The 57,671-nt window shown below is 29.1% G+C and carries 52 protein-coding genes and 3 riboswitches (2 of these 55 running past the window's edge); of the genes, 47 read left to right on the top strand and 5 right to left on the bottom strand.

All coding sequences use genetic code 11. From position 1 onward, the window contains the following. From nikB to thiC, 5 genes are all read left to right on the top strand, one after another. Positions 1-470: the 3' portion of a nickel ABC transporter permease gene (gene nikB / locus TEGL_RS15095; protein ID WP_018589908.1), read on the top strand. It extends 463 nt beyond the left edge of the window; only the last 470 of its 933 coding nucleotides appear in the window; the start codon falls outside the window, past its left edge; its stop codon occupies positions 468-470. Positions 471-474: 4 nt separating this feature from the next. Continuing rightward, the gene (locus TEGL_RS15090) at positions 475-1,308 is read left to right on the top strand and encodes an ABC transporter permease (protein ID WP_018589907.1); all 834 of its coding nucleotides are present in this window, start codon (positions 475-477) and stop codon (positions 1,306-1,308) included. 21 nt (positions 1,309-1,329) lie between these two features. Then, positions 1,330-2,319 (top strand): ABC transporter ATP-binding protein, encoded by a 990-nt coding sequence (locus TEGL_RS15085; protein ID WP_018589906.1) that lies wholly within the window; start codon positions 1,330-1,332, stop codon positions 2,317-2,319. Next, positions 2,306-3,235, top strand: coding sequence for an ABC transporter ATP-binding protein (locus tag TEGL_RS15080; protein WP_018589905.1), 930 nt, complete (start codon positions 2,306-2,308; stop codon positions 3,233-3,235). The genes TEGL_RS15085 and TEGL_RS15080 overlap by 14 nt, the downstream gene beginning before the upstream one ends. 86 nt (positions 3,236-3,321) lie before the next feature. Continuing rightward, positions 3,322-3,423, top strand: a riboswitch (TPP riboswitch). Between the two features lie 181 nt (positions 3,424-3,604). Next, positions 3,605-4,909, top strand: coding sequence for a phosphomethylpyrimidine synthase ThiC (thiC, locus tag TEGL_RS15075; RefSeq protein WP_018589904.1), 1,305 nt, complete (start codon positions 3,605-3,607; stop codon positions 4,907-4,909). A 71-nt stretch (positions 4,910-4,980) separates the two neighbouring features. Here the strand turns inward: thiC and TEGL_RS15070 are convergent, their stop codons facing one another. Beyond that, positions 4,981-6,111 carry an AI-2E family transporter gene (locus tag TEGL_RS15070; protein WP_018589903.1) on the bottom strand — a complete coding sequence of 377 codons (1,131 nt, stop codon included), beginning with the start codon at positions 6,109-6,111 and terminating at the stop codon, positions 4,981-4,983. 627 nt (positions 6,112-6,738) lie between these two features. On the opposite strand from TEGL_RS15070, the gene TEGL_RS15065 reads away from it, so the two are divergent. The 15 genes from TEGL_RS15065 (at position 6,739) to metA (ending at position 21,107) form a co-directional block, all read left to right on the top strand. Continuing rightward, entirely contained in the window at positions 6,739-6,885 is a 147-nt protein-coding gene (locus TEGL_RS15065; protein ID WP_018589901.1) for a hypothetical protein, read from the top strand. 89 nt (positions 6,886-6,974) lie between these two features. Further along, positions 6,975-8,414 carry a sensor histidine kinase gene (locus TEGL_RS15060; RefSeq protein ID WP_018589900.1) on the top strand — a complete coding sequence of 480 codons (1,440 nt, stop codon included), beginning with the start codon at positions 6,975-6,977 and terminating at the stop codon, positions 8,412-8,414. Continuing rightward, complete coding sequence (locus tag TEGL_RS15055) at positions 8,404-9,051, top strand: hypothetical protein (RefSeq protein ID WP_018589899.1); 648 nt, start codon at positions 8,404-8,406, stop codon at positions 9,049-9,051. Before TEGL_RS15060 ends, TEGL_RS15055 begins: the two co-directional genes overlap by 11 nt. Continuing rightward, entirely contained in the window at positions 9,051-9,704 is a 654-nt protein-coding gene (locus tag TEGL_RS15050) for a response regulator transcription factor (protein WP_018589898.1), read from the top strand. The genes TEGL_RS15055 and TEGL_RS15050 overlap by 1 nt, the downstream gene beginning before the upstream one ends. A 211-nt stretch (positions 9,705-9,915) precedes the next feature. After that, positions 9,916-10,758, top strand: a complete 843-nt coding sequence (licT, locus tag TEGL_RS15045; RefSeq protein ID WP_018589897.1) for a BglG family transcription antiterminator LicT — start codon at positions 9,916-9,918, stop codon at positions 10,756-10,758. 31 nt (positions 10,759-10,789) lie between these two features. After that, positions 10,790-11,296 (top strand): PTS sugar transporter subunit IIA, encoded by a 507-nt coding sequence (locus TEGL_RS15040; protein ID WP_018589896.1) that lies wholly within the window; start codon positions 10,790-10,792, stop codon positions 11,294-11,296. A gap of 55 nt (positions 11,297-11,351) precedes the next feature. Further along, positions 11,352-12,794: an N-acetylglucosamine-specific PTS transporter subunit IIBC gene (nagE, locus tag TEGL_RS15035; RefSeq protein ID WP_018589895.1), complete on the top strand. Its 1,443-nt coding sequence runs from the start codon at positions 11,352-11,354 to the stop codon at positions 12,792-12,794. Between the two features lie 793 nt (positions 12,795-13,587). Then, a complete protein-coding gene (gene pxpB / locus TEGL_RS15030) occupies positions 13,588-14,307 on the top strand; it encodes a 5-oxoprolinase subunit PxpB (RefSeq protein ID WP_018589894.1) in 720 nt (239 codons plus the stop codon). Positions 14,308-14,309: 2 nt separating this feature from the next. Beyond that, positions 14,310-15,317 carry a biotin-dependent carboxyltransferase family protein gene (locus TEGL_RS15025; RefSeq protein ID WP_018589893.1) on the top strand — a complete coding sequence of 336 codons (1,008 nt, stop codon included), beginning with the start codon at positions 14,310-14,312 and terminating at the stop codon, positions 15,315-15,317. A gap of 25 nt (positions 15,318-15,342) precedes the next feature. Further along, the gene (locus TEGL_RS15020) at positions 15,343-15,774 is read left to right on the top strand and encodes an acetyl-CoA carboxylase biotin carboxyl carrier protein (RefSeq protein ID WP_018589892.1); all 432 of its coding nucleotides are present in this window, start codon (positions 15,343-15,345) and stop codon (positions 15,772-15,774) included. 16 nt (positions 15,775-15,790) lie between these two features. Then, positions 15,791-17,128: an acetyl-CoA carboxylase biotin carboxylase subunit gene (locus TEGL_RS15015; RefSeq protein ID WP_018589891.1), complete on the top strand. Its 1,338-nt coding sequence runs from the start codon at positions 15,791-15,793 to the stop codon at positions 17,126-17,128. A gap of 19 nt (positions 17,129-17,147) precedes the next feature. Further along, complete coding sequence (locus TEGL_RS15010) at positions 17,148-17,933, top strand: putative hydro-lyase (RefSeq protein WP_018589890.1); 786 nt, start codon at positions 17,148-17,150, stop codon at positions 17,931-17,933. A gap of 22 nt (positions 17,934-17,955) precedes the next feature. After that, positions 17,956-18,714: a LamB/YcsF family protein gene (locus tag TEGL_RS15005; RefSeq protein WP_018589889.1), complete on the top strand. Its 759-nt coding sequence runs from the start codon at positions 17,956-17,958 to the stop codon at positions 18,712-18,714. A gap of 41 nt (positions 18,715-18,755) precedes the next feature. Then, a complete protein-coding gene (locus TEGL_RS15000; protein ID WP_018589888.1) occupies positions 18,756-20,039 on the top strand; it encodes an Nramp family divalent metal transporter in 1,284 nt (427 codons plus the stop codon). A gap of 150 nt (positions 20,040-20,189) precedes the next feature. Further along, positions 20,190-21,107 carry a homoserine O-acetyltransferase MetA gene (gene metA, locus TEGL_RS14995; protein WP_018589887.1) on the top strand — a complete coding sequence of 306 codons (918 nt, stop codon included), beginning with the start codon at positions 20,190-20,192 and terminating at the stop codon, positions 21,105-21,107. Between the two features lie 104 nt (positions 21,108-21,211). Here the strand turns inward: metA and TEGL_RS14990 are convergent, their stop codons facing one another. Next, positions 21,212-21,652, bottom strand: a complete 441-nt coding sequence (locus TEGL_RS14990) for a hypothetical protein (protein WP_018589886.1) — start codon at positions 21,650-21,652, stop codon at positions 21,212-21,214. A gap of 81 nt (positions 21,653-21,733) precedes the next feature. On the opposite strand from TEGL_RS14990, the gene TEGL_RS14985 reads away from it, so the two are divergent. From TEGL_RS14985 to sstT, 13 genes are all read left to right on the top strand, one after another. Next, positions 21,734-22,828 carry a serine/threonine-protein kinase gene (locus TEGL_RS14985; RefSeq protein ID WP_033316389.1) on the top strand — a complete coding sequence of 365 codons (1,095 nt, stop codon included), beginning with the start codon at positions 21,734-21,736 and terminating at the stop codon, positions 22,826-22,828. A 94-nt stretch (positions 22,829-22,922) separates the two neighbouring features. After that, positions 22,923-23,333 (top strand): FxLYD domain-containing protein, encoded by a 411-nt coding sequence (locus TEGL_RS14980; RefSeq protein ID WP_018589884.1) that lies wholly within the window; start codon positions 22,923-22,925, stop codon positions 23,331-23,333. A gap of 337 nt (positions 23,334-23,670) precedes the next feature. Beyond that, a complete protein-coding gene (grdG, locus tag TEGL_RS14975) occupies positions 23,671-24,957 on the top strand; it encodes a sarcosine reductase complex component B subunit alpha (RefSeq protein ID WP_018589883.1) in 1,287 nt (428 codons plus the stop codon). 15 nt (positions 24,958-24,972) lie between these two features. Then, positions 24,973-26,280 (top strand): sarcosine reductase complex component B subunit beta, encoded by a 1,308-nt coding sequence (gene grdF, locus TEGL_RS14970; protein WP_081617851.1) that lies wholly within the window; start codon positions 24,973-24,975, stop codon positions 26,278-26,280. A 43-nt stretch (positions 26,281-26,323) separates the two neighbouring features. Next, complete coding sequence (gene grdA / locus TEGL_RS14965) at positions 26,324-26,794, top strand: glycine/sarcosine/betaine reductase complex selenoprotein A (RefSeq protein ID WP_081617850.1); 471 nt, start codon at positions 26,324-26,326, stop codon at positions 26,792-26,794. 236 nt (positions 26,795-27,030) lie between these two features. Further along, positions 27,031-28,413 (top strand): sigma-54 interaction domain-containing protein, encoded by a 1,383-nt coding sequence (locus tag TEGL_RS14960; protein WP_018589878.1) that lies wholly within the window; start codon positions 27,031-27,033, stop codon positions 28,411-28,413. 282 nt (positions 28,414-28,695) lie between these two features. Continuing rightward, on the top strand, positions 28,696-29,457 hold the full coding sequence (locus TEGL_RS14955) for an isochorismatase family protein (protein ID WP_033316361.1): 762 nt from the start codon (positions 28,696-28,698) through the stop codon (positions 29,455-29,457). A gap of 107 nt (positions 29,458-29,564) precedes the next feature. Continuing rightward, positions 29,565-30,956, top strand: a complete 1,392-nt coding sequence (hydA, locus tag TEGL_RS14950) for a dihydropyrimidinase (RefSeq protein WP_018589876.1) — start codon at positions 29,565-29,567, stop codon at positions 30,954-30,956. A gap of 219 nt (positions 30,957-31,175) precedes the next feature. Further along, a riboswitch (purine riboswitch) is annotated at positions 31,176-31,276 on the top strand. An 83-nt stretch (positions 31,277-31,359) separates the two neighbouring features. Continuing rightward, complete coding sequence (locus TEGL_RS14945) at positions 31,360-32,691, top strand: NCS2 family permease (protein WP_018589875.1); 1,332 nt, start codon at positions 31,360-31,362, stop codon at positions 32,689-32,691. Between the two features lie 21 nt (positions 32,692-32,712). Beyond that, the gene (locus TEGL_RS14940) at positions 32,713-34,077 is read left to right on the top strand and encodes an amidohydrolase (RefSeq protein ID WP_018589874.1); all 1,365 of its coding nucleotides are present in this window, start codon (positions 32,713-32,715) and stop codon (positions 34,075-34,077) included. A 319-nt stretch (positions 34,078-34,396) separates the two neighbouring features. Continuing rightward, positions 34,397-35,659: a cytosine permease gene (codB, locus tag TEGL_RS14935; RefSeq protein WP_018589873.1), complete on the top strand. Its 1,263-nt coding sequence runs from the start codon at positions 34,397-34,399 to the stop codon at positions 35,657-35,659. Between the two features lie 30 nt (positions 35,660-35,689). Continuing rightward, positions 35,690-36,952, top strand: a complete 1,263-nt coding sequence (gene codA, locus TEGL_RS14930; RefSeq protein WP_018589872.1) for a cytosine deaminase — start codon at positions 35,690-35,692, stop codon at positions 36,950-36,952. Positions 36,953-37,141: 189 nt separating this feature from the next. Beyond that, positions 37,142-38,374 (top strand): serine/threonine transporter SstT, encoded by a 1,233-nt coding sequence (gene sstT / locus TEGL_RS14925; protein WP_018589871.1) that lies wholly within the window; start codon positions 37,142-37,144, stop codon positions 38,372-38,374. Between the two features lie 75 nt (positions 38,375-38,449). Here sstT and TEGL_RS14920 read toward each other — a convergent pair whose 3' ends face one another. Both TEGL_RS14920 and ychF read right to left on the bottom strand, forming a co-directional pair. Continuing rightward, the gene (locus TEGL_RS14920) at positions 38,450-38,929 is read right to left on the bottom strand and encodes a pyridoxamine 5'-phosphate oxidase family protein (RefSeq protein WP_018589870.1); all 480 of its coding nucleotides are present in this window, start codon (positions 38,927-38,929) and stop codon (positions 38,450-38,452) included. Between the two features lie 173 nt (positions 38,930-39,102). Beyond that, entirely contained in the window at positions 39,103-40,200 is a 1,098-nt protein-coding gene (gene ychF / locus TEGL_RS14915; RefSeq protein WP_018589869.1) for a redox-regulated ATPase YchF, read from the bottom strand. A 359-nt stretch (positions 40,201-40,559) separates the two neighbouring features. Between ychF and yfmF the strand changes: the two genes are divergently transcribed. From yfmF to TEGL_RS14880, 7 genes are all read left to right on the top strand, one after another. Further along, positions 40,560-41,834, top strand: a complete 1,275-nt coding sequence (yfmF, locus tag TEGL_RS14910; protein WP_018589868.1) for an EF-P 5-aminopentanol modification-associated protein YfmF — start codon at positions 40,560-40,562, stop codon at positions 41,832-41,834. Positions 41,835-41,836: 2 nt separating this feature from the next. Continuing rightward, a complete protein-coding gene (gene yfmH, locus TEGL_RS14905) occupies positions 41,837-43,123 on the top strand; it encodes an EF-P 5-aminopentanol modification-associated protein YfmH (protein ID WP_018589867.1) in 1,287 nt (428 codons plus the stop codon). 220 nt (positions 43,124-43,343) lie between these two features. Beyond that, positions 43,344-44,126 carry a tyrosine-protein phosphatase gene (locus tag TEGL_RS14900; RefSeq protein ID WP_018589866.1) on the top strand — a complete coding sequence of 261 codons (783 nt, stop codon included), beginning with the start codon at positions 43,344-43,346 and terminating at the stop codon, positions 44,124-44,126. A gap of 11 nt (positions 44,127-44,137) precedes the next feature. After that, on the top strand, positions 44,138-44,866 hold the full coding sequence (lgt, locus tag TEGL_RS14895) for a prolipoprotein diacylglyceryl transferase (RefSeq protein WP_018589865.1): 729 nt from the start codon (positions 44,138-44,140) through the stop codon (positions 44,864-44,866). 33 nt (positions 44,867-44,899) lie between these two features. Beyond that, positions 44,900-45,838, top strand: coding sequence for a 16S rRNA (cytosine(1402)-N(4))-methyltransferase RsmH (gene rsmH, locus TEGL_RS14890; protein WP_018589864.1), 939 nt, complete (start codon positions 44,900-44,902; stop codon positions 45,836-45,838). A 62-nt stretch (positions 45,839-45,900) separates the two neighbouring features. Then, positions 45,901-46,001, top strand: a riboswitch (SAM riboswitch). 134 nt (positions 46,002-46,135) lie between these two features. Beyond that, positions 46,136-47,425: an O-acetylhomoserine aminocarboxypropyltransferase/cysteine synthase family protein gene (locus TEGL_RS14885; RefSeq protein ID WP_018589863.1), complete on the top strand. Its 1,290-nt coding sequence runs from the start codon at positions 46,136-46,138 to the stop codon at positions 47,423-47,425. A gap of 125 nt (positions 47,426-47,550) precedes the next feature. Beyond that, on the top strand, positions 47,551-48,903 hold the full coding sequence (locus tag TEGL_RS14880) for an MATE family efflux transporter (RefSeq protein ID WP_018589862.1): 1,353 nt from the start codon (positions 47,551-47,553) through the stop codon (positions 48,901-48,903). Positions 48,904-48,962: 59 nt separating this feature from the next. Here TEGL_RS14880 and TEGL_RS14875 read toward each other — a convergent pair whose 3' ends face one another. Further along, on the bottom strand, positions 48,963-49,397 hold the full coding sequence (locus TEGL_RS14875; protein ID WP_018589861.1) for a hypothetical protein: 435 nt from the start codon (positions 49,395-49,397) through the stop codon (positions 48,963-48,965). A gap of 299 nt (positions 49,398-49,696) precedes the next feature. Between TEGL_RS14875 and TEGL_RS14870 the strand changes: the two genes are divergently transcribed. The 7 genes from TEGL_RS14870 to murG form a co-directional block, all read left to right on the top strand. Continuing rightward, complete coding sequence (locus TEGL_RS14870; RefSeq protein WP_018589860.1) at positions 49,697-50,044, top strand: hypothetical protein; 348 nt, start codon at positions 49,697-49,699, stop codon at positions 50,042-50,044. Between the two features lie 15 nt (positions 50,045-50,059). Continuing rightward, entirely contained in the window at positions 50,060-52,039 is a 1,980-nt protein-coding gene (locus TEGL_RS14865) for a stage V sporulation protein D (protein WP_018589859.1), read from the top strand. A 142-nt stretch (positions 52,040-52,181) separates the two neighbouring features. After that, positions 52,182-53,558, top strand: a complete 1,377-nt coding sequence (locus tag TEGL_RS14860) for a UDP-N-acetylmuramoyl-tripeptide--D-alanyl-D-alanine ligase (RefSeq protein WP_018589858.1) — start codon at positions 52,182-52,184, stop codon at positions 53,556-53,558. A 36-nt stretch (positions 53,559-53,594) separates the two neighbouring features. After that, entirely contained in the window at positions 53,595-54,560 is a 966-nt protein-coding gene (gene mraY, locus TEGL_RS14855) for a phospho-N-acetylmuramoyl-pentapeptide-transferase (protein ID WP_026255033.1), read from the top strand. A gap of 18 nt (positions 54,561-54,578) precedes the next feature. Continuing rightward, the gene (gene murD / locus TEGL_RS14850) at positions 54,579-55,937 is read left to right on the top strand and encodes a UDP-N-acetylmuramoyl-L-alanine--D-glutamate ligase (RefSeq protein WP_018589856.1); all 1,359 of its coding nucleotides are present in this window, start codon (positions 54,579-54,581) and stop codon (positions 55,935-55,937) included. A gap of 44 nt (positions 55,938-55,981) precedes the next feature. Further along, positions 55,982-57,112: a stage V sporulation protein E gene (spoVE, locus tag TEGL_RS14845; protein ID WP_018589855.1), complete on the top strand. Its 1,131-nt coding sequence runs from the start codon at positions 55,982-55,984 to the stop codon at positions 57,110-57,112. 14 nt (positions 57,113-57,126) lie between these two features. Then, positions 57,127-57,671 carry the beginning of an undecaprenyldiphospho-muramoylpentapeptide beta-N-acetylglucosaminyltransferase gene (gene murG, locus TEGL_RS14840; protein WP_018589854.1) on the top strand. Its footprint extends 673 nt past the window's final position, so the window shows 545 of its 1,218 coding nt (coding positions 1-545); it begins with the start codon at positions 57,127-57,129; its stop codon lies off the right edge, out of view.

Genomic DNA, 57,671 nt, shown 5'->3' with positions numbered 1-57,671 from the left:
TTCAATTCTTTTCAATTAAGATGGGAATTTTACCTGTATCAGGAGCAGAAAAATTTTCTAATATAATATTACCGTCATTAACTTTAGCTTTTGGTTATGTACCAACTTATTCAAGAATTTTGAGAAATAGTTTATTAGAAAATATGAAATCTCCTGCTGTAACTTACGCTAGGGCGAGGGGAATAAATGAGAGAAAAATATTATTCAATCATGTAATACAAAACTCTTTAATTCCCATAATTACATCCTTAGGAATGAACTTTGGTGGAATGCTTTCAGGAAGTCTAATCGTAGAAAATGTATTCTCTTGGCCAGGAATTGGTCGTATGATAACAGGGGCTATATCTCAAAGAGATTATCCAATGATACAAGGATATATTATACTTATGGCTATTATATTTATTATTAGTAATCTTATGGCAGATTTAAGTTGTGCTAAAATCGACTCTAGAATAAGATTGGAAGGGTAAATAAATGAAGAAAAAAGAAATTATAAATATATTATTAAAAAATAAATTATCTCTAATATGTTTTATTTTTATTCTTTTATTAATTATAACTGGTATTTTTGCACCTACTTTTTCTAAACACGATCCTCTAGAAATGGAGCTTACTAAAAAGTTTTTATCAATTTCTATGGAATATCCTATGGGAACGGATAATATGGGTAGATGTATATTTTGTAGAATAATTCATGGAATTAGACCAACTGTAGGACTTTCCTTAATTGCTTGTATAATATCTGCAAGTTTTGGTATTTTTATAGGTATGTTATCAGGATTTTTAGGTGGAAAAGTTGATAATTTTATTATGAGATTATGCGATGTTTTATATTCTTTCCCAAGTCTAGTATTAACTCTAGTAATAGTAAGTTTTCTAGGTGCAGGAATTACTAATATTATAATTGCTATGATTTTAGTTCAATGGATTTGGTATGCTAGGGTAACGAGAAATTTAACAATAAGAGAAAAAGAGTTAAGTTATGTTGATTGTAGTAAATTACTAGGTAGTTCAAATATTAAAATACTGATTAAATCTATTTTGCCAAATATATTTCCACAAGTGCTGGCCATACTTACAATAGATTTTGGACATACGATTTTAGCAGTTTCAGGTTTTTCTTTTTTAGGTTTAGGTGTAAAAGCTCCTTTTCCAGAGTGGGGGATGATGATAAATGATGGTAGGATGTTTATGCATAGCAACCCTATGTTAATGTTTTGGCCTGGAATAATGATTTTATTAGTAGTTCTTAGTGCAAATATAATAGGAGATCAACTTAGAGATACTTTGGAAGAGGTAGTTAGTTAAAATATATGGAGGGAAAATAATATGGAAGATACTTCGATTTTGAAAATTAAAAATTTAAGTATTGAATTAATTCAAAAAAATGAAAGATTAAAGGCACTAGATAATGTAAGTTTGTCTTTGGAAAAAGGAAAAACTATTGGAATAATTGGAGAAAGTGGTAGCGGAAAATCACTAACCTGTTCTTCTATAATGGGACTTTTAGATGATAAAAAGTGGATTGTAAATGGAGATATATATTTTAAAAATAAATTCTTACCTTATAGAAATAATACTGAGATGAATAAGTTTAGAGGAAATCATATAGCTATGATTACGCAAAACCCAATGAGTGCATTTAATCCATTAAGAACTATAGGTTATCATTTTATTGAAACACTATTATCCCATGAAAAAACTACTAAGTGTGAAATAGAAGAAAAGGCAATGAATATATTAGAAAAAATGCATATTTCAAACCCTAAAAATGTATTAGATAGCTATCCTTTTCAGTTAAGTGGAGGAATGCTTCAAAGGGTAATGATAGCTTTAGCTGTAATATTAGAACCGGAAATAATAATAGCTGATGAGCCTACTACAGCTTTGGATTTAACAGTACAACGTGAGATTATAAATATATTAGCACATATTCAAGATACTTTAGGAACATCTATAATATTAGTATCTCATGACCTTAGTATAATATCGGAATTGGCAGATGAAGTATTAGTTATATATGGAGGAACTATAGTTGAAAAAGCGTCTGTTGATGAAATATTGAATAATCCTAAACATCCATATACAAATGCATTAATACAATCAAGGCCTAAATTTTCGAAAAATAGATTGCCAATGTTGGAAGGAACACCACCAAGTTTGTTTGAAAGAGGAAATGGGTGTGAGTTTTATAGTAGATGTAATGCTAGAGAGAAAATTTGTAAAAATAATAATGTGGATATTATAAATATAAATGAAAATCATCAAGTAAAATGTGTATTATTTAAGGAGGCTATAAAAAATTGTGGAACTGCTTAGTATTAAAGATGTAGAAAAAGTATATAGATTAAAAAATAAAGAAGAAGTAAGAGCTTTAGATGGAGTAAGTTTTACTGTTAAAAAAGGTGAATGTGTTGGATTAGTAGGAGAAAGTGGGTGTGGAAAAAGTACTTTAGGAAAACTTATTGTAGGATTAGAAGAGTGTTCACAAGGAAAAATAGTATTTAAGAATAAAAATGTAAAAAATATTACAAGAAAAGATAAGTATAGAAGAGATTTACAGATGGTATTTCAAGATAGTTTAGCAGCAGTAAATAGAAAAAATACAATTGAAGAGATAATATGTGAACCTTTGAAAAATTTTAATAAATTATCTAAAAGTGAAATTAATCTAAAAGTTGAAGAACTGTTAACTAAAGTTGGAATTGATTATAAGGATAAATATAAATTTCCAAGCCAGTTTAGTGGAGGTCAATTACAACGTATATGTATTGCTAGAGCATTAGCTTTGGAGCCAGACTTATTAGTATTGGATGAGCCTCTTAGTAGTTTAGATGTATCAATTCAAGCTCAAATACTTAACTTGCTTTCTGATCTAAAAGATGAATCAGAATTAACTTATATATTAATATCTCATGATTTAGAGGCAGTATATTATTTGGCAGATTCTTTAGTGATAATGTACAAGGGGAAAGTAATGGAAGAGCTGCAAAATGTAGAAGATATTCACAAGATGAAACACCCTTATACAATAAAATTATTATCATCATCATATGAATATGGAAAAAATATGTCTAAAGATTTTATTGAAAAGATTAATAATGATGATGGGGTTACGTTTGGATGCCCATATTATAGAAGGTGTAATAGCTCTAAGCCTATATGTAAGATAGATTGTCCAGAGCTTACGGAAATATCTGATGGGCATAAGATAGCATGTCATTTAAATGCATAGTTTAATAATTGTAAATAATAAATAGCTATATAAAAAAATCTATAATGTTGAAGTTAATACAATATAGTGCTAGAATAAAGTTAAAATAAAATATTTAGGGGAGCTGTTGCTGAGATTGAATTTTTAAATTCTAAACCCTTTGAACCTGTTTGGATAATGCCGACGTAGGGAGATTAAGTATTGTATATATTTTGTTTTAACATTTTATTGTTAATGACATTATTTATTAATTTTGATTAAAAGTCGTACATTTATTGTACGACTTTTTATATTAAGAGAATCTTTCTTATTTTGCGTAATTATTGCCAAAGTAAGAAAGATTTTTTTATTTAAAAAATTTTATAAAGGTAAGATGAAAGGGGAAATAAAATGAGTTACACAACACAGATGGATGCAGCAAGAAAGGGAATAATAACAGAAGAATTGAAAAAAGTAGCGACATATGAAAATATGGATGTTCAAGAATTACTTGATTTAGTAGGAACAGGTAAAGTCGTAATACCAGCTAATAAAAATCATAAATCATTAAAACCTTATGGAATAGGTAAAAAATTAAAAACAAAAATTAATGTAAACTTAGGTACTTCTAAAGATTGCCTTGATACAAGTATAGAAATGGAAAAAGTTATGAATGCAGTAAACTTAGGTGCAGAAGCTATAATGGATCTAAGTTCTTTTGGAGATACTCAAACATTTAGAAGAAAATTAATAGATGAATGCCCTGCAATGATAGGTACAGTGCCTATATATGATGCAGTAGTATATTATAATAAGCCGTTAAAGAAGATAACTGCAAAAGAATGGTTAGATATTGTTAGAATGCATGCAGAAGATGGTGTAGATTTTTTAACTCTTCATTGTGGAGTTAACAAGCATACAGCAGAAAGATTTAAAAAATCTAATAGACTTACTAATATAGTTTCTAGGGGAGGGTCTATTATATTTGCATGGATGGAGTTGACAGGAAATGAAAACCCTTTCTATGAATATTATGATGAAATATTAAATATTTGTGAAAAACATGATGTTACGATAAGTTTAGGAGATGCTTGTAGACCTGGAAGTATTGCAGATGCAGGGGACGTATCTCAAATTGAGGAGTTAGTTACACTTGGAGAATTGACTAGTAGAGCTTGGGAGAAAAATGTTCAGGTTATGATAGAAGGTCCTGGGCACATGCCATTAAATCAAATAAAAGCTAATATGGAAATAGAAGAAACTGTTTGCAAAGGAGCACCTTTCTACGTTTTAGGTCCTCTAGTTACTGATGTGGCACCAGGTTATGATCATATAACAGCTGCTATAGGAGGAGCTATTGCAGCTACTTATGGAGCATCATTCTTATGTTATGTAACTCCAGCAGAACATTTAAGACTACCAACAGTAGAAGATGTAAAAGAAGGAATAATTGCATCTAAGATAGCAGCTCATGCAGCGGATATAGCAAAAGGAGTTAAAGGTGCGACTGATTGGGATAATGAAATGAGTAAAGCTAGAAGAGATTTAGATTGGGAAAAAATGTTTGATTTAGCTATAGATAGTGAAAAAGCAAGAAGATACAGAACAGAATCTAAACCAGAAAATGAAGATACTTGCACAATGTGTGGGAAAATGTGTGCAGTTAGAAATATAAATAAGATATTAAAAGGTGAAGATGTAGATATTATGGATTAATTAAAAAATACCTTAAAATAGCTTATAAAAGTCTATTTTAAGGTATTTTTATTTTGTTTATACTTGTTGTTTTATATAGTATTGCTTAGAGATTCATCTTTTTTGCTGTAAATATATCTCTTAAAGTAAACTAAAAGAACACCGGTAACTGGTACGGCTAACAATATACCTAAAAACCCTGTATATTTTCCAGCAAATGTTACAGCTAATATTGTTAATATTGGTGGTACGCCAACTTGTTTTCCAACAAAATGAGGCTCTAATATGGCACTTTCTAATTGTTGAACCACTATCATAATTACTAAAACTAAAATAGCTTTATTAATAGAGAAGAATAAGTTAGTAACAACAGCTATAATAGTACCTAAAATAGGTCCGAAGAAAGGGATCATATTAGTTACACCAGCAATTATTCCTATAAATAATGCATATCTAGAACCTGTTAATGCAAGTACTATAGTACAGATAATACCGTAAATTGTAGAATCCATAGCTTTTGCTACTATATATACACCAATATTATTATCCAATATATTAACAAACTCTTTTACTTTAAAATAATGTTGTTTTAATATTTTTTGAAAAAATAAGCTTATAACTTTAATATATTTTTCCTTCGATAAAAGTAGATAAACTGAGATAACTAAACCAAGGACAATATTTATAGTATAAGATACGATTATACTCATTAAATTGATAATAAAGTTACTAACAGTAGATGCTGTAAAGCTTGATACTGGAATTAAAACCTTGGTAATAAAATCATTAATTTGTGCTTTAATGTCTGGATTATTAATATCAAATTCAAATTGTGATGAAATATTGTTAATTAAATCTTGTACTTGATCTATACCACTTGGAATAGAAAGAGCAAGTTCGTTAATGTTAGATTTTATAACTGGAACAATAAATAACCATGAAAATATTAATATAATCAAAGTTATTCCGTAAATAATTAAAACGGAAAGTCCTCTTTTTAACTTGAACTTTTCTTCTAATTTTTTCATAGGCTGGTTAAGCATATATGCAATTATAAAACCTATAAAAAATGGTGCAAGTAAACCATTAAGTACTTCAAAGTTGTCCGTAAAAAAATTAGTTATATTACTATAGTTTTTTAGCACAAGTATTCCTACAAATATAAGAAATATAGGTATTATATATCTTATGGATTTAATAAATTCTTCTTTAAAATTTTTCATTTTGAACTCCTTTATTACAAATAATTGAAAAGACCTTCAGAAAAATATTCATAAATATAAAATGAATATTTTTCTGAAGGTCTTGCTAACAAGTTTTACCTTGCTAATCAACCGGGATATTATCCGTAATGACGGTTGATTATCACAAATGTGAAAGCTACTCCCCTTCGAGAATTTACATTGTTAAATAATATGATATAATAATTTGTGTGTATAATCAAGTTTATTATTAACTTTTCAAACTAAAATACAAGAAAAAATATTATAATACAAAAAACTACAAATTTTACAACTTTGAAACAAAATAAATACAAGATTAAAACCTCTAACCATTAATATTAGGGCATGAAAAGTTATTAACAGCGGAGGTTGAGTATGAAAAGAAAAAATTATAAAAAATCAGCAATGATACTAGGTATTAGCTGTTTATTATTATTTACTGTAGGAGTATCTTATTCTAAAGTAATGGGAAATATAATATAGGAAAAGAAAGTGTAGCACAAAGTAAAGATGAAAAAAAGAAGAGCCAAAAGTTGTAAGTTAAGTGGTATAAATGAAGAAGGTAAAAAATACACTTATGATGCTAAAAAATAGAAGAAAAATTAAAGAAATATGATCATTCAAATAATGGGAAAAATTGTATTTTTATTAACTAGATCAAATATAGAAAATAGTTGTGAAACTGCAAAAGAATTAGTGAAGCAAGAAGCATCTATTGATTGGAAGGATTTAAGTGGTGATGCTGGAGGTTGCAGAAAAACTTTGATCAATTAATAAAATACTTTAAAGAGAACGGATATGAATTTAAAACTTTATCATAATAAATTATAAAAATTATTTATTAAAGAAAAATCGGTGAGTATATGAAATTTTGGAAAAAGATATTTTTATATTCAGTTGTATTATTTTTACTCCTATTTAATGGAGGCGGAATAATATTAATAGAAAAAATCCATAGTGATAATCTAAATACAACACTTAAATCAGTTATGTATAAGTGTTTAAATATGGAATCAATTATGTATTTAAATACAGATTATCTTATGGATATAGACGTAAATAGTAATGCTAGTATAAAAAACTGGCTAGAAACTATAATAACTGGCTATTCTTTAAGCGCTGTTGAACAATATAATACAGAATTTTATTCTGACGACAATAAATTGATAATGTCTAATTTAAAAGAAAAAGTAGGTGGAGATAGAAAAGAAATTACAAATGCGAAAAAGGATAAAAAATCATTTATAATAAGAACTTTGAATAACAAGAAATATGTATTTGTAAGTTCTATTGTTAACTTACAAAATATAGATTTTAAATTGGTAATATCGAAAGATATACAAGATGTATATAATGAAAGAATAGATAATTATAAATTTTTCTTAATAATTGATATTATTATATCTATAATCTTAGCAATTGTAATGTATATAATTTCTAAAAGTTTAACTAATCCAATAGAGAGCTTAAGTAATATTTCAAAAGATATAGCCAGTGGAGATTATAGTAAAAGGGCTAATGAAAGTAAAAATAATGATGAAATAGGGGTGTTAGAAAATAATTTCAATATTATGATAGGTGTAATAGAAGACAATATAAGAGAATTGAAATATTTAAATGAGTCAAAACAAAGATTTATTGATAGTTTAAATCATGAAATAAAAACACCGATTACATCCATAATAGGATATTCAGAGCTTTTATTAAAGGGAAATGTAAATGAAGAAACTAAATTAAAAGCTTTAAACTATATTAATTCAGAAGCAAAAAGGCTAGAAACATTAAACACAACTTTACTTAAATTAACTTTAATGAGAGAAGAAAAAACAACTTTGGAAAAAGTCCAATTAGTGGAGATTGTAAATAGTGTATGTAATACGTTGAGATATAAATTAGAAAGAAAAAACATAAATTTAAGTATTGATATTAGAGATGTAAATATATCTGTTGATAAGCAACTAATTATAGTATTACTTACAAACATTTTAGATAATGGTATAAAAGCTTGTGAAATAAATTCTGATATTTATATACAAGGTAATTATAGTGATGAGACTTATGTTTTAAAAATAAGGGACAGTGGTATTGGAATACCACCTGAAGATTTAGATAAAGTAAAGGAACCATTTTATATGGTGGATAAAGCTAGAACTAGAAAAAATAATGGTATAGGGTTAGGTCTTTCCATATGTAGTGAAATATGCAAAATTCATAATATTAATATAAATATAAAAAGTCAGGTCAAAAAAGGAACAGAGATTATATTAACTTTTAATAAGGAGAACTTATGTAATGAAAAGTAAGTTATTTTTATTGGCTTTACTTATATCATTTGCTATTATTTTTATAGTAAATAATATAGAATATTCTTATAAAGAAAATGAACTTTACAATCAAAATGATATTTCGAATTATAGTGAAAAAAAAGATGAAAGTAACAATTTAATTAATAGAAATAAGGCTATAAAAATTGCTACTTATATCTTAAAAGATATATTAAATATTAATATTGAAAATCATCAAATTAATATAAATTTATATAGAGGCGGAGCTTATAACAATGGTTATAATTGGAATGTAAGTTTCTATAAAAATGATATAAGTGGTAGCTATGGTGTTATAATAAATTCAAATACTGGAGAAATCAATGAGATTACTGTAAGTCAAGTAATTAATTATGAGGATGGAATTAGTAATTTAAGTAATAAAGAGACAATATCTTTAATAAATAAACTTACAAGCGCCTTAGGTTTTGATTTGAATAATTACAACTTGAGTTCGAAAAATATAATAGATTATAATATTAAAGGAACTCAAACAGTTTACAAAGTTTGTACTTTTATAAATAAAACTGATTCAAATGATAAATTTGAGATTACTATTGATTGTAAAGGAAAAATAATAACTAAATATGCACGTAATAGTAACAAGGAGGTTTAATGATGAAAATACTGGTTGTTGAAGATGAAGCAGCAATTAGAGACTTAATATCTATAAATTTATCTTTAGTCGGATATGAAGTATTTAAAGCAGAAGATGGATTAGAAGCAAAAGAATTTTTGGAATCAAATAGAGTAGATTTAATTTTACTAGATGTTATGATTCCTGGTATAGATGGATTTTCTTTAATAGAAAAAATAAAAAAATATAATATACCGGTAATATTTGTAACAGCTAAAGAGTCTGTACTAGATAGGGTCAAAGGGCTTAGATTAGGAGCTGAAGATTACATTGTTAAGCCTTTTGAAACTATAGAATTATTAGCTAGAATAGAAGTTATCTTAAGGAGGTATAATAAAGATAATCATAAAATAAAATTTGAAAATGTTGAAGTGGATACAAATAAAAGAATAGTCAAATTAAATGATAAAGAGGTATATTTAACTGCTAAGGAATATGATTTATTAATTTTATTTCTGCAAAATAGAAATATGGCTTTATCAAGAGAACAGATTTTAGATAGAGTTTGGGGATTTGAATATGTGGGAGAAACTAGAACAGTAGATATTCATGTTCAGAGGATTAGAGAAAAATTGGATTTGAAAAACTCAATAAAAACTGTATTTAAAGTAGGGTATAGATTAGAAGGATAAAAAATAGAAAATTATATTTTTATATTGACATTATTATAAGCAAACGGTATCATATAATTATAACTGGATAATTAAATGATTTGGCATGTTACTGATAATGCAGGCAAGACCAAATTTTATAGCACATTAGATTTCTTCTAAGATCTATTTAGTGTGTTATAAAGTTTGGTCATTTTTGCGTTGAAAAATATAGAAAAAGGAAGATGTATTTATGAAGATAACAAAAGTGATTAACAATAGTTTTGTATGTGCTTATGATTCAAACAATAAAGAAGTTGTTGTAATGGGGAAGGGTATTGGATTTAAAGCAAAAGAAGGAGATATAGTAAGTAAAAAGAGAATTGAAAAAATATTTATTATGGATGGCAAATCCTCAGTAGATAAATTTAAACAATTAGTAGAAAAACTTCCTTTGGAACATTTTAGATTATCTTATGAAATTATTAGTTATGCAAGAAGGACTTTAGGCCAAAAACTTAATGAAAATATCTATATTACATTAACAGATCATATTAACTTTGCAGTAAAAAGATTCCAAAAAGGAATGATGTTTCCTAATCCTTTGTTGTGGGAAGTGAAGCAATTTTATAAAAGCGAGTATTTAATTGGTGAATATGCTCTCAGGCTTATTAAAGAAAAATTAGGGATAGAAATGAATGAAGATGAAGCAGCAAGTATTGCGCTACATATTGTAAACGCAGAATATAACACAAATATGAATGATGCGTTGAAAATCACTACTTTAATAAGTGATATTGTAAAAATAATAAATGATTTTTATGGAATTAAATTAGATGAAGAAAGCTTACATTATTCAAGATTAATAACACATTTAAAATTCTTATCTCAAAGATTGTTTTTGAATGAAACAATAAAAGATACAGATGATATTTTAGTAGAGATGATTACAAGTAGATATGAAAAAGAATTTGAATGTAGCTTGAGGATTAAAAAATATATTGAAGAAAAATACGAACATGAAGTGTCAAGGGAAGAATTAGCATATTTGGCAGTACACATAAAAAGAGTGTCTATGTATGCTGAGGATTTATAAAATTAGAAAAGAAATGTTATGGAGGATTAAGATGTTTAAAGGACTAAAAGAAAGATTTGGCAAAAAAGAAGATAAAATACTTGTTTTAGCTCCTATAAAGGGAGAAGCAGTGACTATAGATAAAGTAAATGATCCTACTTTTGCACAGGAAATGCTAGGAAAAGGTGTTGCCATAAAACCTGCTGAAGGGAAAGTAGTATCGCCGGTAAATGGAGAAATAACGGTATTATTTGAAACAAAACATGCAGTATCTATAAAAAGCGATGATGGAGTAGAAATACTTATACACATAGGCTTAGATACAGTGAATTTAAAAGGAGAACACTTTGAATCTTATGTAAAAGTAGGTGATAAAGTAAAAGTTGGAGATTTATTAATAAAATTCAATAAAGAAAAAATTAAAGAAGCTGGTTATGACACAATTACACCTATGATAATATGCAATACTTTTGAATATTCAGATGTTAATGCTGTTAAAATAGGTGAAGTTGAAAAACAAGATAATATTATAGAAATTATAAAAAATAAATTTTATTAGTATTAAAAGGTGAAAACCTTAAAAAATAAATAAAATAAGGGAGGAATTATTAATTATGATGAAATACTTTCAAAGACTAGGTAAGTCATTAATGTTACCAGTTGCTTGTTTGCCAGTAGCTAGTATATTAATGGGAATAGGTTATTGGGTTGACCCTACTGGATGGGGTGCAAATAGTGTAATAGCTGCATTTTTAATAAAAGCAGGTAGTGCATTAATAGATAACATGGCAATATTATTTGCTATAGGTGTTGGGATTGGGATGTCTGATGACAATGATGGTTCAGCAGGTTTAGCTGCTTTAGTATCTTGGCTTGTAATAACTACACTATTAGCGCCAGGTTCAGTTGCATTTTTCCAACAAATAGATGTAGCTGTAGTTGACCCGGCATTTGGTAAAATAGCAACTCAATTTACTGGTATAATATCAGGGATTATAGGTGCAACTTGTTATAATAAATTTAAAAATACAAAATTACCCAATTGGTTATCATTCTTTAGTGGTAAAAGAAGTGTTGCTATAGTAACTGCATTATTCTCAGTTGTAGTAGCTGTTATATTATTCTTAGTATGGCCAATAGTATACAACGCATTAGTAACGTTTGGTAAAGGTATAATATCAGCAGGACCAATAGGTGCTGGTATATATGGATTCTTTAACAGATTGTTAATACCAACTGGATTGCATCATGCATTGAACTCAGTATTCTGGTTTGATGTTGCAGGAATAAATGATATAGCAAATTTCTGGGGTGGAACAGGAACTCCAGGTGTAACAGGTATGTACATGACTGGATTCTTCCCAGTTATGATGTTTGGTTTACCTGCAGCAGCTTTAGCAATGTACCATGCTGCTAAAAAAGAAAAGAAAGCAGCTGTATATGGATTATTATTAGCAGCATCTTTCTCTGCATTCTTCTCAGGAGTTACAGAACCATTAGAATTTGCGTTCATGTTTTTAGCACCAGGTTTATATGTATTACATGCAGGGTTAACAGGTATATCAATGGCAATTTGTGCAATGTTACCAACAAGAGCTGGATTTAACTTCTCGGCAGGGTTTGTTGACTGGTTCTTAAGTTTTAAAGCTCCTATGGCAGAAAATCCATTAATGTTATTACCAATAGGTTTAGTATTTGCAGTTTTATATTATGTAACATTTAGATTTGCAATAACTAAGTTTAACTTAAAAACTCCAGGTAGAGAAGAAGATGATGAGGTTGTTTTAAAAGAAAATGTATCTACATCAAATAATGACTATGCCGTTACTGCAGAGCTAATATTAAAAGGTCTCGGTGGGCGTGAAAATATAACATCTATAGATAATTGTATAACAAGACTTCGCTTAGAAGTGAAAGATCAATCATTAGTAGATGAAAAACTTATAAAATTGGCTGGTGTGGCAGGAGTAATAAGACCTGGCAAAACTAGTGTACAAGTTATAATTGGTACTCATGTACAATTTGTGGCAGATGAATTTAAAAAGCTTTGCGTGTAAAAAGACGCTTAATAATAGTTTATAATGAAAAAGTTCCTAAGATCATAATCTTAGGAACTTTTTTATTATGTATTAAGGTAATAAATAAAATCGTGAAAAATATTCTAATGAAGAAATATACCTTGGAGGTATTATACGAAGATGAATGGTATGATATTAAAGTTGTCAGAAAGAGAACAACGAATATATAGCTATAGCAATAAGACTTTCTTATAATTCTACAGAAAACTTGGATAGAAACATAGAAAATGAAATATTAAAGATATTTAAAAAAATAACTAAAGAAGAAAAAATATATTATTATTATGACAAATTAGCGAAATGCATGTGAAAATGCAGATATGATTTACAAACTTGATTTGAGCAAAAAAGAAACTATATAAATGTATATTAAATCATAGAATAATTTTTTTATTTGATATTCTATTGTTATCTTATTGTTTTGAATAAAAAATAAAGTAATCATTCAAAATAAGAAGATAACTAAAAATTCAAAAAAATGAAATTGAAGGTTCGTAAATTAATACAAATGAATAAAATTAATGTAAAAATTCAAAAATAATGAGGGTTATATATTGCACATAATAAAAAAGTGTTAAAACGCTTTAAAAACTAAGGTTTTTATATATTTAAAAAGGAAGCAAACATTATTAATTAAAAATAATTGCAAGTTTTAAAAAAAATATTGCAAAAATAAAACTTATAATATACAATTCATATTAAAGTAGATATGGTAAATATAAGCGTATTTTGAATGTATATTCAAAATTTCGATCACAATGGGGGTGTAGTAATGAAATGTTTACCAGTTGGAGACTCAGCTCTAACTTTAGAATTTGGTGATGAAATTAACTATGAAATTAATAATAAAATTAGAGTTTTTAATAAAAAAATCAAATCATTAAATATAGATGGAATAATAGAAGCAGTACCATCTTTTAAAGCACTATTGATTTATTATGATCCGAAAAAATTATTTTTTAATGAAGCAAAAGAGATTATAACTGATTTATTTAAAACAATAGATATTGAGAATAACAAAATAAAAAAGGTTATAGAAATTCCAGTTTGTTATGATGAAGAATTTGGAGAAGATTTAGACTTTGTTAGTCAATATACAAAATTGTCTAAAGAAGAAATTATAAAACTACACAGTTCAAAAGAATATTTAATATATATGCTAGGTTTTTTGCCAGGTTTTGCATACTTGGGAGGAATGGATGAAAGGTTAGTCACGCCAAGATTGAAAAATCCAAGATTAAAATTAGAAGCAGGAGCAGTAGGAATTGGGGGGGAGCAGACAGGAATTTATCCTTTAGCATCTCCTGGTGGGTGGAGGATTATAGGAAGGACACCTCTTAAACCATATGACTTAAATAGAGAGAGGGCAATTTTATATGAAGCGGGAGATTATATAAAGTTTAAACCAATAAGCAAAAAAGAATATTACAAAATAAAAGATTTAGTAGAAAGAGGAATTTATAAATGTAATGTGGTTGAAGGGAGTGCATAGCGTTGGGAATTGAAATACTACAATCTGGACTATATACTTCTGTACAGGATTTTGGAAGAATTGGTTATCAAGATGCAGGTTTTTCTGTATGTGGAGCCATGGACAAAAAATCTTTAGCAATTGGAAATCTTCTAGTTGATAATAAAGAAGATGAAGCAGGACTGGAAATAACTTTAATTGGACCTAAAATAAAATTTACAGAAGAAAATTTTATAGCTATAACTGGTGGTGATTTAAATCCAAAAATAAATGGAGAAAATGTCTCTATGTATAAAGCTATATTTGTTAAAAAAGATGATATTTTATCTTTTGAAAATGCACAAACGGGAGCTAGGGCATATATAGCTTTTTGCGGAGGATTAAAAATTGATAAAGTAATGGGGAGTAAATCAACAAATGTGAAATGTTCTTTAGGCGGATATAAAGGAAGAACGTTGAAAGAGGGAGATTTTATTAAATTTTCTTCGCCAAAGGTATATTTAGAAAATTACTTATCTAGAAAATTAGATTTTAAGTTAGAAGAAGAAGAAGTTGTATTGAGGGTAATATTAGGGCCTCAAGATGACGCTTTTACACAAAAAGGAATTTGTACATTTTTAAATGAAAAATATGAGGTAACGAAAGAATTTGATAGGATGGGATGTAGATTAGATGGACCTATTATAGAACATGAAACACCGGCAGATATTATATCTGATGGAATTGTTCTAGGATCAATACAAGTACCCTCCCATGGTAAGCCAATTATAATGTTAAGCGATAGACAGACAACAGGCGGTTATACAAAAATTGCAACCGTTATTTCTGTAGATATTGGAAAGCTGGCTCAAAGAAAAACTGGAGACAAAATAAGATTTGAAGAAATATCTTTAGAAAAAGCACAACAGCTTTATAGAGATGAAATAAAAAAGATAAAAGAACTTAGGAAACAAATTAATAAGCCGTGTATAGAAGTATTAAATCCAAGAAATACATCTAAGAAAATTGAAATATTGTTAAATAGCAAATAGCAAGTTTGTAAAAGGGGGCATTAACATGGACTTTAAAGAAATATTAAAATTGATTGAAGTAATAGATAAGTCTACACTTACTAAATTTTCTTTTAAAGAGGGAGATACAAAAATAAAAATAGAAAAGAATATGGAAGAGACTATGTGTACAAAATCAGTCATAAAAAATGAAATTTTAGAAATAAAAGATGAAGTTGAAAGAATAGAGTCGGATAATTTTGAGTATATTAAATCTCCACTTATAGGAACTTTTTATAACTCACCATCGCCTGAGGAAGAACCGTATATTGCTGTAGGAGATGAAGTATCTAAAAATCAAGTAATAGGTATAATTGAGGTTATGAAAGTTATGAATGAAGTGAAATGTAATTATGATGGAATAGTTGAGGACATTTTAATTAATAACAATGATACTGTTGAATATGGTCAGAGTCTAATAAAAATAAAAGTACTTTAATTATGGGAGAATAGTTATGTTTAATAAAATATTAATTGCAAATAGGGGAGAGATAGCAGTTCGTATAATTAGAGCTTGTAAAACTTTAGGTATAAAGACAGTAGCTGTTTATTCTAAAGTAGATGAAAATTCACTTCATACAGTTTTGGCTGATGAAAAGGTTTGCATTGGAGAGGCAAATCCAAGGGAAAGTTATTTAGATATGAGTAAAATTGTAAGTGCGGCTATAGTAACAAAATCAGATGCAATTCACCCAGGATTTGGGTTTTTGTCAGAAAAAAGTGAGTTTGTGGAGTTATGTAAATCACAAAACATCAAATTTATAGGTCCAGATAGTAAGATTATTGATGCTATGGGAAATAAATCAAAAGCAAGAAATACAATGATTGAAGCCAGCGTTCCTGTTGTTCCAGGAAGTAGAGAACCCATATATACAAGTGAAGATGGTAAAAAAATTGCAGATGAAATAGGATACCCTGTAATAGTTAAAGCATCCTCTGGTGGTGGAGGAAAGGGTATGAGAATAGTAGAAAAAGAAGAAGATTTTGAAACGCTATTCAATTTGGCTCAGATAGAATCAGTAAATGCATTTAATGACAATACGATGTATGTGGAAAAATATATTAGAAATCCTAAACATATAGAAGTTCAAATTTTAGGTGATAGTTATGGAAATGTGGTTCATTTAGGTGAAAGAGATTGTTCAATCCAAAGAAATCACCAAAAAATGATAGAAGAATCACCTTCACCTGTTATAGATGAAATGACTAGAGAAAAATTAGGGAATATGGCAGTAAAAGCTGCAAAGGCAGTAAATTATGAAAATGCAGGAACAATTGAATTTATAATGGATGAAGATTTGAATTTTTACTTCATTGAAATGAATACAAGAATTCAAGTAGAGCATCCAGTAACAGAAATGGTTACAGGTGTAGATTTAATCAAAGAACAAATAAAAATTGCTTATGGTGAAAAATTATCTTTGAAACAAGACGATGTTAATATAAAAGGACATGCTATTGAATGTAGAATAAATGCAGAAAATCCAGCTAATAAGTTTTTACCATGTCCAGGAGAAATTACTTCACTGAATCTTCCTGGAGGTAATGGAGTTAGAGTTGATACCTTTGTATATTGTGGATATAAAATTCCAATGAATTATGATTCTATGATAGGGAAGATTATAGTTCATGGATGTGATAGAAGTGAAGCTATAGAAAAAATGAAGATTGCATTAGATGAATTAGTTATAGGCGGAATTGAAACTAATGCTAATTTTCAATATTCTCTTATGAATAATCCAGTTTATGTGAAGGGGAAAGCAGATACAGGATTTATAGAAGAATTACTATGATAAAAATGGGGGTATAAAAATGGATTACTCAAAAGAGTCACCAGTTAAAGTTAGACAAATTATTAGAGAAGGTAAGTACACAAAACCAACTTCTGGTATGTGTAGTGGCTATGCTCAGGCAAACTTAGTGATTTTGCCTAAAGATTTAGCTTATGACTTTCTTTTGTTTACACAAAGAAATCCAAAGTCATGCCCTGTTTTAGAAGTGTCAGATGTGGGGAGTAGAAACTTAAAATATATTGCAAAAGACGTGGATATTGCAAAAGATATTCCAAAGTATCGAGTATATGAAAATGGAATATTAAGGGGAGAATATGAGGACGTAGAAGAATTTTGGCAAGAAGATTTTGTTAGTTTTTTTATAGGATGTAGTTTTTCTTTTGAATCGGAACTAATAAAAAATCGTATTGAAGTAAGACATATTGATGAAGAATGTAATGTACCTATGTATAAAACTAATATTGAATGTAAAGAAGCTGGAATATTTAAAGGAAATATGGTGGTAAGTATGAGGCCAATTCCTTATGATCAGATGATAAAAGCAGTTACAGTAACGCAGCAATTTCCGAAGGTTCATGGTACACCAATTCATATTGGAGATCCTAAAATAATTGGAATTAAAGATATCAATAATCCTGAATTTGGAGATAGTGTAACTATTAAAGACGGTGAAGTGCCAGTATTTTGGCCTTGTGGGGTAACACCTCAATCTGTAGTTATGAATGTGAAACCTAGTATAGTGATAACTCATTCGCCAGGTCATATGCTAATTACTGATATTAAGAATGAAGATTTAAAAGACTAAATATGTTTTGGGGGACGAAGTTATGTATAGAGTAGACTTAAATTGTGACTTAGGGGAAAGTTTCGGAAGATATAAATTAGGGTTAGATGAAGAAGTTATTAAATATGTTTCTTCTGTTAATATAGCTTGTGGTTTTCATGCATCAGATCCAGTAGTAATGGAGAAAACTGTTAAATTAGCAAAAGAAAATAATATATCCATAGGAGCTCATCCAGGGTTTTTAGATTTGATGGGATTTGGAAGAAGAAATATGGATATTTCTTTGGAAGAAGCTAAATCATATACAAAATATCAAATAGGAGCATTATATGGATTTTGTAAAAGTGAAAATATAAAACTTAATCATGTAAAGCCACATGGAGCATTATACAATATGGCAGCTAAAGACTATAACTTAGCAAAAACTATATGCGAAGCAATATATGAATTTGATAAAGAAATTATACTTTTAGGATTAAGTGGAAGTCAGTTAATTTGTGCTGGAGAAGATGTTGGTCTTAAATGTGCCAATGAAGTTTTTGCAGATAGGGCTTATGAAGAAGATGGGACTTTAGTAAGTAGAAAAAAAGATGGTGCTGTAATAACTGATGATGAAGAAGCTATAGACAGAGTGATAGATATGATAATAAAAAAACAAGTAAAAACAATAAGTGGAAAATATATAGATATAAAAGCTGATTCTATCTGTGTTCATGGTGATGGAATAAAAGCATTGGAGTTTGTAAAAAAAATAAATAAAAAATTAGAAGAAGAAAATATAGAGATAAAACCATTATCTTAGAACTTATAATCTTATTTTTAAAATTTAAAGGGGGAAGGAATATGGAAGTTTTAAAAGATAATTCAATTGAAGAAATCGCCAAAAAAGAGAGTAAATTTAAAGAAAGATTAAAAAATATAGGACCAGGAGCACTAATAGCAGCTGGATTTATAGGGCCAGGTACAATAACAACTTGTACAAAATCAGGAGCAAGTAGTGGATATACTCTACTTTGGGCAATGCTATTTTCAACAGTTGCAACGATAATATTCCAAGAAATGGCGGCAAGGTTAGGTATAATTACTCAAAAAGGTTTAGGTGAAAATATAAGAGAAAAAATTTCTAGTAAAACATTAAAAACCATAGCAGTAGGAATAGTAATCGTTGCCATATTTATAGGAAATATAGCTTATGAGACAGGTAATTTAGTTGGTGGTTCTATGGGGCTTTCAACATTAATACCACAAGTTCCAAATACGATATGGGCACCATTATTAGGTGTAGTAGCATTTGCATTACTTTGGTCAGGGAATTATAAAAAAATAGAAAAAATATTAATAGGATTAGTTTTAGTTATGAGCGTTACTTTTTTTACTACTGCCATAGTTTCAAAACCAGATTTTGGAGCAATCATAAAAGGAATGTTTATACCACGAGCAGGAGCAAATGATTGGTTAACTATAGTAGGATTAATAGGAACAACAGTAGTTCCTTATAACTTATTTTTACATGCGTCTTCAGTATCTGAGAGATGGACTAGTAAAGAAGATTTAAAAAATGCACGAATAGACACAGTAATATCTATAGGACTTGGCGGTCTTATTTCTATGGCTGTAATAATTTCAGCGTCAGCATCTTTCCATGGAAGCGAAACGGTTATAGATAGTGGAGCAGTAATGGCACAACAACTAGAACCACTACTTGGATCATGGGCTAAATGGTTTTTTGGTATAGGATTATTTGCTGCAGGCTTTACTTCTGCAATAACAGCACCACTTTCAGCAGCATTTGCTACAACAGGTGCTCTTGGATATAAAAAAGATATGAAAAGTATGAAGTTCAAAATAGTTTGGATGATAGTTTTAGGAGTAGGCATAGTGCTTAGCGCTCTTGGAATGTCGTCAAGTCCAACAGAACTTATATTAGTGGCTCAAGCAGCGAATGCTATAATATTGCCAATTATCGCAATATTCTTAATATATGTACTTAATCATAAGGATTTAGGTGAGTATAAAAATAAGCTTTGGAATAACGTATTAGGTATATGCATATTATGTGTAACTTTAGTTATAAGTTATCGTTCATTATTATCATTTGCTGAAGCTGTGAAAGGACTATTTATGTAATTATAATATTATTAATATAAAGGATAAGGTTTTATTATAAAATCTTATCCTTTATATTTTACTATGACTTTTTTAACTAAATAAATATGTAGTTGTGCTATAATTTATTTTAAATATAGAAAAAGGGAAAATTAAAAAGGGGGAAAATAAATGCCTATAAAAATACCGTCACAGTTACCTGCATACAATGTTCTATCAAGTGAAAATATTTTTGTAATGAATATAGAAAGAGCAAATCATCAAGATATTAGACCGCTTAAGATAGGAATATTAAATTTAATGCCTATAAAAATACAAGCTGAAAATCAACTGCTTAGATATCTTTCAAATACACCACTTCAGGTGGAAATTACACTACTTCAAACTAAATCATATAGGGGAAACCATACGCCACTTGAACATTTAGATAAATTTTATAGATATGTGGATGACGTTAAGGATGAAAAGTTTGACGGACTTATTATTACTGGAGCACCAGTAGAACAAATGGAATTTGAGGATGTGGATTATTGGGGTGAATTAAAAAATATAATGGATTGGACCAAAACTCATGTTTATTCCACAGTGCATATATGTTGGGGAGCGCAAGCAGCTCTTTATCATCATTATAATGTGCCCAAATATCAATTAGATAAGAAGTTATTTGGTGTATTTAAACATAGGAATAATTTTGAACATGACAATTTAACTAGAGGGCTAAATGACGTGTTTTATGCTCCTCATTCTAGACATACAGAAGTAAAAAGAGAAGATATAGAGAAAGTTGACGACTTAGAAATATTATCAGAATCAGATGAAGCAGGAATATTTATTGTAGCTAATAAAAGTAGAAGACAAATATTTATAACTGGTCACTTAGAATATGATAGAGATACTTTAAAAGGAGAATACTTAAGAGACTTAAGTAAAGGGTTATCTATAGAAATGCCTAAACATTATTTTGAAAATGATGATGACAAAACTACTCCTTTTGTTACTTGGAGAGAAAGTGCAAATATAGTTTTTGGAAATTGGTTGAACTACTGTGTATACCAAAACACACCTTATAATATAGAAGAAATAAATTAATGGAAATAGTCATGAATATGTTTATTTAGTGAATAAACTATTAATAAACTTTCCTGGGAAATAATTGATGTAAATTTAATATGAAAATATAGAGAGGAATAGCGTTATTCCTCTCCTAATAATGTCAAATTATAAGAAAATAGGAGCTCATTAATACGAAGGATATTTAAATTTTTATTTAGGCCAAAAATTATAACACTATCTCTTGTAATTTTGGGATAAAGTTCACCGCAATTACCTATTTTTAAAGCTCTGTTAGTTTCATCTAAAGTGAAATTGCTGCCTATACATAGTTGTAGTATTTTGTCTCTGCTAGGTTTCTTATCTCCTCTTAAAATTTCATATGCATAAGTTCTATCTAAGTCTGCATTTTTAATAACGGTGCTTTTACTCATGCCTTTTTTTAAAAATATTTTTTCGAAATATTCATAAAGTTTTATATTTCTTGAGTTATCTAAAGTGTTTGATATAAAATCATCTAAATTAGATTCATCATCTATATTATTTAATAAACTCATAAGTTTTATTGTTTCTAGATTTTTCATATATTTCACCTCTTCTTGTAATATGATATAATTTTAGCGTTAGAAAATCAATAAGATGAGGTGCTAGATTTGAATATAAATATGGAATTTAAATTATCACTGTATGAGGAACTGAAATCTATTCATAAAAGTAGAAAAGTTGAAATTTTTATAGTTCAAAATATACAAGATGAAAAAATATATATTAAGAAGGAAATAAAAGAGTATACAAAGGAAATATATAAAATTATAAAAGATATAAATTGTAAAAATATACCTAGAATATATGAAGTATTAGAAAAAGGAGATAAACTTATAATAATTGAAGAGTTTATAAATGGAAATACTTTGCAGGAAATCCTAGAAAAAGAAAATAAGCTAAGAGAAAAAGAAGTAATTGAATATATGATTTCTTTGTGTGATGCTTTATATGAAATTCATAGTTTAAACCCTCCTATTATTCACAGAGATATTAAACCGGCTAATATAATTATAAGTAATGATAATGTATTAAAATTAATTGATTTTGATATTTCAAGAATCTACAAAAAAGGTGAAAGTTTAGATACAACACTTTTAGGAACAAAGGGGTATGCTTCTCCAGAACAGTTTGGATTTGACCAAACAGACTGTAGAAGTGATATATATGCAATGGGTGTAATGATGAATGTATTAACTACGGGAAAACATATAAAAGAAGAATTAAATAATACTTTGTTAAAAGATATAATAAAAAAATGTACTCATATTTCTGCAGAAAAAAGATATGCTAATGTTCTTGATTTAAAAGAAGAATTAAAAAATAAACTTTATGATATAAAATATACCCAAATAGATAAAAAATCAGATGGCAAATGCTATATTAAAGAATATATAAAAACAGTACATTATTATTCAAAAGTTTTGCCAGGTTTTAGAACTAAAAATCCTATATATATGATTTGTGCTAGCCTTTGGTACTTATTTTTAATAATAGGTCTATTTATTGCAGAAGGCTTTAATGATTTTTTAGGTAATATTATACTTGTTATAGTAATGTTATCTATTTATTTTATATTTACAAATTATTTAGGAATAAAAAATAAGTTACCATTGATAAAAAGTAAAAAAATAGCATTAAGGTTGTCAGGGTATTTTATTTATGTTATATGTATATTTTTAGTTGGTGGTGGATTATTAAGTTTAACTATTAATTAAAAAATTCGATTTGGTATGCTGACAGCATACCAATACTCATAAGTAAATTTATATAATTAATTTATAATTAGACAATTACTTATGGAGGTAAGATATGAAAAAGGTATTATTAGGTATTATTATTGGATTTGTAGTTATTGTTGGAGGCTGTGTAGCATTAGTTGGAGCGGGAATGTCTGGTGTAGATAATGCAGTAAAAGAAGTGGAAAAAGAAACAGTTAAAAATGATAATAAGTTACAAGAAATGGCTAAAGATATAAAGTGGAAAGTAAAAAGAGGTGATTATAGTACTGAGATAGTTGGTATTTTTGAAAATACTAGTGAGGAAGTCATCGACTATATTGAATTTGAATATAAATTAATGAATTCTGAAGGAACAGTTATAGAAAAGTCATTTGCTAATGAAACAGAAATTGAACCTGGAGAAAAGAGAAAAATTGAAATATTCTGCTCAGAAAATGATTTTGACAAATATGATATTAAAGTAAAATCAAGCGTTTTTTAAATAATTAAAAAAGAGGTTTGGAATAGGGGTATTTAAATAATATATATTAAGTGTGTATTTTAGAGAAAATACACACTTTTTTTGCTGAAAAACTTGTGAACTTTATATTTTATTTGCGAAATCGCAAAATAAGATTATACTTTGCAATTTTGATAAAACATCTATTTCAAGTGTAAGGTGCAGATAAATCATTATTTTTTGCAAAATTGCAAAATAAGATTAATTACATATTAATAGAATGGCTATATTTGTGGGTTTTATAAGGAAAATATTTTGGCATAAGTATTGCTTGTATAAAAAGTGAATAAATTAAAAATTTATGCAAGGGGGTTGCTTCATGAAGTTAGAACTAGGAAAGATATATATTAATGATATTCAATTTGCACAGAAGACAGAAATCATAAACTCAGTACTTTATGTGAACAAGAGTAAAGTAGAAGAAATGGTGTTAAGTGATGACCGAATAAAAAGTGTAAATGTAGATATTGGTAGACCAGGGGAATCTGTTAGAATAGCACCAGTTAAAGATGTTATTGAGCCTAGAGTGAAGGTTGAGGGGGAAGGAAGCATATTCCCTGGAATTTTAAATAAGGTGAAAACAGTTGGTAGTGGAAAAACAAATACGCTAAAAGGCGCTTGTGTTGTTACAGGTGGAAATATAGTAGCCTTTCAAGAAGGTATTATTGATATGAGTGGACCAATAGCCCAGTATACACCTTTTTCCAAGACTAATAATTTATGTATAATGATGGAGCCTAAAGAAGGTTTAGAAGCTCATGCTTATGAACAAGCAGCTAGAATGGCTGGACTAAGAGTAGCAGAGTATTTAGGCAAGGCAGGTAAGGAAATAGAGCCAGATGAAGTTATAATTTATGAAACTAAACCTATACAAGAGCAAATTAAAGAGTATCCCAATTTGCCTACTGTAGCATATGTTCATATGTTACAATCTCAAGGTTTACTTCATGACACATACTATTATGGAGTAGATGCAAAACAAATGGTTCCAACTTTAATGTATCCTACAGAAATAATGGATGGAGCTATTATTTCTGGAAATTGTGTTGCGCCTTGTGATAAGGTTACAACTTATCATCATTTAAATAATCCTGTAATAGAAGATTTATATAAAAGACATGGAAAAGATTTAAATTTTGTCGGTGTTATATTAACTAATGAAAATGTATTCTTGATGGACAAAGAAAGAAGTTCAGACATGGTAGCTAAGTTAGTAGAGTACTTAGGAATTGATGGAGTAATTATTACGGAAGAAGGTTACGGAAATCCAGATACAGATTTAATGATGAATTGTAAAAAATGCACTAATGCAGGTGCTGATGTTGTACTTATTACAGATGAATTCCCTGGAAGAGATGGGAAGAGTCAATCTGTAGCTGATGCAACAAAAGAAGCTGATGCAGTAGTTTCTTGTGGCCAAGGTAATTTAGTTGTTCATTTCCCCGCTATGGACAAAATAATTGGAACTCTTGAATATGTGGAAATGATGATAGGTGGATATAAAGGATGTTTAAATGAAGATGGAAGTATGGATGCAGAACTTCAAATAATAATAGCTTCAACTATAGCAAATGGATATAATCATTTAGCTGCTAGATGGTATTAAAAAGGGGGAAAGATTATGAGTAAAATAAGAGTAGTTCATTATATAAATAATTTCTTTGCTGGAGTAGGAGGAGAAGAAAAAGCAAATATACCTCCAGAAAAAAGAAGTGGAGTAGTAGGGCCAGGTATAGCAATTCAAAAAGCTTTTGGAGATGAAGCTGAGATAGTAGCAACAGTAATATGCGGAGATACGTACTTTGGTGAAAATATAAAAGAAGCAACAAAAGTGCTTTTAGATATGATAAAAGAAGAGAAACCAGATTTATTTATAGCAGGACCTGCATTTAATGCTGGAAGATACGGAGTTGCTTGTGGATCAATATGTAAGGCAGTAGAAGATGAATTAGAAATACCAGTAATTACTGGAATGTATGAAGAAAATCCAGGTGTGGATATGTTTAAATTAGATTTAAATATTATATCTACTGGAAATTCAGCAGCAACATTAAGAAAGTGTATACCTAATTTTAGCAAACTAGCTTTGAAACTAGCTAGAAAAGAAGAAATTGGTTCACCAGAAGAAGAAGGATATATATTGAAAGGAATAAGAACAAATTATTTCAATAGTTTGAGAGGATCTGAAAGAGCTGTTGATATGTTAGTTAAAAAAATGAATAAAAAAGAGTTCGCTACAGAGTATGAAATGCCTAATTTTGATAGAGTACAACCAGCTAAACCTATAAAAGATATGTCAAAAGTTAAAATAGCTTTAGTAACATCTGGTGGTATAGTTCCTATAGATAACCCTGATAAAATTGAATCTTCTAGTGCAACTAAGTTTGGAACATATGATTTATCTAACATGGAATCTATGGGAAAGGATGATTTTACAACTATACATGGAGGATATGATAGATCTTTTGTGCTGAAAAATCCGAATTTAGTTGTTCCTTTAGATGTAATGAGAGACCTCGAAAAAGAAGGGGTAGTTGGAGAAATAGCAAACTATTTTATGGCAACAACAGGTACAGGAACTAGTGTAGGAAATGCTAAAAAATTTGGAGAAGATATAGGTAAAAAATTAATAGAAGATAACGTAAGTTGCGTAATTCTAACTTCTACATGAGGCACATGTACTCGTTGCGGCGCAACGATGGTAAAAGAAATAGAAAGATATGGTATAACAGTAGTTCATATATGTACGGTAGTTCCTATTTCTCTAACAATAGGTGCGAATAGAATAGTACCAGCTATTGGAATTCCTCATCCTCTTGGAAATCCAGAATTAGATGAAGAGGGAAGTAAAAAAATAAGACGAGAATTAGTTTTGAGAGCACTAAAAGCATTACAAACAGAAGTAAGTGATCAAACTGTATTTGAATAAATTTAATTTGTTTTTATATAAAAATTTATATGGAGGTGTTTTAATGAGCATACTGGAAAATAAAAAAATTATTATCATTGGTGATAGAGATGGTATTCCAGGTCCTGCTATAGAAGAATGTGTAAAAACAGCTGGAGGAAAAGTAGTATTTTCTTCAACAGAATGTTTTGTCTGAACAGCTGCTGGAGCAATGGACTTGGAGAATCAAAAAAGAGTAAAAGAATTTGCTGAAGAATTTGGTTGTGAAAATGTTGTGGTCATGTTAGGTGCTGCAGAAGGTGAAGCAGCAGGACTTGCTGCTGAAACAGTTACTGCTGGAGATCCGACATTTGCTGGTCCGTTGACAGGAGTCCAGTTAGGACTTCAAGTATATCATGCTTGCGAGCCGCAAGTAAAAGAAGAGTTTGACGGTAGTGTATATGAAGAACAAATAGGTATGATGGAAATGGTACTGGATGTTGATGATATAATTAAAGAAATGAGCTCAATTAGAGATGAATTTTGTAAATATTAAAATTTAATAAATTTAGAAATAAGGGAAGAAAATTCAAATATTTTCTTCCCTTATTTTTTATATATAGAAAGTTATAGCTCATTTGTTTTGTACATAAATTTAATTTTCAACAGAGATATCTTGCAATGAGTATATTTAATTAAAGGAAATTATATTTGTAAATAGAATACTATTCATAAAGAATAAGATAAAAATATGTAAATTGAAGGAGGAAATTCTAAAAAAGGGGTGGGATTTTGTTAACAAGCTTTTATAAAAATGCTCTAGATTCATCTTTTGACGGAATTTTAATTACAGATAGAAGTGGAAATATTATTTATGTAAATTCACAATATGAAAAAATTACAGGATTAAAGAAAAAAGACATTATAGACAAAAATTTAGCAACTCTTTTAGAAAATGGAATTATAAACAAGGCTATATCTTTGGAAGTTTTGAAAAAGGGCAAATCTGTTTCTACTACACATTCATATGTTACAGGTAAATCTGCATTTAGTTCAGCACAGCCTATTTTTGATAACAATCATAATATAATCGGTGTCATTAATAATACTAGGAATATTGAAGAATTATTAAAGCTTAAGTCAGAAATTAAACAGCATGTTGCTAATCAAGAAAAAGTTAATCAAGAAATGAAACATTTAAAAAAGCTAATCAACAAAAATGAAGAATTTATATTTGAAAGTAAGGCAATGAAGGAGACTGCTAAGTTAGCCAGTAAGGTAGCAAATTTTGATTCTACAGTTATGATATATGGCGAATCAGGAACAGGGAAAGAGGTCGTTAGTAAATATATTCATGGATTAAGTGGAAGAAAAAATAATATCTTTATTAAAGTTAACTGTGCAGCTATACCAAAGGAATTATTTGAATCAGAATTATTTGGATATGAAAAAGGAGCATTTACGGGAGCATCAAACAATGGAAAAATAGGATTTTTTGAACTTGCAAATGGAGGAACATTATTTTTAGATGAAATAGGAGAATTACAGTTATCGGTGCAGTCAAAATTATTACGTGCAATTCAAGAAAAAGAAATTACAAGAGTAGGTGGGAAGGAACGCAAAAAACTTGATATAAGAGTAATAGCAGCTACTAATAGAAACTTAGAAAAAGAAGTTAAAGATGGTAATTTTAGAGAAGATCTTTTTTTTAGACTTAATGTTTTTCCAATCACCATACCACCTCTTAGAGAAAGACCAGATGATATACCTGTATTTATTGATTTCTTTATAAATAAACTAAATAATAAATATAAAGTAAATAAGATTATATCAAAAGAAGCTCTGAATTATCTTATAAGATATAATTATCCTGGAAATGTTAGAGAACTTGAAAATATGGTGGAGTATTTATTTGTAATAAATGAAAAAAACATAGAGGTAGATTCCATTCCAGGTAAAATTTTATCACAAATAATGATTTCTAATTATAAAGGTGGTAAAAGTGAAGGTAAAAAAGAAAAGTTAAATTATCTTATAAATCTATATGAAAAAACAATTATAGAAGATACAATTAAAAAATATCACACCTTAGAACAGGCATCAGAAGTTTTAGGAATACATTACTCAACTCTTTCACGAAAAATGAATAAGTATAATTTGAAATTTACAGATTAAAAATAAAAATTAATAAAATCATTACTATATTAAAAACATTTTGAGATAAATCTATTCTTTATTTGTAAAAATGCAAAAAAGCAATACACTTTGCATTTTTAAAAAGACTGTATATAAGCGGTATCTAATAAATTTGAATATATTTTTTGCGAAAATGCAAATAACGTGTTAATCAAATGATGACAAATGGCTAAATACTCAGGTTTATAGACTGTTAAATTTTGGCATGAACTTTGCTATATATAAAGGCAAAGGGAAGAGGTCCCTTAATAAATAATAAAAATGTTGAAGGGAGATTTACTTATGGCAGAAAATAAAGATTACAAATTTGTTGACCAATATCAATTTGACGAGGAATTATTAAGAAAGGCATTTGCAGAAGCAAGAGAGATTTATAAAGAAAGAGGATTTATGAGAGAAATGGGATTTGGTAAAGCTCCAGCTATAACAACTGTAGATATGGCTAAGGCTTGGATGAGTGAGGGACATCCGTTTACATGTGACCACTCTGAAGAAGTTTGTGCAGAAGCACTTAAGGTTTTAGAAGCTGGAAGAAAATCAGGAGTACCTATATTCCATACTACAACGGGTTACATAGGAGAAAGACAATGGGATTTACCAAGATGGGATGAAAAAATACCTATGAGCGCTCTTGACATAAACACTGACTGGTTAGAAATAGATCCTAAATTAAAGCCAAGACCTGAAGAGCCAGTTATTCATAAAAAGTATGCATCTAACTTCTTTGGAACTCATTTAGCTCAAACACTTAATTATTTAGGTGTAGACACTCTTATAGTAATGGGAGCTACTTCTTGTGCATGTGTCAGACATACCGTAATGGATTCTACTGGATATGGATTTAAAACTATAGTACCTAGAGGAACAGTTGGAGATAGAGTACCTGGTGTTATAGAGTGGAACTTATTCGATATGGAAGCCAAATTCTGTGATGTTGTTTCAGTAGAAGAAGTTGTTAAATATTTAGAAGGAATAGACTCAAGTGTTTATAGAACTCCAGAAAGAAAATTAGATAACAAATAATATTCGAATATAGAACATACTTAAAATTTTATAATAAAGTATTTACTTAATAGAAATAGGGAGCACATTATAACGGGTGCTCCCTATTTTTGAAAAGGAGGATATTTATGGGAAAGATTATTAAAAATGGTACTATAATATCTGCAAATGATGAATTTGTAGGTGATATACTGATTGAAGGGGAACAAATTGTTCAAATTGGAGTGGATTTATGTGAAGATGGACACGATATTATAAATGCTACTGGAAAATATGTATTTCCTGGTGGGGTAGATGAGCATGTTCATATGGGATCTTTTGCTACGCTTTCCTTTGAAACATCTCATGCTGCTTTAGTTGGTGGAACTACTACAATTGTTGATTTTGCACCACAGATCAAAGGAAAAGGAATAATAGAGTCTGTTAAAATACAAAATGACGAATTTGCAAAGGATAAATCATCATCTGACTATTCATTCCATGGTATGGTTATGGATACTAGTGAAAGTTTGCTTGATGAAATACCTAAAATGGTTGATGCAGGAATTACTACGCTCAAATTTTTTATGGCATATAAATATACACCTTTTATGGTTCCAGATGATCTTATATTTAAAGGAATGCAACTTGCTAAAAAATATGGAATTACAATAATGGTCCATGCAGAAAATGGTGACATGGTGTATACTCTTCAGAATCAATTACTTGCAGAAGGTAAAACTGAACCTGTATATCATGCTTATTCTAGGCCTCCTGTAGTTGAAGATGAAGCTACTCAAAGGGCAATTTATTTAGCTGAACTTGCTGGATGTCCGTTATTTGTAGTTCACGTTTCTTCGAAGGGAGCTATGGAACATATAAAAGCTGCTCATGAAAGAGGTCTTCCTATATATGGAGAAACATGTACACATTATCTTACATTAAACCAATCTTTCTTAGAAAAACCAAATTTTGAAGGTGCAAAATATGTTTGTTCACCAGCGCTTAGAACAGATGAACATTTAGAGGCAATGTGGGATGCAATAAAAAATAATTATTTACTTTCAGTAGGATCAGACCATGCTGCAGTGGCAGGTGGATTTGATAAGAAAAAAGATGGACTTAATAATTTTGCTAAAATTCCTAATGGTTGCCCAAGTGTTCAGGACAGATTAGCTATGCTTTGGTCACAAGGTGTGGAAAAAGGAAAAATATCTAAACAAAGATTTGTTGAAGTATTTGCAACTACTCCAGCAAAAGTTGTTGGTCTATATCCGCAAAAAGGTGCTATACTCCCAGGTTCAGATGCAGACATTGTAATATATGACCCTACTTTTAGAGGAACTATAACACATGCAGATAGTTATGAAGGAACAGACTATGCAGCTTTTGAGGGATTTGAAAAAATAGGTATAGCCGATAAAGTATTTTTACGTGGAGAAATTGTGGCTGAAAGAGGAAAATTTGTTGGAGAAAAAGGAAAAGGAAAATATGTAATACCAAAACCATATGCACTTTGCTATGATGAATTAAAAAAATAAGAATAGTTGAATTGATTATTTTTATATTCTTTATCTTTAAAATTCAATTATTTTTAAACATAGAAAGAAGCTGTATTTGAAAATTGAAAACAGCTTCTTTTTTAATAAAACAACGTATTATCTTAATTGGTGAATAAAGGAAATGTTCGATAAAATATAATATTTCAACAAAATAATACAAAAAGTATTGAAAAATATGAATAAAATATGTATAATTTTAAAAAAACAGATATTAATATTCGTATATAATGGTAATATGGTCCATAAGTTTCTACGAACTCACCGTAAATGAGATCACTATGAATAGCTACAGAATCTTAAGGATGAAATTCTAAAAAGATATATGTTCTATTCATATAGAATATATATCTTTTTTTATTTTGATACATCTTTAGGAGGAAATATGGAAGCGCAAAGACAACAAGAAGTAAATAGTTCAGAGACATTTTTAGATAAGGTATTTAAATATAGTGAACGTGGTTCAAACGTGAAAACAGAAGTAATCGGTGGTATTACAACATTTTTAACAATGGCATATATTGTATTTGTTAATCCTGCTATATTAGCAGATGCAGGAATGGACAAAGCAGCACTTATAACAGTTACTATTTTAGCTACTGCCATTGGTACATTAACATTTGCATTTTTAGGTAATGCACCTTTTGCTCTTGCGCCAGGTATGGGATTAAATGCATTTTTTACTTATTCTTTAGTTTTAGGAGAAGGTGTATCTTGGCAACAAGCTTTAGGAGTTGTATTCATTTCGGGGATGATATTCTTCATTTTAGCAGTAACAGGAGTTCGTAACTATATAGCACAAGCAATACCAAAAGAACTTAGTATAGCTTCGGCAGCAGGTATAGGCTTATTCTTATCATTTGTAGGTTTAAAAAGTATGGGTGTAATAGTGGCAGACCAATCAACACTTGTAGCTCTAGGTGAATTTACACCCACTGTTTTAATAGCTTTACTTGGACTTGCTTTAATGTTTATATTTGAAGTGAAAAAAGTAAAGGGTGGTATTTTAATAAGTATCGTTATAACTACAGTTATATCAATAGCTACAGGGTATGTTGAATTACCAAGTGCCATAATATCAGTTCCACCAAGTATAGAACCGGTAGCATTTAAATTAGATATATTAGGAGCTCTTAAGTTTTCATTAATAGGACCAATATTCTCATTTATGTTTATAGATATGTTTGATTCATTAGCGTTTTTAATAAGCTGCTGCAAGCAAATGGGGCTTGAAGGTAAAGATGGAAATATAAATGGTTTGTCAAGAATGTTGTATGCAGATGTTACCTCTACATTAATAGGTTCATTACTTGGAACGAGTACAGTTACTACTTTTGGAGAATCAGCAGCAGGTATAGCAGCAGGTGCTAGAACAGGTCTTGCCTCAGTAGTTACGGCAGGATTATTCTTAATAACATTATTGTTTACTCCGCTTTTAGGAGCAGTTCCTTCATATGCTGCAGCACCAGCATTAGTAATGGTTGGAGTATTCATGTTTACAAGTATAAAACAAGTAAATTTTGATGATCGTAAAATAGCTGTATCAGCATTTATAACAATATTATTAATGCCTTTAACTTACAGTATATCTATAGGTTTATGTTTTGGATTTATTTCATATATATTAATGCATGTAGTTTCAAAGGAAGCACATAAGGTAAGTTTAACACTTTGGATAATAGGTATTTTATCAGTAATAAATTTAGCGCTTAGTTAGGATATTTAAGGGAGATATAAAATGAGACAATTATTTATAAAAAATTGCTTTTTAATAACAATGAATGAAGAAAAAGAAGTATATGAAAATGGTAGTATACTTATAGAAAATAATATAATAAAAGCTGTAGGTCATGTGGATGAAAACTTAATTGATGAAGATGCTGAAATTTATGATGCAAAGGGCAAAATATTAATGCCAGGTTTCGTAAATACTCATGTACATTTATCACAACAATTGGGTAGAGGTATAGCAGATGACGTAACTCTTCTTACTTGGTTAAGAGAAAGAATCTGGCCATATGAAAGTAGTTTTGATTACGATGATTCATTAATTTCTTCTACAGCATGTTGTGTAGAATTAATAAAATCTGGTGTTACTACATTTTTAGAAGCTGGTGGACAGTATGTGGATGCCATGGTAGAAGCAGTAGATAAAACAGGAATAAGAGCTTGTCTTACAAAGTCAGTTATGGATAATGGTGAAGGATTACCAAAGGCTTGGGATAAAACTTGTGAAGAAGAATTGGATACTCAAATAGAACTATTTGAAAAGTATAATAATACATGTGATGAAAGAGTTAAAATATGGTTTGGATTAAGAACTATATTTAATAACTCTGATGAATTAATAGTAAGAACAAAAGAATTGGCAGATAAATATAAGACAGGAATTCATATGCATATAGCAGAGATTGCAGATGAAATAGATTTTGCAAAAACAAGAAAAGGACTTGGAACAGTTGAACATTTAAATGAATTAGGTATCCTTGGACCAAACTTATTAGCAGTACACACTGTATGGTTAAATAATAGAGAATTAGATTTATTTAGGTTAAATGATGTCAAAGTTTCTCACAATCCAGCAGCAGCTATGAAAGTTGTTCTTGGGTTTGCATCCATACCAGAAATGTTACACAAAGGCATTCCAGTATCAATAGGTACAGATGGTGCTCCTTCAAATAACAGAATGGATATGATGAGGGATATGTATTTAACTTCTTTAATTCATAAGGGAAGAACTTTAAATCCAGAAGTAGTATATGCAGAACAAATCTTAGAAATGGCTACTTTAAATGGAGCTAAATGTGCACTTTTGGAAGATATAATAGGAAGTTTAGAAGTAGGAAAGAAAGCTGATATGATAATATTAAATGGGAATGACATCCACTCACTACCAATGCATAACCCAATAGGGAATATAGTATATTCGATGAGTAGTCAAAATGTTGAATCAACTATATGTAACGGTAAATGGCTAATGAAAGAAAGAGAAATAGTTGTTTTAGATGAAGCTGAGTTATTAGAAAAAGTTAAAGTGCAAGCAGAAAAGATTAGGAAAAAATCTGGGATAAAATTAGAGTCTAAGTTTAAATTTGTTAAATAAATATACTTAATAAAAAAGCGTATATTGATTCAATATTCATATGCTTTTTATTATTAATAATTAAATGAAAAGTTATTTACAAATTTCGACAACTATGATAAATTATATATAACAAAAAAATTGTATAGTACCTTTAATTCAGTTCAGAGAAACTGGCAAGGTTTTCGGAAGAAAATTATAAAAGATAGTAATTTGGCATATTATATTTAAATTTAATTTTGAGTAGTTAAATGTATATAAATATATTGTTACAATTCGAAGCTCCTTGTAAATGCAAGGAGCTTTTCTTTTTAGGTACTAAAAAGAAAGGTAGAAAATCATGAACAATAAACAACATCAAGATCAGGACTATTCATTAGAAGTTATACCACAAGGAGCAAAAAAAGGATTCTTTTCAATGTTAGTGGTAATGCTAGGATTTGCATTTTTTTCAGCAAGTATGTTAGCAGGAGGGAACATAGGAACAAACCTCAATATGGGGGATTTTATAAAAGCTGTAATATTGGGAAATATTTTACTATGTATATACACAGGTCTTTTAGCTTATATAGCAGGAGATACAGGACTATCAACTCACTTACTTGCAAGATATTCATTTGGAGAAAAGGGTTCATACCTTTTATCATTTTTAGTTTCAGTAACTCAAGTAGGTTGGTTTGGAGTAGGGGTTGCAATGTTTGCAATACCGGTTTCTAAAGTAACAGGAATAAACTTATGGACCTTAATTATAGTGTCAGGATTATTAATGACGGCAACAGCTTATTTTGGTATGAAGTCACTTACAATACTAAGTATGATAGCAGTACCAGCAATAGCTATACTTGGAAGCATATCTGCAGGAAAAGCAATAACAGATGTTGGAGGCATAGCAGGATTATTATCAATAGAATCAAGTGGAACTATGACAATGAGTGCAGCCCTAGCAGCAGTTGTTGGAACATTTATAAGTGGCGGAACTTTGACACCAGACTTTACAAGATTTTCAAAAGATAAAAAAATAGCAGTATCAACTACTGTGATTGCATTTTTAATCGGTAATTCATTGATGTTGGCTTTTGGGGCAATAGGGGCTATGGCAACTGGTCAAGCTGATATATCAGAAGTTATGTTTACACAAGGCTTAATAATACCAGCAATAATAATATTAGGACTTAACATATGGACAACAAATGATAATGCACTATACGGCTCGGGTCTAGGGTTTGCTAACATAACTAAGCAACCTAAAAGTAGAATGGTTATAGTAAATGGTGCCATTGGAACGCTTTTAGCAATGATTCTTTATAATAACTTTATGACCTGGCTAAATATGTTAAACTCATTCATACCAGCAACGGGAGCAGTATTAATTGCAGATTATTTTATAATAAACAAAGGAAAATATACAGAATTTAAAAATACTAAATTTAAAGCAGTAAACATAAATGCAGTTATTGCCTGGATAACAGGTGTAATAGGAGCTTATACAATACCTGGAATAACACCAGTAAATTCAGTTTTAACAGCAATAGTATCATATGTTGTATTAACAAAATTAACTAATCAAAAAGAAGTTGAAAAAGAAGAAAAAATAGCAGCATAATAATAGTGAGTATCTTAGGAGGATAAGAAAATGTTAATAAAAAGAGCAAGATTAAGAAATAATGACAATTTAGTAGATATATTAATTGAAAATGGAGTAATAACTAAAATAGGAGAAAATATAGAAGCATCAAATGAAGAAATAGTAGATGCAAATGGATTTTTAGTTGTACCGCCATTTATAGAACCACATATTCACCTAGATACAACACTAACAGCAGGTGAACCTAAGTGGAATGAAAGTGGAACTTTATTTGAAGGAATAGAACGTTGGTCAGAAAGGAAAAAATTTTTAAGCATAGGAGATGTGAAAACTAGAGCAAGAAAGGCCATATCTTGGCAAGTTGCCAATGGAATCCAATATATAAGAACCCATGTAGACACTACAGATCCAAATCTTACGGCAATGAAAGCTATGATAGAACTTAGAGAAGAGTTAAAAGATTATGTAACATTACAAATAGTAGCCTTCCCACAAGAAGGAATATTATCTTACCCAAATGGTTTAGAATTATTAGAAGAGTCATTAAAGCTTGGTGCAGATGTAATAGGAGCCATACCACACTTTGAGTTTACAAGAGAATACGGAGTAGAAAGTATAAATAAAATGATGGAGCTTGCTAAAAAATATGATGTTTTAGTAGATGTTCATTGTGATGAAATAGATGATGAGCAATCTAGATTTATAGAAGTACTTGCAACTAGAGCTTATGAGTACAATATGGGTCATAAAGTAACAGCAAGTCATACAACAGCCATGCATTCATATAATGGAGCTTACACATACAAATTATTTAGATTATTAAAAATGAGTGGAATAAACTTTGTAGCAAACCCTTTAGTAAATATACATCTTCAAGGTAGATTTGATACTTATCCAAAAAGAAGAGGCATAACAAGAGTTAAGGAAATGGTAGAATCAGGAATAAATGTATGTTTTGGACATGATGATATAATGGATCCCTGGAATCCGCTAGGCACGGGAAATATGTTACAAGTACTTCATATGGGACTTCATGTATGTCAAATGATGGGATATAGTGAGATAAATGAATCAATAGATTTAATAACAGACAATTCAGCAAGAACTTTAAATATAAGTGACAAATATGGAATAGAAGTTGGTAAGCCAGGAAATATGATTCTTCTTCCAGCTGAGAATGGATACGATGCAATAAGAAGACAGGTACCTGTTTATTGTTCAATCAGAGAAGGCAAAATAATAGCTAATACAACTTTAAGCCAAACCACTGTTGATTTTGGAGATAAAGAGATAATTGATTTTAAAAGATAATTTGAAAGCGTATCGACGTAATCATCGATATGCTTTTTTTATTATGAATTTATAGTAAATTAATAATTATTTTTCTGATTATTATGATAATTTTGTCAATAAATAGGAAAAATATAGCAATTTAATTGAAGGCAATATTAAAAAGTGCTAATATTTGTTTATATTAAAATTTTTTAGGGGGATTCATATATGAAGGAATTAGTAAAAAGGTGGAATGATATTAGTTTAGTAAAGCGAATCATTGTGGGATTAATAATTGGTATAACTTTAGCAGTTACAGTGCCAACTCAATTAGCTCCAATTGCAATTTTAGGGTCATTATTTGTAGGTGCGTTAAAAGCTGTAGCACCAATTTTAGTTTTCTTTTTAGTTATGGCTGCAATATGTCAACATAAAGAAGGTCAAAAAACAAATATGAAATCAATAATAATTTTATATCTTTTAGGAACTTTATTAGCTGGTGTAGTGGCGGTTATAGCAAGTTTTATTTTTCCGATAACATTAACACTTGCAGCAGGTGCAGAAGGAGTGACTCCTCCAGGTGGAGTAGGGGAAGTATTAAAAGCTTTATTAATGAATGTGGTAGATAACCCTGTAAATGCTTTAGCAAAGGCAAATTATATAGGTATACTAACTTGGGCTTTAGTATTAGGTCTTGCTTTAAAAAATTCTAAAGAATCTACAAAACAAATAATAGTAAATATTTCAGATGCTATATCTCAAGTAGTAAGATGGGTAATTAGCTTAGCTCCATTTGGTATAATGGGACTAGTATTTGATACGATTTCAACATCAGGAATAAAATCTTTATTAAGTTATGGTCAATTAATAATATTACTAGTTGGATGTATGGCATTTGTGGCATTGGTTGTAAACCCTGCAATAACATTTATAGGAACTCGTAAAAATCCATATCCATTAGTATTAAAATGTTTAAAAGACAGTGGATTAACAGCATTTTTTACAAGAAGTTCAGCTGCGAATATACCAGTAAATATGGGACTTTGTAAAGAATTAGGACTAGATAAAGATACATATTCAATGTCGATACCTTTAGGAGCAACTATAAACATGGGTGGTGCAGCAATAACAATATCAATTCTTGCTTTAGCTGCTGCGAATACATTGGGGATAAAAGTTGATATAGGAACAGCAATAATATTATCAGTATTATCAGCTGTATCTGCTTGTGGAGCATCAGGAGTAGCTGGAGGATCTTTACTTTTAGTACCACTTGCGTGTTCGCTATTTGGTATACCAAATGAAATAGCAATGCAAGTAGTTGGGGTAGGTTTTATAGTTGGAGTTATTCAAGACTCTTGTGAAACCGCGCTAAACTCTTCAACAGATGTATTGTATACTGCAGTTGCAGAACTTTCAAAAAGACGTAAGGATAAAAAAGAAAGAGAAAATATAGCTTAGTAAAATTTATAATAAATATAAAAGGTGTAGTATGATATAATTTATTTTATTCACACTACACCCTTTTAATTTAGTTTATCTAGTACATATTTTTGCAGAAAGATTTGTGCATGTAATCTTTAGCAAGAAAATTTTATTTAAAGCTTCATTTTTAAACTCATTATTATTATCTTTAGAAGTATAATGTTCTGTTATTTTATTTAGACCATGGATTTTATCATAAATATTATGTACAAATTCAACTTTACCTGGAGACATTATACTAAAGTATTCAAAATCAAACTCACAAGGAGTATCATCGTCGATAATATTTTTCTTATTATCAATTTCTATGAATACATTTTGGTTTTCCTCTAAAATATCAAGTTTTTTACCGCTGGTGGAACAGTGACAGTAGAGAATAAGTTCTCCTCCGTCCTTAAAAACATAACCATAATTCAAAGGAACTAAATAAGGTACATTATCTTTACACATGGCAACTCTAACGACTTGACATTTAGAAACAATCGTTTTGATTGTATTAATATCCTTAATAGTTCTATCTTTTCTTCTCAAAATCCCCATCCCCTTAGAATATAATTTATAATTGTAATAATTATAGCACTATTATATGTAAAAAAATGTATTTGAAAAATATACAGAATATTAAAATTTTTATTTATATAAAGAAAATAAAAAGCCAATAAAGATCTTTATCTATAATTGGCTTAATTATTTTTATATTAAGTTTATACGTTGAATCTCCAGTTAACTACGTCACCATCTTGCATTACGTATTCTTTACCTTCAAGTCTAACTTTACCTTTTTCTCTAGCATTAGCTATAGAGCCGCATTCAATTAAATCTTTATAGTTTACTATTTCACCTCTGATGAATCCTTTTTCCATATCAGAGTGGATTTTACCAGCAGCTTGCGGAGCTTTAGTTCCTATTGTTATAGTCCAAGCTCTGACTTCTTGAACACCAGCAGTTAAGTAAGACATAAGTCCAAGTAAAGAGTAAGAAGATTTTATTAACTTATCAAGACCTGATTGTTCAAGTCCTAAAGATTCTAAGAATTCTTGTTTCTCTTCTTCAGATTCTAATTCTGCTATTTCTGCTTCTATTTGAGCACAAACAACAACAACTTCAGCATTTTCATCAGTAGCAAATTCTCTAACTTTATGAACATATTCATTATTTTCGCCTTCATCAGCTAAATCATCTTCACAAACATTTGTAGCATATATTACTGGTTTAGAAGTTAATAAATTTAAAGTTTCAACAAATTCTTTTTGATCGTCGTTTAAATCCATAGTTCTAACTGATTTATTTTCTTCTAGAACAGCTAATATTTCTTTTAAGAATTCTACTTCAGCAGCGATAGATTTATCAGCTTTAGCAGCTTTACCACTTTTTAATATTCTTCTTTCTAATATTTCTATATCAGAGAATATTAATTCTAAGTTTATAGTTTCTATATCTCTAAGTGGATCAACACTTCCATCAACGTGAACAACGTTTGGATCATCAAAACATCTAACAACGTGAACTATAGCATCAACTTCTCTTATATGAGATAAGAATTTATTTCCTAAACCTTCACCTTTTGAAGCCCCTCTAACTAAACCTGCAATATCACAGAATTCTATAGCTGTTGGAACAACTTTTTTACAATCATACATTTCTCTAAGTACTTCTAATCTTTCATCTGGAACAGAAACAACACCAACGTTTGGTTCTATTGTACAGAAAGGGTAGTTTGCAGATTCAGCTCCTGCTTGAGTTATAGCATTAAATAATGTACTTTTACCAACATTTGGTAACCCTACTATACCTAATTTCATATTAATAATCTTCCTTTCTTATATGAATTTACATATTTGTCAATTTTATTTATACATAAATTATAAACACTTCTTAGTATTTTCTAGACATACATATTGATTATACATCATAATCTTAATATGTGTAAACACGTTTGAAATAAGTTATTATTTGTAAAATACATTATTTTTGTAAGAATTTATATTATTAATAGGATTTTAACTTGAAATTTGGCATATCCTAATAAAAATGTGTAAACAAAATAAAAATAAGTATTTTAGAAAATAATAAAAGATATATAATTAAGTAAAAGGAAAAATTTTGAATATATAAATCATTTATTGTATATACAAGTGAGTACTCATAAGAGGAGGTAAAAATGAAAAATAATAAAACAATAAATCTAGGTAAAGGAATTAACTTAACTTTAATACCAGAAGAAAAATTTAAAACTAATTTAGTAAGTATCTATATTCAAAGATTATTAAATAGAGATGAAGTAACGATGAATGCCCTACTTCCTTCTATAATAAAAAGTGGTAGTGAAAAATACCCAAGTGCTAGAGAAATGTCCAAACATCAAGATGACTTATACGGAGTTTCAATAGGAGCTGATAGCAGCAAAAGAGGAGAAACTCAAGTAATAACTTTTAAAATTATTAGTACAGATGAAAAGTACTTAGACGAGAAAATATTTAAACCTGTTGTGGAATTTTTAGATGAAGTAGTTAATCATCCATTAGTTATAGGTGGTGGATTTAAAGAAGAATATGTAAAAATAGAAAAAGAAAACCTTAAAAATAGAATAGAGTCAATTATAAATGATAAAGGTAGATATGCTATTGAGCGTGCACGTGAAGAAATGTTTAAAGGTGAAAGATATGGAATTAGTGATTTAGGTTATATAGAAGATATAGATAAAATAACTGCCAAAGGACTCTATGAACACTATATGGAAATTATGAGAACTTCTCCTATAGATATAGTTGTAGAGGGCAATTTCAATGAAGATGAAATAGTAAAAATAATATCGAATGGATTTAACTTTCATAGAGAAAATATAGTAGAAATACCTAGAGCAGATTTTAATAAGGACGTGGATGAAGTAAATGTAATAAATGAATATATGGACATAACTCAAGGAAAACTTGTTATGGGATTTAGATGTAATATTGACTACAAAGACGAATATAAATACTATTCTTTATTTGTAGGTTCTAATGTTCTTGGTGGAGGACCTCATTCAAAGTTATTTGTAAATGTTAGAGAAAAAGAAAGTTTATGCTATTATATTTATTCTTCACTAGAAAAATATAAAACATCCATGTTTATAGCTTCTGGAATAGAAAGTGAAAACTACGATAAAACAATTAAGCTAATCAAAGAACAACTAGAATGTTTAAAAGAAGGGCAAATTTCTAAGGAAGAATTATTAAATAGTAAAAGTGCTTTAATAAGTTCATTAAAAACAATAAAAGACTCTATTGGAGGAGCATCAGATTTTTATTTCTCTCAAAGTATGGGTCAAACAAATACAACTGTGGAAAAAATTATAGAAATTATAGAAAAGGTTACAGTGGAAGATATAGTTGATGCATTTAAAAATATTCAGTTAGATACTATATACTTTCTAAGTAACAATAAGGAGGCATAAAAATGGAAAAAATAGTTAACGAATTATTAAAAGAAGAATTATATTATGAAAAATTAGAAAATGGTTTAGATGTTTATTTTATGCCTAAAAAAGGGTTTACTAAAAAATATGCTGTTCTTGCAACTAATTATGGTTCAAATGATTTAGAATTTATTCCTATAAATGAAAAAGGTAAAATGCTTGTAAATGCCGGTATTGCCCATTTTTTAGAACATAAAATGTTTGAACAACCGGATGGAGGAAATGCATTTGATAAGTTTTCAAAATATGGAGCAAATGCCAATGCCTTTACTAATTTTACTATGACAGCGTATTTGTTTTCTGCTACAGAATATTTTTATGAATGCTTAGAACATTTAATAGACTATGTTCAAACACCGTACTTTACAGATGAGAATGTGGAAAAAGAAAAAGGGATAATAGAACAAGAAATAAAAATGTATAATGATGATCCAGAGTGGAATGTATTTTTTAATGCTCTTAAAGCAATGTATGTAAATCACCCGACTAGAATAGATATTGCAGGTACTGTGGATAGTATATATAAGATAACTAAAGAAGAATTATATAAATGCTATAATACATTTTATAATCCAGGAAATATGATTTTATTTGTGGTAGGTGATTTGGATAAAAAAGAAGTGTTTGAACATGTAAAAAAAGCTAATCATAAAGATATACAAAAACTTCAAGAAGAAATTGTGAGATTTTATCCAAAAGAGCCTAAGGAAGTCAACCAAAAAGAGGTTGTAGAAAAATTCCCTATATCTATGCCAATGTTTTCAATTTGCTTTAAAGATGATAAAGTAGGAATGAAGGGTGAAGAATTATTAAGATATGAGGTAATGACAGATATCATTACAGATATGTTATTCAAAAAAGGTAGCGCTATATACGAAAATTTATATATGCAAGGGCTTATAACTCCAAACTTTGGTGCGGGATTCTCTTCACAGGTAGATTATGCATATACATCTATAGGAGGCGAATCAAAAGATCCTCATAAAGTAAAAAAAATTATAATGTCTTATATTGAAAAATTTAAATTAGAAGGTTTAGATAAAGAAAGTTTTGAAAGAACAAAGAAAAAAAATATAGGTAACTTTATTAAATATTTTGATTCGGTTACTTTTATTGCTAATAATTTTATAACTTACAAATTTAAAGGTATAAATTTACTAGACTATGTGGAAGTAATGAAGGAAGTCACATTTGAAGAGGTAAGTGAAAGACTAAATGATCATTTTAAAGAAGAGAATTGTGTTATATCTATTGCAGAACCTAGATAATACTTATATAAAAATAAAAATGTAATAAAATAAAGGATAATTAGTCAATTTTAATTAAAGAGATAATTTTAGTTAAAATTGACGATAAGTATCCTTTTTTTCATTGTAAAATATTTATTAATTAATTATAATTAAGGCATTCTATTTTTTTATTATTAAGAAACTGATATAATAAAAAATGAAAAGGATAAATGTTTAGGGTAGAAGGAGGCTATGTTTTATGATTGATATACATTGCCACATTTTGCCTGAAGTAGATGATGGTTCTAGAAGTTTGAATGAGTCTATAGAAATGGCTCTGATAGCTAGAGAACAAGGTATAAAAAAAATTGTTAATACATCACATTATCATCCAGATTTCAGGTATAAAAAGGGCGAAGAACTATTAAAAGAGCTAAAAGATTTTAATAATGTTTTAAGAGAAAATATGATAGATATTGAAGTGCTAATTGGGAATGAAATTTACTATACTAATGATTTAATAAAACAAATTGATGAATTAGATTTTTATACTTTAAATAATAGTAGATACATACTTATCGAACTTCCTCCTACAAATTTTCCAAATGATTTATGTAATATAGTATATGAATTAAAAGAAAAAAACTACATACCAGTTTTTGCACATGTGGAAAGATATAGGGAAGTTCAAGAGAATCCGGAGTTAATATATGAGGTTATCGAAGCTGGAGCTATAATACAAATAAACTCTCATAGTATTTTAGGTAAGAGTGGAAAAGAATTACAACGAACTTGTAATACATTAATAAGCAGAAATATGGTTCATATTGTAGGAACAGATGCTCATCGTAGCAAAAGAAGAACACCAATATTTTTAGATGCATACAAATATGTATTCGAAAAATATTCAAAAGAAATGGCAGATAATTTATTTATAAAAAATAATAATGCGATAATAAATAATGAAGATTTATTTGTGTCAAAACCTTACAAAGAAGAAGTAAAGAAAAAAGGATTTTTTAAAAGATTATTTAAATTATAAGAGGTGAAATAATGGATAGAGTGGCATTCACAATATTTGGTTTAGATGTAATGTGGTATGGCGTATTAATGGCACTAGCTATGATAATATGCGTATTTATAGCGCTAAAAGAAGGAAAAAGAGTGAATATAAGTGAAGATGATTTGCTAAATTTAGCTATAATAGCAATACCTTGTGGTTTAATTGGCGCTAGACTTTATTACGTTGTTTTTAATTGGTCTTGGTATTCTAATAATCTATCTGAAATACTAAATTTCAGAGGTGGAGGTATGGCTATACATGGAGCTTTAATTGGTGGTATATTGGCTGGATTCATATATACTAAAATTAAAAAAATTAATTTCTTTAAGATGGCTGATACTGTAATGATTGGTATACCTTTAGGTCAAGCCATAGGAAGATGGGGAAATTTTATAAATGGAGAAGCACATGGAGGACCAACGTCCTTACCTTGGGGAATAATTGTTGATGGCATTAGAGTCCATCCGACGTTTTTATATGAATCTATCTGGGATTTAGGTATATTCATATTTTTGTGGTGTTTTAGAAAGAAGAAAAAATATGAAGGTCAATTAGCTATATTTTATTTAATTTTATATTCAATAGGAAGATTTTTCATAGAGGGACTTAGAACAGATTCTCTTATGATTGGTCCACTTAGAATGGCTCAAGTAATAAGTTTAGTAACTATTATAGTTTGTGTGATTTTACATAAAATATTATCAAAAAAGAAAAAATAGAGGCTAACTAGTAACTCTTAAGGAGAAGAAAAAATGGAATTTAATCATGTGTCTGTACTACTAGATGAATGTATTGAAAATTTAGACATAAAAGAAGATGGAGTATATGTGGACTGTACTATGGGTGGTGCAGGTCATTCAAAAGAAATAGTAAAGAGATTATCTGATAAAGGTTTATTTATTGGATTTGATCAAGATAAAAATGCCATAGCAACGGCAAAAGAAAGGTTAGCTGAGTATTCAGATAGAGTAAAATTTGTACACAGCAATTTTGAAAATATTAAATCAGAATTAGAAAAAATAGGTGTTTATAAAATAGATGGAGTACTTGCAGACCTAGGAGTGTCTTCTCATCAACTTGATGAAGCTGATAGAGGGTTTTCTTATATGCATGATGCACCACTAGATATGAGAATGGATGTAAGAAAAGATTTTTCTGCATATGATGTGGTAAACACTTACAGTGAAGAACAATTAGCTAAGATAATCAGAGATTATGGTGAAGATAATTGGTCAAAGAGAATTGCTAAATTTATAGTAGAAGAAAGAGAAGCAAATGGTCCAATTGAAAAAACTGGTGAGCTTGTTGATGTTATAAAAAAAGCAATACCTAAAAAAGCTAGAATAGATGGACCACATCCAGCAAAGAGAACTTTCCAAGCTATAAGAATTGAAGTAAATAATGAACTTGGCGTAATAAATAAAATGATTGAAGATGCTGTTTCTATGATGAATAAAGGTGGAAGAGTTTGTATAATTACATTCCATTCATTAGAAGATAGAATAGTAAAAAATGAATTCAAAGATTTAGCTTTAAGTTGCGTTTGTCCACCAGAACTTCCAATTTGTCAATGTGACAAAAAATCAGAAGTTAAGATTATAACAAGAAAACCAATAATTCCTAGCGATGAAGAAATTGAAAGAAATCCAAGGTCGAGAAGTGCAAAACTTAGAGTAGCTCAAAAAAAATAATTTTATTGTTGCATATGAATAAAAACATGTATACAATTAACTTATTAAATTAATAGTAAAAAATCTTATCAAGAGTGATGGAGGGAATAGGCCCGAAGAAGTCCAGCAACCTATATTAGATAGGTGCTAAATCCTACTTATGGAAACATAAGAAAGATAAGAGGTAAATCTTAGATTATTAAGGTTCTTTTATCTTTAAGATAAAAGAACCTTTTTTATTTAATTAGATGTAACTTGTAAGGTTTTTTATATATTGTTTAATATTATTTATATTAAATAACAAGGGGGATACAAATTATGAGTAAAAGAAAGTTAGGTTTTTCAACATTACAAGTTCATGGGGGACAACAACCAGATTCGACAACAGGAGCTAGAGCAGTCCCAATTTATCAGACAACATCTTATTGTTTTGAGAGTGTGAATCATGGGGCAGATTTATTTGCATTAAAAACAGAGGGACATATTTATTCAAGAATATCAAATCCAACGGTTGCAGTATTTCAGGAAAGAATGGCTTTACTTGAAGGTGGAGTAGGAGCTGTAGCCTTTGCTTCTGGAATGGGGGCTATTAATGCTGCTATATTAAATATACTTCAAGCTGGTGATGAAATAGTTGCTGCACCAACAATATATGGTGGAACATTCAATTTACTAGCAAATATGTTACCTAAATTAGGGATTAAAACTCATTTTGTAAATCCTGATAATCCAGAAAGTTTTAGAGCTTCAATAAATGATAAAACAAGATTAGTTTATGCAGAAACTATAGGAAACCCAGGAATAAATATTATTGATATAGAAAAAATTGCAGAAATAGCTCATGAGTCTAAAGTTCCATTTATGCTGGATAATACTTTTGGAACACCTTACTTAATAAAAGTATTTGATTATGGTGTTGATATTGTTGTTCATTCAGCTACAAAATTTATAGGAGGACATGGAACAACTTTAGGTGGAGTGGTAGTTGATAGTGGAAATTTTGACTGGATAAAAAGTGGAAAATTCCCATGTTTAACAGAACCAGATTTATCTTATAATGGTTTAAATTATGCTAAAGATTGTGGGAAATTAGCTTATACTACAAAGCTTCTAGCTCAATATCTAAGAGATACAGGAGCTTGTCTAAGTGCACAAAGTGCATTCCAATTATTGTTAGGACTTGAAACCTTATCTTTAAGAGTTGAAAGACATGTGGAGAATACTAAGAAAATCACAGAATTTTTAAATGATCATCCTGAAGTTGCATGGGTAAACTATCCAGGTTTAAAAGAAAATAAGTATTACAAATTAGGTCAAAAGTATTTACCTAAAGGGCCGGGTTCAATATTTACTTTTGGGATAAAAGGAGGATTAGAAGCTGGAATTAAATTTATAGAATCTCTTCAAGTTTTTTCTCATCTTGCTAATGTGGCAGATGCTAAATCACTTGTAATTCATCCAGCTAGTACAACTCATGCTCAACTAAATAAAAAAGAACAAGAATTGGCAGGTGTTACTCCAGATATGATAAGAGTTTCTGTAGGAATTGAAGATGTAAATGATTTAATCTGGGATTTAAATCAAGCTTTAGAAAAAGCATCAAAATAGAAAATAAAAAGGAAGATGATAAATATTATCTTTCTTTTTTATAGTGTAAAATTATTATTTTAAAATTCTGAATATAAATTAAATATCTGTTATAATTATTGGTGAATGTTATAAGGGGGGATTAGATGGAAATTACTCCAAAGACGCGGGAATATTTATTTTCAGATAAAAATTTATATAAACTTATTTTTCCCTTAATAATAGAGCAATTTTTACTAGTAACGGTAGGTTTAGTTGACTCAATAATGATTGCTAGTATAGGGGAAGCTGCAGTATCTGCTGTATCTTTAGTAGATAGTATAAATATCCTTATAATAAATATATTTACAGCTCTTGCTACAGGAGGTGCAGTTGTAGCAGGACAATATTTAGGACAGAAAAATGAAAACAATGCATGTAATAGTGCTGATCAACTCATTCTTTTTCTTTTTTTAAGTTCTATTACTACTATGATAATTGGGTATTTATGCAAGTATTTTATTCTTAATACAGTTTTTGGGAATATAGAACAAGATGTTTTGGGATATTCTAATACTTACCTAACTATAGTATTCATGTCAATTCCTTTCATAGCAATATACAATGGTGGTGCAGCTTTATTTCGATCTATGGGAAATTCAAAAATTACAATGAAAATATCAATTATGATGAATCTAATAAACTTAATAGGAAACTATTTTCTAATTTATGTTTTTAAGATGGGAATTGCAGGTGCAGCCGTACCCACAGTTTTTTCTAGGGTTGTAGCGGCTGTAGTAATTTTTATATTAATAAAAAATGATAATTTGCAAATTCACTTATCAAAAAAAATATGTATGAAATTTGATAGGATATTAATCAAGAAAATACTTCATATTGGCATTCCAAATGGTTTGGAAAATGGAATGTTTCAACTTGGAAAAATCATTGTATTAAATTTAATTGCAACCTTTGGAACATCAGCTATTGCAGCAAATGCTGTAGCAAATGCTGTTGGGCTTTTTCAAATAATACCTGGTATGGCAATTAGTCAGGCCACTCTTTCTGTAACATCTCAATGTATAGGTGCAGGAGATTACGATCAAACAAAATATTATACAAGAAAATTAGTTAAGATAAGTACTTTATGCATATCTCTAGCCGTGATACTTACTTTTATAAGCATGCCATTAATTTTAAGTGCATATAATTTATCTGATTATACAGCAACAATTTCAAAAGATATTATTTTATATAATGGAAGCGTATCAATTATAATATGGACAATTTCTTTTGTTCTTCCAAATACCCTTCGTGCAGCAAATGATGTTAAATTCTGTATGACAGTATCCATTTTATCCATGTGGATTTTTAGAATTGGCTTTAGTTATGTACTAGGAATATATATGAATATGGGAGTTTTTGGTGTATGGGTAGCCATGAGTATAGATTGGATATTTAGAGTGGTGTGTTTTATTACTAGATATAAGGGAAATAAGTGGAAATTACATGAAATATAAAAAGCTCATTAATTAATGAGCTTTTTTAGAGAATAGAAATTCATAATTTATTACTTTTATTATAAAAGATATACCGAATTAAATGGAACTTCTTTATTATTTACTTTTAACATTATTGTATCGAAAAATATATTTTTACCTTTTGATGAAGTTGAACCTTTTTCTTTTATAACATATAGTTTGTTTATTTCTTCTGAAGAGAAAGTAGTATTACAATTTATTATAAGCATTTTATCTTTAAGTTCTAATCCTACATCGATATATTCATTTTTGATACCTTTAAAAAATATATAACGATTATTTTTTGTTGTTATCTGATAAACTCCTTCCTCTAAATTACTGTCATATATTACGTCCAATATCTCATTATTATTCAATGAACTTATATCTATGGAAGATAGGGAAATAGGGATATCCTCATTTGAATTTTTATTACAACCATAAAAAATAATAGCGGTGTATATTAGTATGATCAATAATAATATCTTTTTCATATATTCCTCCTTTTATTAAATTTTTCGCAGGTTTTAATTATTTTATCAACAAAAACTATTATTTTTAAAGAAATATTAATTTAAGTATAAATTAAATTATTAAAAATATAAAGAAAATGAACATATTTAATTCTATTTAATATTTCAAAAAACTAAAAGAAAGTATAAATTTTTTAAAAAAATGTTCTACATATAAAAATTCATAATATTTTATGTATGAATTTTTGTATAAGTCATTAAAGGAAGAAAGGTACAAAAAAACTAAATATGTATATACCACAGAAGACGGAGGTGATTTTTTGAACAAAAAGGAAAGAGTAAAGAACATAAATGAATATAGAAAGAGAAAAAAGAATAGATATAGAAAGAGAAAAATAAAAAGAGTAATTAAACCTATTTTATTTGCATTTCCTGTGGTATCAATAATCATCATAAATTTATGTGGTAATGCTATAGTATCCAACTATAAGTATGAAATTAACACCTTGAAAAAGCAGTTAAGAAAAGAAGAAATAGTTTTAGATGGATTAAAAATGGATAGCCTAGAAAATTCCAGCATTACTAATATAGAGAAAAATGCAAAAGAAAAGTTAAATATGAATTACCCTAATGAAAGTCAAATGAGATATATTGACTTAAAGGACTAGAAAGGGAGGTTGTTAATGAAGATAAAAATAAACAGTAGGAAAAGGTTAGTCATAGTAATGATATTGGCTTGTTCATTATTTTTATCATTAGTATTTAGAATAGGATACTTACAATTGATTAAAGGGGAATGGCTTAGTACAAAAGCATCAGAACAGCAAACAAGAGAGATTCCTATAGAAGCTAAAAGGGGAGCAATATATGATACAAATATGAAAGAATTAGCAGTGAGTGTTACAAAATATACAGTGTGGTGCAAGCCAGTTGAAGTAAAAGATGCAAAGAAAACCTCTGAAGAGCTGGCAAAAATATTGGATGAAAAATATGATGATGTATACAAAAGTGTTAATAAGAAAAACATGGCTTTAGTTAAAGTGAAAAGATGGATAGATGATGACACGGCGGATAAAATTACTAAAGCAAGATTATCTGGTATATGGGTGGCTGAAGACAATCAAAGATATTATCCATATGGAAACTTTGCGTCTTATGTACTTGGGCACACATCTGCAGATTCATCAGGTGTAGCAGGAATAGAGTTAAAATATGATAATGTTCTTAAAGGAACTGCAGGAAAGTTAATTGTTAGTACTGATGCAGCAGGGAAAGAAATACCCCAAGGTTCTGAACAATATTATGAGCCAACAACAGGAAATGGATTAGTATTAACTGTAGATGAAGTAATACAACATTATTGTGAAAAGGCGGCCCAAAAGGCTTATGAAGAAAACAATGCAAGTAAAGTAACTATAATTGCCATGGATCCTAAAACAGGAGATGTAAAGGCAATGGTAAAAAAACCAGACTATGATCCAAATACTCCTACAAAAGCGATTTATCCTGCTTATGAAGAGCTGTTAGAAGAATGTAAAAATGATAATGAAAAAATAAAAGCATATTCAACTATGTGGAGAAACACAGCTGTAAGTGATACATATGAGCCAGGCTCAACATTTAAACTTGTAACATCTTCGGCAGGTCTAGAAGAAGGTGTTGTTAAGCAAGATGATAAATTTACTTGTAGCGGAAGTGTCATGGTTGAAGGGAAAAAAATAAAATGTTGGAGGTCTTATAGACCTCATGGTTCAGAAACATTCAAACAAGGCGTTCAAAACTCTTGTAACCCAGTTTTTGTTGAAGTAGGTAGAAGACTTGGTGTTTCAAAAATGTATAATTACATAGACGCTTTTGGTTTAAATAAAAAAACAGGAATAGATTTACCAGGTGAAGCAGGAAGTATAATGTACAATGAAAAGGATGTTGGACCTGTTGAACTAGCAACAATATCCTTTGGTCAATCCATATCTGTAACACCTATGCAGCTTATCACAGCAGTATGTTCCATAGTAAATGACGGAAATAGGATGGAACCAAGGTTAGTAAAGGCATATACTGATAATAAAGGAAATATAACTAAAGAAGTAGATCCAGTACAAGTAAAACAAGTTATCTCAAAAGAAACATCTGCACAAATGAGAGAAATAATGGAATCTGTTGTAACAGAAGGTGGGGGTAAAATAGCTTACTTACCAGGATATAGATTAGGTGGAAAAACAGGAACTGCACAAAAGGTTATAGATGGATCTTACGCTCAAGGACATTATGTGTGTTCTTTTATTGGTATGGCACCAGCTGACGATCCAAAAATTGTAGTCCTTGCTATAGTTGATGAGCCTACAGGCGTTATGCAATTTGGTTCAACAACAGCTGGACCAATTATAAAAGAAGTAATGAGTAATACATTGAAATATCTAGGTGTAGAACCGGAATATACAGAAGAAGAAAAAGCTGAAAATGTGAAAAGTAAAGTAAAAGTGCCTGATGTTAGAGGTCTAAGTATAGAAGATGCTACAAAAGTTTTAGAGGAGTCTAAATTAGAAGCGAATATTGATAATGATGTAGATATTAAGGAAGGAACTATTATTAAAGATATGTTCCCAAAACCTGGAGTTAGCGTAAATGAAGGTTCTCTGATATCCATTTATTTTGATAATTAATATTACAGAAACTTATAAATATCTTCAAAAAAAAGTTAATATGGTATATAATTATTAAGATAAATATATAAAAGGCAATGTATACAATGCATTGCCTTTTATAAAGATAAGTATGAAATTAAAAATGAATAAGGAGGTTAAAATGGAATATTTAACTATAAAAGAGTTAATACTTGCTAGTGAAGGACAGTTAGTTTCTAATTGTGGCGAAGAAACTTTAGTAAATGATATAGTAATAGACAGTAGAAAAGCAAGTAAAGACAATGCTTTTGTTGCTATAGTTGGAGAAAACTTAGATGGGCATGATTTCATTAATTTAGCTATAAATCAAGGCTGTAAAACTATTATAAAAAATAAAGATAACAACGTTGACATAGAGAATAAAGAAATTAATGTAATAGAAGTAAACAACACGGAAGTAGCTTTTGGTAATATTGCTAGATTTTACAAGAACAAATTTGAAATACCGTTTATAGCCGTTACAGGTAGTGTGGGAAAAACAACTACTAGAGATATGGTATATTCCACTATTAGTGCGAAATATAACTCGCTAAAAAATGTAGGAAACTTAAACAACCAATTTGGAGTGCCTTTAACTTTATTTAATTTAAATAAAGAACATGAATGTGCAGTAATAGAAATGGGAATGAGTGGGTTTAATGAAATTGAATACCTGGTAAATATTGTAAGACCGCAAATAGGTATAATTTCTAATATTGGATATTCTCATGTGGAACATCTAGGAAGTAGAGATGGTATTTTTAAAGCAAAAATGGAAATAACAACAAACTTCGATGAAGAATCTTTATTAATAGTTAATGGAGATGATGATTGTTTAAAAACTTTAAAGAATGGACATTTAGTTTATAAACTAAGAACTTTTGGATTTGAAAAAGATAACGATATATACTGCGAATCTTTTGAAATGAATGAAGATAGCATAAATTTCATAGCTGTTATTGATGAAAAAAGAGAAGAATTTTTCATTCCAACAGTTGGAAAACATAATATATATAATGCTTTGGCAGCAATATTAGTAGGAATTAATCTGAATATGACATTAGAGGAAATAAAATATGGTTTGAAAAATTTCCAATGCACAAAAAATAGATTAGACATAATAAAAAATAATAATTTAACTATAATTGACTCAGTTTATAATGCAAGCATAGATTCTATGACGGCTGCATTAAATATCCTTGGAAGATATAAAAGCAGAAGAGTAGCAATACTTGGAGATATGTTTGAAATGGGTGAATTTGCAGAATTTGGGCATAGACAAGTAGGAAAAGCAGCTTTAAACAATGTTGATATATTAATATCTGTAGGAAAGGATTCAGAGTTTATAGTAAAAGAATTAAAAGAAAATAATATGAACCCTGACAATCTTTATCATTTTGAAACAAAAGAAGAAGCAATTGAAAATCTAGATGATATCATAAAAGAAAATGACACTATTTTAGTTAAGGCATCAAGAGGAATGCATCTAGAAAAGGTTGTTGAACATCTTAATAAATAGACAAAATAATTAGCGAACTAGGGAGAGGAGTTTTATATTATGTTAGGAATAACACAGCTTACGTATACAGCGATAATCGCTTTTTTAATAGTAGTTATACTAGGACCAATATTTATACCAATGTTAGCAAAATTTAAATTTGGTCAAACGGTTAGGGATGATGGTCCACAAACTCATTTACTAAAGAACGGAACACCAACTATGGGTGGAGTAATAATGATAATAGCTATCCTTATTACGGGGCTTACAAGAGCGAAAATAGACAGAGATTTATTAGTAGGACTAATATGTATAACAGGATTTGGATTTGTAGGATTCTTAGATGATTTTATTAAAATTAAAATGAAAAGATCTTTAGGACTTAAAGCATATCAAAAAATTGTATTACAATTTGCCCTTGCATTATTTGTTGCTTATTATCAATATAGTGCATCACCAAGTGCAACACAAATCATGGTTCCATTTACTGATTATGTAATAAACTTAGGACCTTTATATGTACCAATAATGATGTTTATTATAATAGGAACAGTAAATGCTGTAAATTTAACTGATGGTTTAGATGGTCTAGCATCTGGAGTAACTTTAATAGTATCAGCATTTTTTATGATGTTGGCAACAACAATAGGTAACAGTGATGTTGCAATACTTGCAGCAGCTACTGGAGGAGCTTGTTTAGGGTTTTTAGGGTTTAACTCATATCCTGCTAAAGTATTTATGGGAGACACAGGTTCTATGGCCTTAGGAGGAGCAGTAGTAGCTTTTGCAGTATTAACAAATTCAGTACTTTTAATACCAATAGTAGGAGGTATTTATTTTGCTGAAGCTATATCAGTAATATTACAAGTTGTATCATTTAAATTAACTGGTAAAAGAATATTTAAAATGGCGCCAATACATCACCATTTTGAACAATGTGGATGGCCAGAAACTAGAGTTGTATTTATATTTTGGATAACTACAGTAGTATTAGCATGGATAGGAATAATTGCAGTATTCTAATCACTAGGGGGGAAAATAATGAACCTAAAAAATAAAAATATTTTACTTGTTGGTTTAGCTAAAACAGGTGTTTCAACAATTAAATTATTAGACAAATTAGAAGCAAATATAATAGTTAATGATATAAAAGACGAAGAAAAACTAAAAGATATTTTACTAGAATTAAAAGATATAAAAAATGCTCAGTATATTCTTGGATATCATCCAGAAAATGTAGATCACATAGACTTAGCAGTGGTATCTCCTGGAGTACCTTTAGACTTACCCTTTATATTAAAATTAAGAGAAAATAATATAGAGATAATAGGAGAAGTAGAACTTGCTTATAGACTTTCTAGAAATCCTATATTTGTAGGTATAACTGGAACAAATGGAAAAACTACCACAACATCTTTAGTAGGAGAAATATTTAAATCGGACAATAAGGACACATATATAGTTGGAAATATTGGAAATCCTGTTATAGACACTGTAGAAACTACAAACAAAGATTCATACTTAATAACAGAGCTAAGTTCATTCCAATTAGAAAGTATTGTTGATTTTAAACCTAAAGTTGCATCAATATTAAATTTTTCTCCAGATCATTTAAATAGACATCATACTATGGAAAATTATATAGCTGCTAAAGCAAATATATTTAAAAATCAAGATAAAAGTGATTTCGCCATATTAAATTATGATGATAAAGAAGTTAGAGAACTAGAATCTAATTGTAATGGTCAAGTAATATTGTTCTCAAGAAAAGAAAAACTTGATAAAGGTGTATATTTAGACGAAAACAGCAATATAGTTATTCATATAGATAAAAAAATTGTTTTATTAAATAAAAAAGAACTTAGCTTACCAGGAGCACATAATTTAGAAAATTGTATGGCTGCTATTGCTATGTCTTACGTATGCAATGTGGATTTAGAAACTCTAAAACATGTATTAAAAACATTTAAAGCTGTAGAACATAGATTAGAATATGTTAGAACATTAAATGATATTATGTTTGTAAATGATTCTAAGGGAACTAATCCAGATTCAACTGTTAAGGCAATAACTTCTTATGAAAATCCAATTATACTAATAGCTGGTGGATACAATAAGGAAAGTGATTTTAATGAGCTTTTAGAAGTAGGAAAAGAAAATATTAAAGCCTTAGTTTTAATGGGTGAAACTTCTAGTATAATTGAAAAATGTGCTAAAGAAAAAGATTATAAAATTATAATTAGAGTCAATAATATGAAAGAAGCTGTAGAAGCTTCTTATAGCCTAGCTGAAAGTGGAGATGTTGTTCTTTTATCTCCTGCTTGTGCAAGTTGGGATATGTACAAAAGTTTTGAAGTGAGAGGACGCGACTTCAAAGAGAATGTAAACAACTTAAAATAACTCCTTCAAAGCAATTTACTGCGAAATGGAGGGTAGTCTATCAGATGCCTAGTAAAATTTTAAAAAAGCAAATTGACAGGGGGATGAAGACTGATTTTGATTCAGTAGTATTTTATACTACCATGATTTTAGTATTTTTCGGGATCATCATGGTGTTTAGTGCAAGTTATATTCAATCTTCATTTAAACATAATGATCCCTATTTCTTTTTAAAAAGAGATTTAATTTATGCAGCACTGGGATTTATAGGAATGATGGTTCTTTCCAATGTTGACTATAAACTTTGGAAAAAATATGCAACACCTATTTGTATAGTTGCCATTATATTTTTACTTTTAGTTTTGACTCCACTTGGAATAGAGGCTAATGGTGCTAAGAGATGGCTAGGTGTTGGAGGAGCAACTTTCCAACCATCAGATATAGCTAAATTTGCTTGTGTTGTGTTTACAGCAAAATTAATAGAAAAACGATATGATAAAATAAAATCTTTGACAAAAGGTGTTTTACCGCTTTTACTTATGCCTATGTTTATATTTGTATTAATAATGCTTGAACCTAACATGTCTACAGCTGGTACAGTAATACTTGTAACATTTGTTATGTTGTTTGTAGCAGGAATGAATATGAAATTTGTTGGTATTATGGGCTTATCAGGGGTGGCACTATTTGGTATTTTAGTAATGATAGAGCCTTATAGACTAAAACGTATTACTTCATTTTTGGATCCATTCCAAGATCCATTAGGAGCTGGATATCAAGTCATACAAAGTTTGTATGCATTGGGATCTGGAGGATTATTCGGCCTAGGCCTTGGGAAAAGTAAACAAAAATATTTTTACATACCAGAACCACAAAATGATTTTATCTTTGCCATAATAGGCGAAGAGTTGGGCTTAATAGGATGTATATTAGTAATTATGTTATTTATATTACTAGTTTATAGATGTGTTCGTATAGCTCTAAAATGTGAAGACATATTTGCTTGCATGTTAGTAATAGGTATAGGAGCTTTAATAGGTATTCAAGCAGCATTAAATATTGCTGTTGCCACATCGACTATGCCAAATACAGGGGTAGCCCTGCCATTTATAAGTTATGGAGGAACCTCACTGACCATGCTTATGGGGGAAGTAGGAATAGTGTTAAACATCTCAAAACATGTCAAGATTAAATAACAGGAGATGATACAATGAAGGTATTACTATCAGGCGGAGGAACGGGAGGACACGTTTATCCAGCAATAGCAATCGCTAACAAAATAAAAGAAGAAAATCCTGATTGTGAGATATTATTTGTAGGAACAGAAAAAGGTATAGAATCAGAAATAGTTCCAAAATACGGATATGAGTTAAAAACTGTAACAGTGCAAGGATTTAGAAGAAAAATAGATTTTGAAAATGTGAAAAGAGTATTTAAACTATGTAAGGGATTAGAACAATCTAGAAGAATAGTTAAAAAATATAAACCAGATATAGTAATAGGGACTGGTGGATATGTTAGTGGACCAGTTTTATTTAACTCAGCTCTAAACAAAACTGTAACAATAGTTCATGAGCAAAACTCATTCCCTGGAGTAACAAATAAAATACTTTCTAAAGTAGTTACAAGAGTTCTTACAAGTTTTGAAGATTCTCATGGAAGATTTCCTGAAGAAAGTAGAGATAAACTAGTTCTTACAGGAAACCCAGTAAGAAAAGAAATATTACAATCAAGAAAATCTACTTCAAGAAAAAA

Origin of the sequence: Terrisporobacter glycolicus ATCC 14880 = DSM 1288 (assembly GCF_036812735.1) — a bacterium.
Classification (GTDB): domain Bacteria; phylum Bacillota; class Clostridia; order Peptostreptococcales; family Peptostreptococcaceae; genus Terrisporobacter; species Terrisporobacter glycolicus.
The sequence above is the reverse complement of the archived record's forward strand: the minus strand, read 5'-3'. Positions and strand labels throughout refer to the sequence as shown.

Excerpts from the sequence above, each read along its gene's own strand:
- TEGL_RS15090 (WP_018589907.1), top strand. The coding sequence starts at position 475 with ATGAAGAAAAAAGAAATTATAAATATATTATTAAAAAATAAATTATCT.
- TEGL_RS15085 (WP_018589906.1), top strand. The coding sequence starts at position 1,330 with ATGGAAGATACTTCGATTTTGAAAATTAAAAATTTAAGTATTGAATTA.
- thiC (WP_018589904.1), top strand. The coding sequence starts at position 3,605 with ATGAGTTACACAACACAGATGGATGCAGCAAGAAAGGGAATAATAACA.
- TEGL_RS15070 (WP_018589903.1), bottom strand. The coding sequence starts at position 6,111 with ATGAAAAATTTTAAAGAAGAATTTATTAAATCCATAAGATATATAATA.
- TEGL_RS15065 (WP_018589901.1), top strand. The coding sequence starts at position 6,739 with ATGGGAAAAATTGTATTTTTATTAACTAGATCAAATATAGAAAATAGT.
- TEGL_RS15060 (WP_018589900.1), top strand. The coding sequence starts at position 6,975 with ATGAAATTTTGGAAAAAGATATTTTTATATTCAGTTGTATTATTTTTA.
- TEGL_RS15055 (WP_018589899.1), top strand. The coding sequence starts at position 8,404 with ATGAAAAGTAAGTTATTTTTATTGGCTTTACTTATATCATTTGCTATT.
- TEGL_RS15050 (WP_018589898.1), top strand. The coding sequence starts at position 9,051 with ATGATGAAAATACTGGTTGTTGAAGATGAAGCAGCAATTAGAGACTTA.
- licT (WP_018589897.1), top strand. The coding sequence starts at position 9,916 with ATGAAGATAACAAAAGTGATTAACAATAGTTTTGTATGTGCTTATGAT.
- TEGL_RS15040 (WP_018589896.1), top strand. The coding sequence starts at position 10,790 with ATGTTTAAAGGACTAAAAGAAAGATTTGGCAAAAAAGAAGATAAAATA.
- nagE (WP_018589895.1), top strand. The coding sequence starts at position 11,352 with ATGATGAAATACTTTCAAAGACTAGGTAAGTCATTAATGTTACCAGTT.
- pxpB (WP_018589894.1), top strand. The coding sequence starts at position 13,588 with ATGAAATGTTTACCAGTTGGAGACTCAGCTCTAACTTTAGAATTTGGT.
- TEGL_RS15020 (WP_018589892.1), top strand. The coding sequence starts at position 15,343 with ATGGACTTTAAAGAAATATTAAAATTGATTGAAGTAATAGATAAGTCT.
- TEGL_RS15015 (WP_018589891.1), top strand. The coding sequence starts at position 15,791 with ATGTTTAATAAAATATTAATTGCAAATAGGGGAGAGATAGCAGTTCGT.
- TEGL_RS15010 (WP_018589890.1), top strand. The coding sequence starts at position 17,148 with ATGGATTACTCAAAAGAGTCACCAGTTAAAGTTAGACAAATTATTAGA.
- TEGL_RS15005 (WP_018589889.1), top strand. The coding sequence starts at position 17,956 with ATGTATAGAGTAGACTTAAATTGTGACTTAGGGGAAAGTTTCGGAAGA.
- TEGL_RS15000 (WP_018589888.1), top strand. The coding sequence starts at position 18,756 with ATGGAAGTTTTAAAAGATAATTCAATTGAAGAAATCGCCAAAAAAGAG.
- metA (WP_018589887.1), top strand. The coding sequence starts at position 20,190 with ATGCCTATAAAAATACCGTCACAGTTACCTGCATACAATGTTCTATCA.
- TEGL_RS14990 (WP_018589886.1), bottom strand. The coding sequence starts at position 21,652 with ATGAAAAATCTAGAAACAATAAAACTTATGAGTTTATTAAATAATATA.
- TEGL_RS14985 (WP_033316389.1), top strand. The coding sequence starts at position 21,734 with ATGGAATTTAAATTATCACTGTATGAGGAACTGAAATCTATTCATAAA.
- TEGL_RS14980 (WP_018589884.1), top strand. The coding sequence starts at position 22,923 with ATGAAAAAGGTATTATTAGGTATTATTATTGGATTTGTAGTTATTGTT.
- grdG (WP_018589883.1), top strand. The coding sequence starts at position 23,671 with ATGAAGTTAGAACTAGGAAAGATATATATTAATGATATTCAATTTGCA.
- TEGL_RS14955 (WP_033316361.1), top strand. The coding sequence starts at position 28,696 with ATGTTGAAGGGAGATTTACTTATGGCAGAAAATAAAGATTACAAATTT.
- hydA (WP_018589876.1), top strand. The coding sequence starts at position 29,565 with ATGGGAAAGATTATTAAAAATGGTACTATAATATCTGCAAATGATGAA.
- TEGL_RS14945 (WP_018589875.1), top strand. The coding sequence starts at position 31,360 with ATGGAAGCGCAAAGACAACAAGAAGTAAATAGTTCAGAGACATTTTTA.
- TEGL_RS14940 (WP_018589874.1), top strand. The coding sequence starts at position 32,713 with ATGAGACAATTATTTATAAAAAATTGCTTTTTAATAACAATGAATGAA.
- codB (WP_018589873.1), top strand. The coding sequence starts at position 34,397 with ATGAACAATAAACAACATCAAGATCAGGACTATTCATTAGAAGTTATA.
- codA (WP_018589872.1), top strand. The coding sequence starts at position 35,690 with ATGTTAATAAAAAGAGCAAGATTAAGAAATAATGACAATTTAGTAGAT.
- sstT (WP_018589871.1), top strand. The coding sequence starts at position 37,142 with ATGAAGGAATTAGTAAAAAGGTGGAATGATATTAGTTTAGTAAAGCGA.
- ychF (WP_018589869.1), bottom strand. The coding sequence starts at position 40,200 with ATGAAATTAGGTATAGTAGGGTTACCAAATGTTGGTAAAAGTACATTA.
- yfmF (WP_018589868.1), top strand. The coding sequence starts at position 40,560 with ATGAAAAATAATAAAACAATAAATCTAGGTAAAGGAATTAACTTAACT.
- yfmH (WP_018589867.1), top strand. The coding sequence starts at position 41,837 with ATGGAAAAAATAGTTAACGAATTATTAAAAGAAGAATTATATTATGAA.
- TEGL_RS14900 (WP_018589866.1), top strand. The coding sequence starts at position 43,344 with ATGATTGATATACATTGCCACATTTTGCCTGAAGTAGATGATGGTTCT.
- lgt (WP_018589865.1), top strand. The coding sequence starts at position 44,138 with ATGGATAGAGTGGCATTCACAATATTTGGTTTAGATGTAATGTGGTAT.
- rsmH (WP_018589864.1), top strand. The coding sequence starts at position 44,900 with ATGGAATTTAATCATGTGTCTGTACTACTAGATGAATGTATTGAAAAT.
- TEGL_RS14885 (WP_018589863.1), top strand. The coding sequence starts at position 46,136 with ATGAGTAAAAGAAAGTTAGGTTTTTCAACATTACAAGTTCATGGGGGA.
- TEGL_RS14880 (WP_018589862.1), top strand. The coding sequence starts at position 47,551 with ATGGAAATTACTCCAAAGACGCGGGAATATTTATTTTCAGATAAAAAT.
- TEGL_RS14875 (WP_018589861.1), bottom strand. The coding sequence starts at position 49,397 with ATGAAAAAGATATTATTATTGATCATACTAATATACACCGCTATTATT.
- TEGL_RS14865 (WP_018589859.1), top strand. The coding sequence starts at position 50,060 with ATGAAGATAAAAATAAACAGTAGGAAAAGGTTAGTCATAGTAATGATA.
- TEGL_RS14860 (WP_018589858.1), top strand. The coding sequence starts at position 52,182 with ATGGAATATTTAACTATAAAAGAGTTAATACTTGCTAGTGAAGGACAG.
- murD (WP_018589856.1), top strand. The coding sequence starts at position 54,579 with ATGAACCTAAAAAATAAAAATATTTTACTTGTTGGTTTAGCTAAAACA.
- spoVE (WP_018589855.1), top strand. The coding sequence starts at position 55,982 with ATGCCTAGTAAAATTTTAAAAAAGCAAATTGACAGGGGGATGAAGACT.